Below are 56,324 nucleotides of genomic sequence, written 5' to 3' on the forward strand. Positions count from 1 at the left end.
CGGTGGCGGACCGGTTGAAACAGGACGGCCTGACACCGTAATCTGGGACATCGCCTCTCCGTGGAGACGGTCGCGGCCATGGTGGCCAGAAGCCCGCTGAAGCGGCTCGGGGCCGTTTCGGAGCGGGCCGGGGCCGGCCGCCCGGCTTGCGAGCGAGCGCTGCAGCTTCGCGACCGGTGCGGTGTTCGGTCTTTCGGGCGGGCGCGCCACCTACTGACGCCGGGCTTGCGTCAGATCATTGACGCAACCGCTGCGTGGGTTTCTCATACGCGCCGTCGAACGAGGTAGCCCGGCTGTCGCGGCTGCCCGGAATGGAGTCGGTCGCCATGAGCACACCGTCTGGAGTCTCCAACCCTCCCTCTCTCGGTACGCATCTCATTCCGCTCCGGCGTAGCTGGGGCTGGTTGATGGCGGAGGGGATCATCCTCATCATCCTCGGCGTTCTCGGCCTCGGCGCCGTGGCGCTGCTCAGCCTCGCCAGTGCCATCTGGTTCGGCGCCATGATCTTTGTCGGCGGCATCGTCGTGCTGATCGACGCCTTCCGCCATCAAGCCTGGAAAAGCCGCCTCTGGCACATCCTGATCGGCGTGCTCTACGTTGCGGTCGGTGTGATGACCTTCGTCAATCCGCTGGTCGCCACGGCGTCGCTGACCCTTCTGGCCGGTGCGGCTCTGGTCGCGACGGGCGTGCTCCGTCTGATCATGGCCTTCCAGAACCGGGAGCTGCCCTATTGGGGCTGGGTCGCCTTCTCGGGCGCGCTCTCGCTGCTGCTCGGCGGCATGATCCTGGCGCAATGGCCCGCGTCTAGCCTCTGGGTGCTCGGCACCTTCCTGGCGATCGAGCTGATCTTCCAGGGCTGGGCGGCGATCGCACTGGCGCGCGCCATTCGCTCGACCTTCGACGGTGTCCGCTCGAAGGCCTGATGCAGCAAGGTCAGGGCAGGGCGGGTTCGCGTTGCGCCGCCGGCTGAGCCAGCGAGATGTCGGCGGGGCTGGGCGGCGCGTCGCGGAAATCGCGGAAGAAGCTGCGGCCGCCGGCCGCGGCTGCCTGCAGTTGGCCCTTCCAGCTCTTCTCGCCGGGCTTGCCGCCTAGCGCGGTAAAGTCCCCGTCGATCATGTGATCGCTGTCGCGGCCCTGATAGACCAGCACGCCGCGCGCCGTGACGACCACATCGCCGCGGCGCAATGTCGGGTCCTTCAGATACCAATCGGGGTCGCGCTGGGGGTCGAGCTTGACCACCGGCGGCTTCGGCTTGGAGGCGACCTCGGCCGAAGCGCGTTTCCGGTGAGGCTTCACGGTGACGCTCAGCGGATCATAGGGCTCGTATTCGATCACCGGGCGGGGTCTCGGCCGCCCGAACAGGGCGTTGGCCAGATCGTCGAGCAGGCCGGCGGCGCCCGCCGGCATAGTGGCGGCGATAGTCGCCACGGCTGCGACACACACGACTTTACGCAACCGTCTTGCCATCTCGCCGGCCTCCCTGCCGGAACAACAACTGACGACTCTCCGCAAAGTTTCAACGACACGACACGGGCGCGCTTAACGACTGGTCAAGCGCCCGCGCCCGCGCGAAGGCGCCGTCAACCTTGATAGATCGATCTTGAATCACCTTTCCGTGTTCCGGCTCACGCGGCCATGGCATTTCCTTCAAGTTGGCGGATGGTCGCTTCTTCTCCGGCAGCTTCCGGGTGCCATGATGATCAGGATTCGTGCCTTCGCTTTCGCCGCCCTGCTGGCCGCATCGCAGGCTCAGGCCCAATCCACTTGGACCTTCGATCGCGGTGCGACCGAAGTTGGCTTCATCGGGCACCGTTTCGGGGCCGTGGTCACGAATGGGCGCTTCGAGCGCTATGACGGCAACTTCGCCATCGATTTCGACCATCCCGAGCGAAGCCGCGTCCGGGTGACGCTGGAGACCGCGTCGATCAAGGCGGGCTCGCCATTGGTCGACGGCTTCATCGCCGGGGAGAGCATGCTCGATGTGGCTCACTATCCCGTGGCGAGCTTCGTTTCCGAACACGTTTCGCGCACAGGCGAGAACAGCCTCGACATCCGCGGCAGGTTGACGATCAAGGGCGTGACGCAGCCTTTCGACGTGAGGGCCACCGTGGATGGTGATATCGAGCGGGCGAGGCGCGGCGAAATGCTGCCTTTCCAGGCCAGCGGCAGTTTCCTGCGGCCGGTCTACGGTATCGGCCGCGACGTGAACGTCGTCGACGATCGCATGGAGATCGTCATCAGAGGGCGCCTGAAGCGATGAGCGAGCCGGCCCGCTGGCATCCGGCCAGTGTCGTGCTGCACTGGCTGACGCTGCTGCTCGTGCTGTTCCAGTTCTGGATATCCGGCCCGATGCGGGACGAGAGCCGCGACCTCATCGCCCGCTTCGAACTCTATCAGCGGCACAAATCCGTCGGGCTGACGATCGCGCTCTTCGTGGTGCTGCGTCTCGCGCTGCGTCTGGCTGTTCCGCAGCCGGAGTCGTTCGAGAAAAACCGGTGGTTACGCGCCGCGGCCGGCACTGTCCACGCCGGGCTCTATCTTTGCCTGCTGGCACTCCCGGTCACCGGGCTGCTCATGGCGGCAGCCGCTCCGATCCAGATCCCGACACTCTATTTCGGGCTGTTTCCGGTGCCGCACCCGATCGGTCCGAACCCCGCCATCTACAAGCAGATGCTTTGGCTGCACGATCAGCTCGGCAACATCCTGATCGCTCTCGGTACTGCACATGTGGCGGCTGTGGCCGTCCATATGCTGCTCTGGCGCGATGGCCTGCTTGGCCGGATGTGGTTTGGCCGCGTTGATGGCCGAAATGTCTAGCGGGCCGTCGCCTGGTTGTTTTCGCCGGCTTCGGTCGTCGCGGCTCCCGCCCTGACCGGGTCGCTATGGAACATGTTGCGGCCGCCGGCGGCTGCGGTCTGCAACGTCTGCTTCCAGCCCTTGGGGTCGCTGCCGCCCAGGGTAACGAAATCGCCGGGATGCGTCGCATCGCTGTCGCGGCCTTGATAAACCAGTACTCCGCTCGCGGTGACGACAATATCGCCCCGCCGCAGCGTCGGGTCCTTCAGGTGCCAGTTCCGGTCGGTCTGCGGGTCGAGCTTGACGACGGGCGGCTTCGGCTTTGACGCTGGCTCGGACGCACGCTGACGTGGCTTGGCCCGCGGCGCTTCGTCGAATTCATAGATCGGCGAGGCTCGCAGGCGCGGCGGGCCGAAGATCGCCCGCGCCAGATTGTCGAAGAAGCCTGCGGCCTCCGCACCAGGCGCCGCCGCGATGGCGGCCAAAGCCGCCATCCCGAATCGGATCGCAAATCCGTGCTTCATCGCCGAGCCCTCCGCATCGTCGTTTCCTCAACGACGGTTGGTCGCGAAAGGTTCGGCTCCGGTTCAGGCGCAGTGGCGAATTTCTCGCTTGGGCGCGATCAGCGCTTGCCCTGCGCGGCGAAGGCCTCGGCCCGGATCGTCGAGAGCGACTTCGCCGGGGTGATCGCTTCCGGGTCGAGCAGGCAGTGGATGATCGCGGGCTTGCCGCTCTTTACCGCCCGTTCGAAGGCCGGCGCGAACTCCGCTGTCGTTTCGACGCGCTCGCCATGGCCCCCGAAGGCCCTGGCATAATCAGCGAAATCGGGATTCTTCAGCGTCGTTGCCGAGATGCGGCCCGGATAGTGCTTCTCCTGATGCATGCGGATCGTGCCGTACATGCCGTTGTCGACCACGACGACGATCACGGGCAGGTCGTATTGCACGGCCGTCGCGAAATCCTGGCCGTTCATCAGGAAGCAGCCATCGCCGGCGAAGGCGATGACGGTCCGCTCCGGGAAGATCTGCTTTGCGCCGATCGCCGCCGGCACACCGTAACCCATCGAGCCCGAGGTCGGCGCAAGCTGCGTCGCGAACTTGTTGAAGCGGTGGAAGCGGTGCACCCAGGTGGCGTAGTTGCCGGCGCCGTTGCACATGATCGCGTCGTCGGGCAACTGGCTCCTCAGCCAGCGCACCATCTCGCCGGGGTGGAATTCTCCCGGCACCGGCGCTGGCTGCTCGCTCCAGGCGATATAGGCCTCATGCGCGGCCGCGCTCGCGCCAGCCCAGGCCGGAGCCTTCGGCGGTTCGATCGTCGCCAGCGCGGCACAGAAGCCAGCGGGCGAGGCGTTGATCGCCAGTGTCGGGCGATAGACCCGGCCGAGCTCTTCCGGGTCGGGATGAACATGCACCAGCGGCCGGCCCGGATTGGGAATGCCGAACAGGCTGTAGGACTGGCTCGGCATCTCCGAAAGGCGGCCGCCGACGAGCAGGACGAGGTCGCTTTCCTGGATACGGGCCAGCAGCTTCGGGTTCGGGCCGATGCCGAGATCGCCTGCGAAGTTCGGATGATCAGCCGGGAACAGCATCTGCCGCCGGAAGGATACCGCAACCGGCAGGTCGAAACGCTCGGCGAAATCCTGGAAATCGGCGATCGTCTCTGGGCTCCAGCGCGAGCCTCCGAGGATCGCGATCGGCGACTTGGCCGCGGCGAAGCGCTTGGCGAGATCGTCCATCTGCACCGGCGAAGGGTGCTGCTCGGTTATGCTGTAGGGCTCGGCGTCGGCGACATCCGCGAGATCGGTCAGAACGTCCTCGGGCAGCGCGATCACCACGGGACCGGGGCGGCCCGAGGTCGCGACATGGAAGGCGCGGCTGATGATCTCCGGGATGCGCGCGGCATCGTCGATCTCGGTCGCCCATTTCGTCATGGTGCCGAAGACGGCGCGGTAGTCGAGCTCCTGGAAGGCCTCGCGCTCGCGCATGCCGCGTTCGATCTGGCCGACGAAGAGGATGAGCGGGGTCGAGTCTTGATCGGCGATATGGATGCCGGGCGAGGCGTTGGTGGCGCCGGGGCCGCGCGTCACGAAGCAGATGCCGGGCTTGCCGGTGAGCTTTCCGACGGCCTCGGCCATCATGCAGGCGCCGCCTTCGGCCCGGCAGATCGTGACCTTCATCGAGGCATCGTGCAGCGCGTCGAGCACGGCGAGATAGCTCTCGCCCGGCACGCAGAAGGCGTCGGTGGCGCCATGGATCAGAAGCTGGTCGACGAGGATCTGCCCGCCGGTACGATTAGCCATGTTCGCTGCCCTTTTTCGAGCCCTCATCCTTCGAGACGCCGCATCGCGGCCCCTCAGGATGACGGCTGAGTGTCATGGTGCCGTGGAGACTCCGCCCCAGGCCGGATCGTTCAAGATGTCGTCTTCATGTTCGCCGAGCCGCGGACTCGGCCGGCTTGCCACCTGCCGCACACCGTTCATGACGATGGGCGAGGCGACGGTCGGAATGCTGCCCGCCTTGGCGGCTGCGCTCGGCAGCGCGACGTTGACGCCGCGTGCGATCACCTGCGGATCGTCGAAGACCTCGCCGATGTCGTTGATCGGCCCGGCGGGAACGCCGACCTTCTCCAGCGCCGCCAGCAGATCGGCCTTGCCGTAGCGCTGGCAGAGCGCGTGCAGCCGTGCGGTCAGTGCGATCCGGTTCTTCACCCGCGACTTGTTGTCGACATAGTCGGGGTCGTCGGCCAGGGCCGCATCGCCCAAAACGTCGCAGAGCTTGCGCCACTGGCCGTCATTGCCGGTGGCGATGATGATGTGGCCGTCTGCGACCGGGAACACGTCGTAGGGCACGATGTTGGGGTGGGCGTTGCCGAGCCGCGGCGGCGGGCTGCCCGAGACCAGATAGTTCATCGCCTGGTTGCCGAGTACCGCGACCTGCGAGTCGAGCAAGGCGAGATCGAGCGTCGCGCCTTCGCCCGTCGCGTCGCGCTGGCGCAGCGCGGAGAGGATGCCGACAGAGGCATAGAGCCCGGTATAGATGTCCGCGACCGCATAGCCCGCCTTCATCGGCGCGCCCGCAGGCTCGCCGGTGATCGACATCGCCCCGCCCATGCCCTGGACGAGGAAGTCGTAGCCGGCGCGCGGCGCATAGGGGCCGTCCTGCCCGAAGCCGGTGACCGAGCAATAGACGAGGCGCGGGAATTCCTTGCGCAGCGAGGCCGCGTCGAGCCCGTATTTCTGCAGGCCCCCGACCTTGAAGTTCTCGATCACCACATCGGCATGCGCGGCGAGCCGCCTGACCAGAGCTTGTCCTTCTGGCGTGCGGAAGTCCGCCGTGATCGAGCGCTTGCCGCGATTGGCGGCGTGGAAATAGGCGGCTGAGAGATGCTCTTCACCGGTGCCCTCGACGAAGGGCGGGCCCCATTTGCGGGTGTCGTCGCCCTCGGGCGCCTCGACCTTGACGACGTCGGCGCCGAGATCGGCCAGGAGCTGGCCGATCCAGGGGCCTGCGAGGATGCGCGCGAGTTCGAGGACGCGCAGGCCGGCGAGGGGAGGGGTCGTCATGGCGGGTTCGACTCGGGCGTCATGGTCGGGCTTGACCCGACCATCTCCGGGGGAGGTTCGCATGGGACGAGATGCCCGGGTCAAGCCCGGGCATGACGCCTGACGGCGCTCAGAAGAACGCCTGCAGGCCGGTGATGGCCCGGCCGAGGATCAGCGCATGGACGTCATGCGTGCCCTCATAGGTGTTCACCGTCTCGAGGTTCGCCGCGTGGCGCATCACCTGATACTCGATCTGGATGCCGTTGCCGCCATGCATGTCGCGGGCCTGGCGGGCGATATCGAGCGCCTTGCCGCAATTGTTGCGCTTGACGAGGCTGATCATCTCGGGGGCCATCTTGCCCTCGTCCATGAGCCGGCCGACGCGCAAGCTGCCCTGCAGGCCGAGCGTGATCTCGGTCAGCATGTCCGCGAGCTTCTTCTGATAGAGCTGCGTCTGGGCGAGCGGCTTGTTGAACTGCTTGCGGTCGAGCCCATACTGGCGGGCGCGGTGGAAGCAGTCCTCGGCGGCGCCGAGCACGCCCCAGGAGATGCCGTAGCGGGCGCGGTTGAGGCAGCCGAACGGGCCCTTCAGGCCCGAGACGTTCGGCAGCAGGTTCTCCTCCGGCACGATGACGCCGTCCATGACGACCTCGCCGGTGATCGAGGCGCGGAGCGAAAGCTTGCCGCCGATCTTCGGCGCCGAGAGACCCTTCATGCCCTTTTCGAGGATGAAGCCGCGGATCTGGTTGTCATGCGCTGATGACTTCGCCCAGACGACGAAGACGTCGGCGATCGGGGAGTTCGAGATCCACATCTTCGAGCCGCTCAGCTTGTAGCCGTCGGCGACCTTCTCGGCGCGGGTCTTCATGCCGCCGGGGTCGGAGCCGGCGTCCGGCTCGGTCAGGCCGAAGCAGCCGACCCACTCACCGCTGGCGAGCTTCGGCAGGTACTTTTTGCGCTGCTCCTCGCTGCCATAGGCATAGATCGGGAACATCACCAGCGAGGACTGCACCGACATCATCGAGCGGTAGCCGGAGTCGATGCGCTCGACCTCGCGGGCGACGAGCCCGTAGGAGACGTAATTCGCGCCGGCGCAGCCATATTCCTCGGGGACGGTGACGCCGAGCAGCCCGAGCTCGCCCATCTCGTTGAAGATGGAACGGTCGGTCTTCTCGTCGAGATAGGCGTCGTGGATGCGCGGGGCGAGCTTCTCCTGCGCGTAAGCGCGGGCCGTGTCGCGGATCAGCCGCTCGTCCTCGGTGAGCTGCTCGTCGAGCAGGTAGGCATCGTCCCAGGTGAACTCAGCGAGCTTGTGGCTGCCGGCCATGGTCTTCGTCTCCCTCATCGTCTGGCCGTCATGGTCGGGCTTGACCCGACCATCTCGAAAACCAGCATCTTCTCGTCATGAGATTCTCGGGTCACCGCTATCAGGCGCCCGAGAATGACGGCTTATGCCTCACGCATCCACGTCGAAGCTGACGCCCTGCGCCAGCGGCAGCGTGGTGCCGTAGTTCACGGTGTTGGTGGCGCGGCGCATATAGGCCTTCCAGGCGTCGGAGCCCGCCTCGCGGCCGCCGCCGGTCTCCTTCTCGCCGCCGAACGCGCCGCCGATCTCGGCGCCCGAGGGGCCGATATTGACATTGGCGATGCCGCAGTCGGAACCCTCGTCCGAGACGAAGAGCTCGGCCTCGCGCATGTTCAGCGTGAAGATCGAGGAGGACAGGCCGGCGCCGACCGCATTCTGGATCGAAATCGCCTCGTCGATGGACTTGTACTTCATCACATAGAGGATCGGCGCGAAGGTCTCGCGCTCGACCGGGCCGCACTGGCTGGGCATCTCGACCAGCGCCGGACGGACATAGAAGCCCCCAGTGCCGACATCGACCTTCTCGCCGCCATGGACCTTGCCGCCCTCGGCCTTGGCCTCGGAGAGCGCCTTCTGCATGCCCTGATAGGCGGCCTCGTCGACCAGCGGACCGACCAGCACGCCGGCCTCGCGGGGATCGCCGATCTTCACCGAGCCGTAGACCTTGGCGAGCTTCGGCACGAGCGCGTCATAGACGCTCTCATGCACGATCAGGCGGCGCAGCGTGGTGCAGCGCTGGCCGGCGGTGCCCATCGCCGCGAAGGCGATGCCGCGCAGCGCGATGTCGAGATCGGCCGAGGGAGCGACGATCGCGGCATTGTTGCCGCCCAGCTCGAGGATGGCGCGGGCGAAGCGAGCCGCCAGCTTCTGGCCGACTTCCTTGCCCATGCGGGTCGAGCCGGTGGCCGAGACGACCGGGACGCGATGGTCCTGGACCAGGATGTCGCCGAGTTCGCGGCCGCCGATCAGGATCTCGGAGAGGCCGACGGGGGCCTCGGGGCCGAAGCGCTTCATCGTCTTCTCGACGATGGCCTGCACGGCAAGCGCCGTCAGCGGGGTCTTCTCGGAGGGCTTCCAGACGACGCTGTCGCCGCAGACGAAGGCGAGCGCCGCGTTCCACGACCAGACCGCGACCGGGAAGTTGAAGGCCGAGATCACGCCGCAGACGCCGATCGGGTGCCAGGTCTCCATCATCCGATGGTTCGGGCGCTCGGTGGCGATGGTCAGGCCGTAGAGCTGGCGCGACAGGCCGACGGCGAAGTCGCAGATATCGATCATCTCCTGGACCTCACCGAGGCCCTCGGAGGTGACCTTGCCGGCTTCGAGCGTCACCAGCAGGCCGAGATCGGTCTTGGCGGCGCGCAGCTCCTCGCCGAGCAGGCGCACGAACTCGCCGCGCCGCGGCGCCGGCACCTTGCGCCAGGCGAGATAGGCGGACTGGGCCCGGCCGATCGCGGCCTCGGCTTCGCCCGGGGAGGTCTCGCGCAGGGTTACGACGGTCTCGCCGGTGATTGGCGAGCGGGCCGAGAGGCCGGCATCGGCATAGGCACTCTCGGAGACGCCGAGGCGCTTGAGCAGGGCGAGCGTGTCGTTAGGGAGAGAGGTCATGTGTCTGCCTGTTCGCCGATGCCAGTGAACCACAGCCCTCATCCTGAGGAGCGCCGAAGGCGCGTCTCGAAGGATGTTCCAGTGAGCGGCGTCTTCTGGAGCATCCTTCGAGGCGCAGGCTGGCGCCTGCTCCTCAGGATGAGAGCTCGGGAGACCGTGGTCGCCCTTTGGTCGCGGAGAATGCCCCCTTTCCTATCGCTGGGGCAACCGATATGTTCTCACCACTTGGTGAGTTCTAATCATGGACGATGTTCTGATCCCCGGCCGCCTTACGGTGCCATCGCTGTCCGCGCTCGCGGCCTTCGAGGCGGCGGCCCGGCATGGCAGCTTCACCCGCGCGGCCGAGGAGCTGAATCTGACGCAAGGAGCCGTCAGCCGGCAGGTTGCCCATCTCGAAGGGGCGCTTGGCGTCAGCCTGTTCGAGCGCATCAAGAAGCGCGTCAGCCTCACCGCCGCGGGCGCGGCCTATGCCGCGGAGGTGCGCGAGGGGCTGTCGCGGCTCGCCGCCGCCACCGTCTCGACGATGGCTTTTCGGGGCGCGGCCGGCGTGCTCAACCTCGCCATCCTCCCGACTTTCGGCACCCGCTGGCTGATTCCGCGTCTGCCGCGCTTTATCGAAGCCCATCCCGGCATCACCATTAATTTCGCTACCAAGCTCGTGCCCTTCGACTTCACGCGCGAGCCGCTCGATGCCGCCATCCATTTCGGCGACCCGGTCTGGCCCGGTGCCCGGCTGCACCGGCTGATGGGCGAGGAGATCGTGCCGGTCGCTTCGCCCGCCCTTGTCGCGCGCTTCGGCCTTGCAGAGGCCGCCGATATGCTTAAAGCGCCGCTATTGCAGCAATCGACACGACCGCGCGCCTGGGCCAACTGGCTGGAACAGCAGGGCCTGCCGCCGCAGCGGGCGCTGATGGGGCCGCGCTTCGAGCAATTCGCCATGGTTTCGCAAGCGGCGGTGGCGGGCCTGGGCCTCGCCATCGTGCCGCGCTTCCTGGTCGAGGAGGAATTGCGCTCGGGCGCGCTCGTCATCCCGGTCGACCGCTCCCTGGTCGGGCAGGAAGGCTATTATCTCGTCTATCCCGAGGAGAAGGCGGGGCTGCCGGCCGTCGCCGCCTTCCGCGATTGGCTGCTGGCGGAGTGCGCGCCCGCACCCTGACCCTCTCGACAAGCGGCTCCGGTCGCGTCATTCATGCGCGGAATTCACCAACCCGGCTCTTGAGCCGAACCGTCGCGCGAGGGCCGCCATGTCGTCCGTCTCCGAAACCGCCGATGTCGTGATTTGCGGGGGCGCCGCGATCGGCTCCTCCGTCGCCTATCATCTCGCCGCCGATCCCGGCTTCACCGGCAAGGTCGTGGTGATCGAGAAGGACCCGACCTATCGCTTCTCCGCCTCCGCGCTCTCCGCCGCCTCGATCCGCCAGCAATTCTCCAGCGCGGTGAATATCCGCATCTCGCTCTTCGGCGTCGATTTCCTGCGCAATATCGGCGCACATCTCGCGGTTGATGGCGAAGTGCCGGCGATCGACCTGCATGAAGGCGGCTATCTCTATCTCGCGAGCGACGCCGGCGCGCCGGTCCTTGCCGCCAACCAGAAGCTGCAGGCGGCTGAAGGCGCCGATATCGCCCTCTATGACCCGGCCGCGCTGAAGCAGCGCTTCCCCTGGCTCAATACCGAGGATCTCGCCTGCGGCACCTTTGGTGTCAGCGGCGAGGGTTGGTTCGACGGCTGGGCGTTACTCCAGGCCTTCCGCAAGAAGGCGCGCAGCCTCGGCGTCGAGTACCAGCAGGGCGAGGTCGCGGGTTACGTTACCGAGGGTGGCCGGGTGACCGCTGTCGAACTCGCCGATGGCAGCCGCATCGCCTGCGGCGCCGTGGTCAATGCTAGCGGGACGCATGGCGCAAAGCTGGCGGCGACGGCGGGCATAGACATCCCGGTGAAGTCGATGAAGCGCTACGTCTTCACCTTCACCTGCAAGGGTGATGTCGATGGCTGCCCGCTGCTGATCGACACCACCGGCGCCTGGTGCCGGCAGGAGGGCAAGCGCACGGCGGAGGGCCAGCTCTTCATCGGCAGCTGTTCGCCGCTGACGCCCGAGCAGGATGTCGAATGGATCGAGACTGATCCTTCCGCCGAGGACGTCGATTGGGGCTTCTTCGAGGAGGTCGTCTGGCCGGCGCTCGCCCACCGCATACCGGCCTTCGAGCAGATCAAGCCCGGCCGCGCCTGGGCCGGTCCTTACGACATGTGCGGGCTCGACCATAACGCCATCGTCGGCCCGGCGGTCGGAGTGCCCAATCTGTATCTCGCCAACGGCTTCTCCGGCCACGGCCTGCAGCAGTCGCCGGCAGTTGGCCGTGGGCTCGCCGAGCATATCGCGCATGGCCGCTATCGCTCGCTCGACCTTGCCGATCTCGGTCACGAGCGCATCGTTACGGGCAGGCCGCTCAAGGAGGCCAACGTCATCTGACGAGGAGGCCGCCACCATGGTCGATCCCGCCTATGTCCGGACCATGGCCCGCTACAATGCCTGGCAAAACCGCAGCCTGATGGAAGCGGCGGACGGGCTGACAGACGAGGCGCGCAAGCTCGATCGCGGCGCCTTCTTCAAGTCGATCCACGGCACCTTCAACCATATTCTCTGGGGTGACGAGATCTGGCTCAGCCGTCTCACGGGCAGCGAGAAGCCGTCAGTCGGCGGCCGCGATTCGGCGGTTTATTTCGAGGACTGGGCGCAGTTCTGCGCGCGCCGCCGCTTGCGCGACCAAGCCATTCTCGACTGGGCGGAGAGCGTCGAGGCCGATTGGCTGCGCGGCACGCTGATCTGGTATTCCGGCGCAGCCGGCCGCGAGATGGGCAAGCCGCGTGCCTTCGTGATCGCCCATTTCTTTAACCACCAGACCCACCATCGCGGCCAGATTCACGCCATGCTCACGGCGGCCGGTGCGAGGCCCGACGATACCGATCTCTTCCTGGTCGACGAGACGCGGTGAGGGCAACCGCTGTCATGCTCGGGCTTGCCCCGAGCATCTCCTGCCGAAAGAAGCTCCAGTGCTCTTGCTGCCGGAGATTCTCGGGTCACTGCTTCGCGGCGCCCGAGAATGACGCGAGGCGACCGCTTATCCTTCGCCTGCGACGGAGGAGGGTATGCCCGCATGTCCCTTTGGTCGCCTGTCTTTCGCGCCTTCCTCATCCTCCTCATGCTCCGGCGGAACCGACGCCGTCGCGTTCTGGCTGAGCTTCTGGAAGAGGCCGAGACCCACCAGCGCGAGCACTGCCAGCAACATCAGGAGGCCGGGATAGACGAGGTCTCGCATCGTCTCGCGCGACGTCTTGGCGATCAGCACCAAAGACTCCAGCGAGAGCGCCACGATCATGATCGACATGAACTTGGTCAGCGATCCCCGTGCCTCGGCGGGCCGGCGCATCTCGCGATCGGCCACCACCTCTTCCTCGAACAGGAACTTGCCGACATCGGCGACCGCCACCGCGATGATCACCAGGCCGATCGCGTCGAGCATGGTGTCGAGCGCGCCGTCGCCGGTCCAGAAGCCGTGCGACGTCCGCCAGACCGCGACCCCTATCAGGATGATCGAGGCGCCGAGCAGCGCGAAGGCGATGATGGTGTAGAGCAGCCGGCTGAACAGCGTCATGTCTCCCCCCAATCCGCTTGCTGGCGACAACCGCCGTTGAGGCGGCCGGTTCCGTTCCTGTGCCTCCGGGGCCGCCGCGGACGCATCGAAGGCTTGCATGGCGGCTCCCGCGGCAATGCGATTGCCGGCTACCCTGTTCCATGGTCCAAGCGCTGAGTTCCGCGGAGCGCTGAGCCATGCCCGAGACGACCACCCTCGTGACCTTCGCCCTGATCGCGCTGGGCATGGTGCTGACGCCCGGACCCAACATGATCTACCTGATCTCGCGCTCGATCGCGCAGGGCAGGGGAGCGGGGCTGATCTCGCTCGGCGGCGTCATCCTCGGCTTCTTCGTCTACATGTTCTGCGCCGCCTTCGGCATCACGGCGCTGCTCTTCGCCGTGCCCTATGCCTATGACGCGCTCAGGCTGGGCGGTGCTGCCTATCTGCTCTGGCTGGCCTGGCAGGCGGTGCGGCCGGGCGGGCGCTCGCCCTTTCACATCCGCGACCTGCCCCATGACGGGCCGCGCAAGCTCTTCGCCATGGGCTTCCTGACCAGCCTCCTCAATCCCAAGATCGCGATGTTCTATCTCGCGCTGCTGCCGCAGTTCATCGACCCGGCCGCCGGCGATGTGCTGGCCCAGTCGGTCGTGCTCGGCTTCATCCAGATCGCGATCAGCGGCAGCGTCAACGCTCTGATCGCGACGGCGGCGGGCAGCATCGCGCTCTTCCTGCGCACGCGTCCGTTCTGGTCGCTGGTCCAGCGCTGGCTGATGGGCACTGTGCTCGCCGGCTTCGCCTTGCGCATGGCGATGGAAGCGCGGCGCTAGCAATCGTCGATGTCAGCCCTCGAAACCGCGACGGACGCGCCTCCGCCTTCCCTGCCGGCCCTGTTCACCGGTTTTCTCAAGATCGGGATGATGGGTTTCGGCGGCGTCGGCCCCGTGGCGCGCCATATCATCGTCGCCGAGCGCAACTGGCTCGACGATCGCGGCTATGCCGAGCTGATGGGCATCTGCCAGGCGCTGCCGGGCGCAAATACCGTCAACGCCGCCGTCATGCTCGGAGACCGCTTTCGCGGCGCGGCCGGTGCTTTGACCTGCGTCTTCGCCCTGATGGCGATGCCGCTGCTCGCGCTCGTTGCGATCGCGAACATCTATAACGCGGTTTCCGACCATCCGCTGGCGCAGGTCGCGCTGACGGGCGCTGCTGCCAGCGCAGCCGGGCTGATCCTCGGCACAGCCGCACGGCTGCTCGCAAAGGCCGGCCTTGCTCGCTGGGCCTGGATCATGGCCATGGCCGCTTTCGCGGCGGTTGGCGTGCTGCGGCTGCCCATGCTGCCGACCCTGCTGGTGCTCGTGCCGCTCGGCCTGGCCGCCGCCTCTCTGGGAGCGCGGCGGGTCTGATGGAGCGCGGCATCTTCGGCCAGTTGATCGTCACCTTCGGCACGATCTCGCTGATGGCGATCGGCGGCGCCAACGCCGTGGTGCCGGAGGTCCACCGCCAGATCGTCGACATTCTCGGCTGGATGGACGCGCCGACCTTCGCCCGCCTCTTCGCCATCGCCCAGTCCGCGCCGGGGCCGAACGTGATGCTCGCCAGCATCGTCGGCTGGCATGTCGCCGGGACGGGCGGCCTGCTCGTCGCCACCGCGGCGATGCTGCTGCCGTCCTCCGTGCTGGCGCTCGCCTGCAGCCGTGGCCTGCAACGCTTCAGCGACAACAGCATCGTTCGGATCGTGACGCTCGCCCTGGTGCCGATCGCGCTCGGCCTGATGCTCGCGAGCGGTGCCGTCGCGACGCTGGCAGCCGACGCCGGGCTTTTCGGCTTCGTGATCACGGCTGCAACGGCCGCGGTGACCTATCGCTCGAAGCTCAATCCGCTAGTGCCGATGGCGGTGGGCACCGTCGTCTATGTCCTAGCCTGGTACGCCGGCCTCGTCTGACGTTCCGGCTGGGCGGCCGCGAGGTTGATCGCTCCCGGCTCGGCCGCAGGGAGGCGATTTGCCGTCAGGGCTTCGCCGATTTCCGTGAGAACGGCACCGAGTGCCTCGAAATCAGCCTTGCGGGGCGAGGTTCGGCGCCAGGCGAGGCCGATCGAGCGGCTCGGCACCGGTGCGGCGAAGCGGAAGAGCCGCACCGGCATGTCCGGTCTGAATTCGATCGGCAGCGCCATCGCAGGCATCAGCGTGGTGCCGAAGCCGTTGGCGACCATCTGCATGATCGTGGAGAGACTGGAGGCGCCATATTGCCGACGCGAGCCGCCCGCGGTGGTGCGGCAGAAGCTCAGCGCCTGGTCACGGAGGCAATGGCCTTCCTCGAGCAGCAGCAGGTTCTCGCCCGCGAACGGGGCGTCGGGCCGGAAGGGCGGGGCATTCTGTTGCGTTTCGGCGGGGACGGCGAGCAGGAAAGGGTCGTCGAACAGCGGCAGGGTCTCGATTCCCGCGCGTTCGATCGGCAATGACAGCAGGGCGACGTCGAGTTGCCCTTCGATCAGTTCCTCCAGCAGCGTCGCGGTCTGCGTCTCTCGCAGCCTCAAATCCAGCGCCGGGAAGCGCCGCTGCAGCAGCGGCAGGGTCGTCGGCAGCAGATAGGGCGCGATCGAGGGAATGACGCCCAGGTCCAGCTCGCCGCCAAGGAGGCCGCGACGGTGGCGGGCGTGGTCGACGAGATCGCTGGTCTCCAGCAGTATGCGGCGGCCGCGCTCGGCGATCTCGGCGCCCATCTCGGTCAAGGCGACTGCGCCGCGCCGTCGCTCGACCAGCTGACAGCCCAGAAAGGCCTCGAACTCCTGGATCTGCAGTGACAAGGCGGGCTGGCTGACATGGCATTCCTGCGCGGCGCGGCCGAAATGACGGTGCCGGGCGAGGGCGACGAAATAGCGGAGCTGCTTCAGTGTGACCATGTCGATTTGATAAACTTATCGTGCCCTGCCGTAAACGGTATTGGACATTGTCGTCACATGGCGCTGTTACTTCCTCCAATTCCAAACCGGCCGTGCCCGTCACGCGGGCGGTCGACCGTTCAGGAGGGAATGAGCCATGTCAGCCAACGATCCGAAGAACCCGCAGACCGGCGTCGCGATGACGACCACGGCCGGAGCGCCGATCCCGGACAACCAAAATTCGATCACTGCCGGCGAACGCGGCCCGGTCCTCCTGCAGGATTATCAGCTGATCGAGAAGCTGGCTCACCAGAACCGCGAGCGTATCCCGGAGCGCGTCGTCCACGCCAAGGGCTGGGGCGCCCATGGCACGCTGAAGATCACCGGCGACATTTCGAAATACACCAAGGCCAAGGCGCTCCAGCCTGGCACCGAGACCCCGCTGATCCTGCGCTTCTCGACGGTGGCGGGTGAAATGGGCGCCGCCGACGCCGAGCGCGACGTGCGCGGCTTCGCCATCAAGTTCTACACCCCGGAAGGCAACTGGGATCTCGTAGGCAACAATACACCGGTCTTCTTCGTGCGTGACCCGGTCAAGTTCCCCGACTTCATCCACACCCAGAAGCGCCATCCCAAAACCAATATGCGCTCGCCCACCGCGATGTGGGATTTCTGGTCGCTCTCGCCGGAAAGCCTGCATCAGGTCACCATCCTGATGTCGGATCGCGGCCTGCCGACCGATGTTCGCCACATCAATGGTTACGGCTCGCACACCTATTCCTTCTGGAACGACAATGGCGAGCGCTACTGGGTGAAGTTCCACTTCAAGACCATGCAGGGCCACAAGCACTGGACCAATGAGGAAGCGGAGAAGGTCATCGGCAGGACGCGTGAGTCCACGCAGGAAGACCTGTTCAATGCACTGGAGCGCGGGGAGTTCCCGAAGTGGAAGGTGCAGGTCCAGATCATGCCCGAGCTGGACGCCGAGAAGACCCCCTACAACCCCTTCGACCTCACCAAGGTCTGGCCGCATGCGGATTATCCGCCGATCGACATCGGCGTGATGGAGCTCAACCGCAACGCGGAGAACTATTTCGCCGAGATCGAGAACGCCGCCTTCTCGCCGTCGAACATCGTGCCTGGCATCAGCTATTCGCCTGACAAGATGCTGCAGGCCCGCATCTTCTCCTATGCCGACGCCCATCGCCACCGGCTCGGCACGCATTACGAGAACATCCCGGTCAACCAGCCGAAATGCCCGGTGCACCACTATCACCGCGACGGCCAGATGAACACCTATGGCGGCATCCGCACCGGTCATCCGAACGCCTACTACGAGCCCAATTCCTTCAATGGCCCGGTCGAGCAGCCCGCGGCCAAGGAGCCGCCGCTGAAGATCTCGGGCGATGCCGATCGCTATAACCACCGCATCGGCAATGACGACTACGGCCAGCCGCGTGCGCTGTTCAACCTGTTCGATGCCGGCCAGAGGGAGCGCCTCTTCTCCAACATCGCCGCGGCGATGGGGGGCATCCCGCAGGAGATCGAGGAGCGCCAACTGGCGCATTTCGACAAGGTCCACCCGGATTACGGCAACGGCGTGCGCCGCGCGCTCGCCAAATCCGACGGCCGGGCCCGGCCGGCGATCTCGGTGACCGAGAACACGCCGCAGGAAGCGGCCGAGTGATCGGCTGATCCTTCGCGAGATAGGAAAAGGCCCGTCTGCCTCGCAGGCGGGCCTTTTTTATTAGGCGGCACGGCCTCACGCCCAATGTGGGGGAATGGCATTTCGGCCGCCCGGCCTGTAGCGTCCGGGGAGGGCGGCGGAGCGAAGGGCCAACTCCGTGAACACAGAGCAAAACGTTCTGCGCGTCTCGATCGCCGTCACCTTCCTCCTCGCAGCGGCGGGCATTGCCTTCGGCCTCCTCTCCGGCTCCTTCGCGATCGTCTTCGACGGCGTCTACGCTCTGACGGACGCGACCATGACGATCGTCGCGCTGCTGGTCGCCAATCTGATTACGTCCTCGACGGCTGACGGCGCTGTCGGCGGCAGGCTGGTCAAGCACTTCACCATGGGCTTCTGGCACCTGGAACCAATGGTCCTCGGCCTTAACGGCATCCTCCTGACGGGAGCAGGGATCTATGCGCTGATCAACGCAATCGGCAGCATCATGGCCGGTGGGCGGCATCTCGCCTTCGATTACGCCATCGTCTATGCGGTGCTGACGATGCTGATCGCCTTCGCCATGGCGATCTACGGCAAGCGGGCCAACCGGGACCTCCATTCGAACTTCGTCGCGCTGGATGCCAAGGCCTGGGCGATGTCCGGCGGCCTCAGCGGCGCGCTGCTCGTCGCCTTCGTCTTCGGTTACGCGATCCAGGGGACTCGGTTCGCCTGGATGCTGCCCTATGTCGATCCGGTCGCGCTGGCGCTGGTCTGCATCGTCGTGATCCCCATGCCGATCGGAACGATCAAGCAGGCCCTCGCCGACATTCTGCTGGTAACGCCGGCCGATCTGAAGCGCCATGCCGACAACGTCGCGGAGGACATCGTCCGTCGCTACGGCTTTGCCACCTACCGATCCTATGTCGCGCGGGTCGGCCGCGGACGGCAGATCGAGCTCTATTTCATCGTGCCCAAGGACGGGCCGGCGAAGAAGCTGGAGGAATGGGACCGCATCCGCGATGAGATCGGCGAGGCGATCGGCGACGATACGCCTGACCGCTGGCTCACCATCGTTTTCACCACAGATCCCGAATGGGCCGATTGAGCCCGTCTAGGCGGCGCCGGCTGGCATGCGCGCGGTGAATGGGATCTCCGCTGTGGTTTGCCGTTGCCGCGAAAGGCCCAGCCTATAAGCTGCCCGGCATTGTCCCATCCGGAACGAATGCGAGTGAGCCGATGAGCGCTTTGACCCCCGAGGAGCAGAAGGTCACGGAGTGGCTGGCGAGCCGCAAGGAAGGCATGGTCGCGCTGTTGCGCGAACTGGTCGATACCGACTCGGGCTCCTACGACAAGGCCGGCGTCGACCGGGCAGGAGAGGTCGTCGCGCGCTTCCACAAGGCGAATGGGCTCGACGTCGAGGTTTTGCCGGACGCCCGCTTCGGCGATGCCGTCAAGGCGCGCCTGCGCAATCCGACAGCCAATGACCAGCGACCCGTGCTGCTGCTCGGCCATCGCGATACCGTCTTCCCGCAGGGCGAACCGACGCGCAGGCCGTTCACGATCAAGGGCGCGCGTGCCTATGGGCCGGGCGTCGCCGACATGAAGGGCGGCATCGTGATCTCGGCCTTCGTCGCCGCGGCGTTTTCAGAATGCGGCGGCCTGACCTCGCCGCTCATGATGCTGACGACCAGCGATGAGGAGATCGGCTCACCGTCCTCCCGGCCGGTGATCGAGGAAGCGGCGCGCGAGTCGCGCTGCGTCTTCAATGCCGAGCCCAGCCGGCTGCCTGCCGGAACCGATTTCGCCAGGGACCACAAGCAGTCGGTCACCAGCGGCCGCAAGGGCGGCGTCTTCATGCGCGCCGAATTCACCGGCAAACCCGCCCATTCCGGCGCGAACTATGAGAAGGGCGCCTCGGCCATCGTCGATCTCGGCCACAAGATCCCGCAGCTCCAGGGCCTCACCGATCTGGAGAAGGGCATCACCGTCAATGTCGGGCTGATCGGCGGTGGCCAGACCGTCAACACCATCGCCCCGCACGCCTGGTGCGAGATCGATCTGCGCTATGTCACCGCTGCCCAGCGCGACGAGATGGTCGGCAAGATCACGGCGATCGTCGAGGCGCCGCAGGTGCCGGGCACCAGCGCCGTGCTCTCGATCAAGGGCGAATTCCTGCCGCTGGAGCGTTCATCGGAATCGGCCGTGCTCTACGACGTCTATCGCGAGGCCGCGGGCGCTTTCGGCATCGGGGTGACCGCGGAATTCACCGGCGGTTGCGCCGATTCAGGCTTCACCGCCGCGCAGGGCACTCCGACCTTGTGCAGCGTCGGGCCGATCGGCGGCATGGCCCATACGCCGGACGAGTTCCTGGAGGTCGAGAGCCTGGTCCCGGCGGCGCAGGTGCTGGCGCTTGCCGTGATGCGCGCTGCCGCGAAGGTCGGCTGAGAGCGGTCAGCGGCAGAGCAGATCGATCTTGCGGCTGAGCGAAGGCTCGTCCTCGCTCAGCCGGTCGGTCAGCACATGCAGCCAGTTGAAGCCGACCCAGAGCTCGAGCCGGTCGTCGATCTCCTCAGGCGCGAACTCGCCGCGCTCGGCGGCGCGCACGAACATCTGCCGTGGCGCCGCCAGCCTCTCCGGCATGAACTTGAAGCGCAGCGCGGCGAGTGCGCTTTCGCTGCTCTGAGCCTCGGCGATCAAACCCCGGAAGACGCGCCCCGCCGTATCCTCGCGCCAGAACCGCCAGAGATCCCTGGTGTAGCGCAGAAGGTCGGCGCGCAATGAGCCCTCGTCGGGCACGGGGATCGCGGCGTCCTTTTCCGCGCCGTAGACGTCAATGAACAGATCGGCCTTGTTCGGCCACCAGCGGTAGATCGTCGGCTTGCCGGCGCCGGCACGGCGGGCAACCTCCTCGATCGAGAAGCCGGCATAGCCCTTCTCCGCCAGCAGATCCCGCGCTGCCGCCTTCACGGCCGCCTCCGTCTCGGGGCTGCGCCGCGCGCCGATCGAGGCACGCCGCTTCAGGTGCGGTTCCATTGCAATCCCGTCCTTGTCGCTTCGCGGTCTCTCCTTGACATAACGAAACGGGCCGTTTAGATCAACCAATCGAAACGGTCCGTTTCGTTATGAACAAGGCCATCACATGGGCACGCCTTCTTCCTTCTCGCGCCTTGCGGCACGCCTGCGCTTCCTGGCGGTTGCGACTGCCGGCGCCTATGGCGCCATCAATCTCCTGCTGGCTTTGCTCGCGCCGCTGACACAGGGGTGGCCGACGCTCGGCGTCACGGCCCTGGCAGTGCCGCCGATGGTGCTGGCGATGGTCTACGGTGTGATCCCGATCGCGTTCCGTTTCGGTTCGCCCCGCTGAAGCATGGCTCAGAACGCCTCTTCCCAGTCGCGGCTGAGGCGCATCGCGCAGTTGATCAGCCCGACCATCGAATAGGTCTGCGGGAAATTGCCCCAGAGCTCGCCGGTTTCGAGGTCGGCATCCTCCGAAAGCAGGCCGAAGCTGTTGCGCCGCTTCAGGATGCGCTCGAACAGCTCCTTGGCCTCCTCGCTGCGCCCGATCGCGTTCAGCGCATCGACATACCAGAAGGCGCAGATCAGGAAGCCGGTGTGCATGTAGCCGAAATCGTCCTGTACCGCGTAGCGCAGCAGCAGGTCGCCGCGCTTCAGGTCGCGGCCAATCGCCTCGACGGTGGCAATGAATCGGGCGTCATCCGGCTTGACGAAGCCGATCTCGGCGAGGAGCAGCAGCGTCGCGTCGAGTTCCTGACCGTTGAAGGTCGAGACGAAATGACCTTTCTCGCCGTTCCAGATCTGCTCGGCGATGATGGTTTTGAGCCGCTTCGCCTCGCCCTTCCAGTATTCCTTGCGATCGGCGCGCCCGAGCGTGCCGGCGATGCGGGCGAGCCKGTCRCAGGCSGCCCAGCACATCACGCTGGAGAAGGAGTGCACGGCTTSCTTCTCGCGCAGCTCCCASGGGCCGGCATCGGGCTTGTCGAACACGGAGATCGCCAGCTCGCCCATCCGTTCGAGCTGGCTGAACAGCGTATCCTTGCCGGGCTGGATCAGGCGACGGTCGAAGAAGGAATGCGTCGCCGCCAGCACAACCGCGCCGTAGCCGTCGTTCTGGATCTGCACCGCCGCGCCGTTGCCGAAGCGCACCGGCTGGTGCCCGCGATAGCCTGAAAGGTTCGTGGCCTCGAACTCGATCAGCGTGCCGCCGCGCGTGATCGGGTAGAGCGGCGGCAGGTGCTCGGCGCCGCTCTCCGAGAAGGTGTCGACGATATTGGTGATGAAGCCGAGATAATCCTCCATCGTCCGCGTCGTGCCGAGCCGGTTCAGCGCATGGACGACGAAATAGGCGTCGCGCAGCCAGCAATAGCGATAGTCCCAGTTACGTTGTGTGCCAGGCGCCTCCGGAATCGAGGTGGTCAGTGCGGCGACGATGGCCCCGGTCTCCTCGAAGGAGCAGAGCTTGAGCGTGATCGCCGCGCGGATCACCTCTTTCTGGTACTCGAACGGGATCGAGAGCGAGCGCACCCAGTCGCGCCAGTAATCGGTCGTCTTGTCGAGGAATTCGCGTGATGCCGTTTCGATTTCCGCGCGCAGCGCCTCGTCCGAGCCAATGACGAAGGAATAGGTCTGATCCACGGCGAACGGCGTGCTCTCCATCACGTAGGAGATCGGCGCATTCGTCGTCAGCCGGATCGTCTGGTCGGCGCCGACGAAGCGCATGTGGTTGGAGCCGCGGGTGATCTCGTCGGGCTCTTCTCCGATGCCGAGGCAGGGCTTGAGCAGGACGCGGATGCGCGGACGGCCCGAGATGCGGCGCACGCGGCGCACGAGCTGCGGCGGACGGAAAAAACGCTCGTAGCGCACGAAGCGCGGCGCGAAATCGAGAATCTCGATGGCGTTGCCCTGATCGTCCGACAGCACGGAGGAGAGGATCGCGGTGTTGTCGAGATAGCCCTGCTCGCAGCGCGTCATGCCGACGAGCTCGATGGCGAAGAAGCCCTTGTCGAGCTCATCATTGCCGTCATCGGCCTTGTTGTTGATCAGCGAGCAGAACACCGGATCGCGGTCGAAACGCGGGAAGCAGCCCCAGACGATGCGGGCGCGCCGGTCGATGAGCGCGGCGATCGAGCAATTGCCGATCACGCCGAGGTCGAGCGAGGCGGAGTGCTGCCCCGCAGCCGTGGTCGTTACGCTCATGGCTAGGCCCTTAGTTCTGGGAAAAACTGGAGGCGGTCAGGCCGCCATTCTCGGCGGCTTCGAGCAGGATATGCCGCAAGGCGGTCGGCGAGGCGAGGCGGATCGTCGCCAGGCTCTCTCGATCCGCGCCGATGCGGATCGAAAGCCCACCCATGGCGTTGACCGTCTCGAAGCCATCCTCGTCGGTGATGTCGTCGCCGATGAAGACGGGGCGGTGGCCGGCATAGGCCGGTGTCGCCATCAGCCAGGCGATGGCGCCGCCCTTGCTCGCGCCGGCCGGAACCAGCTCAGCGACGGACTTGCCCTCCTGGAGGCGCACGCCGGGCCCAAGCTTCGCAGCGGCCTTTCGCATCAGATCCAGCGCCTCGTCCTTGAGCTCGGGCGCAAGCCGCCAGTGCAGCGCTGCCGAAATCCGCTTGTCCTCGACGATGATGCCGACATGGCTGTTGGCGAAGCGCGCGAGGTCCCGCAACGTCTCGCGCATATGTTCGGGGGGGGCGGACTGCGAGCGCAGCTCGCCCCCCATCCGAATCTGGGCGCCGTGCAACCCGGCGATGTCGAAGCGGTAAGGTGCCAGCATCTCGTCGAGAAAGGCGATCGGGCGCCCCGAGACCAGGGCCAGCGCCCCGCCAAGCTGGCTGCGCAGGCTTTCCAGCGCCGGGGCGACGCGCCGGTCGAGCTGGACGTCCTCGGGGGAGGGCGCGATCTCGACCAGTGTTCCGTCGAAGTCGAGGAACAGCGCGATCTGCTCCGCCTCCGTAGCGATATCACGAGCGCTGTGGACAGTTTCCGGTTCGATCAATGTCGTCATCGCTTTCTATTTGGGCAGGGAAGACGGCAGAAGAACGGCTGTCCTCGCTGGCAATCCTTTCTCATGGCCGGCGCGCGGCTACCAGCGCGGAAAAATCGTCATCGGGGTTGTCTCATTTTACTGTTCGCCCGATAGTGGCGATCACGATTTCATCGCAGCTCCGCCACCGCTTCGCCATGCGGCCAGCGCTGCACCCCGGAAACATTACGCTTGCCTGGGCGTTCTGTTCCTGCCGCCGATGGCAAAAATCGGGCGGCCCTCCTGGAGAAATTCGTCGCTATGCGTCTCATCGTCGTTTCGAACCGCGTCACCATCCCCGATCGTCAGGAAAAGGCGACGGCGGGCGGGCTGGCGGTGGCGCTGCGCGAGGCGCTCGAGCAGCATGGTGGCCTCTGGTTCGGCTGGAGCGGCGGCATCAGCGACGCCGCGGTCCATGACATCCGGCAGATCCAGCGCGGCAACGTGACCTATGCCGTGACCGACCTCAGCGAAGCCGAGCGGCAGAGCTATTATCTCGGCTTTTCGAACCGGGCTCTCTGGCCGCTGATGCACTACCGGCTCGGGCTGACCGATTTTCAGCGCAGCGACTATATGGGCTATCTCGGCGTCAATCGCCGCTTCGCCCGGGCGCTGGCGAGTCTCATCCAGCTCGACGACGTCATCTGGATCCACGACTATCATCTGATCCCGCTGGCGGCGGAACTGCGCCGGCGCGGTGTGACCAACCGCATCGGCTATTTCCACCATATCCCGTGGCCCTCGGCCGATGTGATCGGGGCCTTGCCGTTCAGCGGGACACTGATCCGCACCATCGCCGCCTATGATCTGGTCGGGATGCAGACGGAGCTCGATGTCCGCAACCTGATCGGTGGGCTGGAGGCGCTGTGCGGCGGGCGCCGCGACGGGCAGCGCGTGCGCGTCGGTACGCGCGAGACTGAGGTGCAGGCCTTCCCGATCGGCATCGACGTCGAGGGGTTCCGCCGCCTCGCCACGGCCTCGACGCGTCAGGCGCCGACACCGCTGCGGGCCACGCGGGAATCGCTCGGTGAGCGCAAGCTCGTCGTCGGCGTCGATCGGCTCGACTATTCGAAGGGTATCGTACAGCGTCTCGAGGCGTTCGGAGAGTTCCTGCGCAGCCATCCCGAGCATCGCGGCAAGGTGAGCCTCCTGCAGATCGCCCCGCCTTCGCGCAGCGACGTGCCCGAATATGCCGAGCTGGACCGCCTTTCCGACGAGGTTGCGGGCAGGCTGAACGCCCAGCTCGGCGAGTTCGACTGGACGCCGATCCGGGTGGTGAAAAAGGCATATTCCCGCAATGCGCTCGCCGGCTTCTATCGCCGCGCGGAGGTTGGGCTCGTCACCCCGATGCGGGACGGGATGAACCTCGTCGCCAAGGAATATGTCGCGGCCCAGAATCCCGCGGATCCGGGTGTCCTCGTCCTCTCGCGCTTCGCCGGCGCCGCCCAGCAGATGCGCGAGGCGCTGATCGTCAATCCCTATGATGCCCATGAGGTGGCGGACGCGATCCGCACCGCGCTCGCTATGCCCAAGACCGAGCGCATCCGCCGCTTCGAGGCGCTTTACACTACGATCGCCGCTGCGGACATCGATTGGTGGACGCAGAGATATCTCGACGCATTGACGGGCCGTGCTGGCGTGCCGGGCGTGGAAGCCGAGCGCGAGAAACCGAGGACCGGGACCCGGCGCCCTGCGCGGACCGCCGTCATCACGAAGCGGCCGTCCCAGGATGGCAAGAGCCGCAAGGTCTCGAAAGAATCACCGCGGAAGCCGGAGGCCCTCGCGGCGTCTCATCTGGCGGTGGTTCGACCATGAGACCTTGGCTCAATCGCGACGAAGACGGTCGAAATCTTGGGGGGATGTTCCAAGGCCTGTTCACAGCCCTTGCCGAATAAGGTCTTTGGTCGCTAGAAGGCAGCATGGCCGGGTTGGGCGACTCGGGTCGGACAGGCATCGTATCGTCGATGGCTGAGGAGGCGGGCGGAGGGCTGAGATCGATGCGAGGTGCTCTCGGAGGACCGGGCGTTCTGTTGCGCCGCCTCCGCGAGGTCATGGCCGCATCGATCAGCCCGCAGGAGCGGCTCGATCGGCTCGTCGTCCTGATCGCCGGCAACCTCGTCGCGGAAGTCTGCTCCGTCTACGTTCTGCGCGAGGACGGCTCGCTCGAGCTTTACGCCACCGAGGGCCTCAACCGGGAGGCGGTTCACCTCACGACCATGCGCGCGGGCGAAGGCCTCGTCGGTCTGATCGCGAGCGAGGCTGAGCCGTTGGCGCTTTCGGATGCGCAGGCGCATCCCTCCTTCTCCTACCGGCCCGAGACGGGCGAAGAGGTTTATCGCTCCTTCCTCGGCGTGCCGATCCTGCGTGGCGGCGCCGTGATGGGCGTGCTCGTCATCCAGAACCGCGCCTCGCGCATCTATTCCGAAGAGGAGGTCGAGAGCCTCCAGACCACCGCCATGCTGATGGCGGAGATGATCGCGGCCGGCGGGTTGAAGTCGCTGGCAGCGCCCGGGGCCTCCATCGGTCTCGACCGGCCGATCCACAGTGTCGGCGTGATCCTGGCTGACGGCGTCGGGCTTGGCCATGCGGTGCTGCATGAGCCCCGCGTCGCCATCAGCAACCTCATTGCCGAGAATCCGGCTGCGGAGGTCGGCCGCCTCGAAGCCGCGATCGGCGAGATGCGCGCATCGATCGACGAACTGATCGAGCGGGGCGACGTCGCTCACACCGGCGAGCATCGCGACGTTCTCGAAACCTTCCGCATGTTCGCCCATGACCAGGGCTGGCTGCGCCGGATGCGCGAAGTCGTGATGACCGGTCTGACTGCCGAGGCGGCAGTGGAGCGCGTCCAGTCCGACACCCGCGCGAAGATGCTGCGCCAGACCGACCCCTATCTGCGGGAACGGCTGCATGACCTGGACGATCTCGCCAACCGGCTGCTGCGCACCCTGCTGGGCAAGGCCAATGGCGTTGCGCATGAGCAATTGCCCGAGAACGCGATCCTCGTCGCGCGCTCCATGGGGCCGGCCGCTCTGCTCGACTATGAGCGCGCGCATCTGCGCGGCCTCGTCCTGGAAGAAGGCGGCCCGACCAGTCACATCGCCATCGTTGCCCGCGCGCTCGGCATTCCCGCAGTCGGAGAGGTCGCGAATGCGACTGCGCTCGTCCAGGCGGGAGACGCCATCATCGTCGACGGCCAGGCGGGCGAGGTGCAGATCCGCCCGCAGCCGGATGTCGAGAACGCCTACAAGGACAAGGCCCGGCTGCGTGCCCGCAAGCAGAAGCAGTACGAGAAGCTCAAGGAGCTGCCGGCGGCGACCAGGGATGGCGTCGCGATCACGCTGCAGATCAATGCCGGCCTGATCGTCGACATGCCGAACATCGAGGCGACGGCGGCGTCCGGCATCGGCCTGTTCCGCACCGAGCTCCAGTTCATGGTGGCACAGCATATGCCGACCACCGCCGAGCAGCAGGCGCTCTATACGGCGGTGCTGGATGCGGCTGGCGAGCGCTCCGTAACCTTCCGCACCCTCGATATCGGCGGCGACAAGGTGTTGCCCTATATGGAGCGGGTCGAGGAGGAGAATCCGGCGCTCGGCTGGCGGGCGATTCGCATCGGGCTCGACAAGCCCCGCCTGCTCAGGGCGCAGTTGCGCGCGATGCTGCGTGCCGGAGCCGGGCGCGATCTCAAGATCATGCTGCCGATGGTCGCGACGACCGACGAGTTCCGCCGCGCCCGCATGATCATCCGCCGCGAGCAGGCAATGCTGGAGAAACAGGGCGTCGCTCCGCCGCATGATCTGCGCGTCGGGGTGATGGTGGAAGTGCCTTCGCTTCTGTTCGAGCTGCCGGAAATCGCCCGCGAGGCCGATTTCCTCTCGATCGGCACGAACGACCTGATGCAGTTCCTCTTTGCCGCCGACCGCGAGAACAAGCGCGTGGCGGATCGCTTCGATCCGCTCGGTGTCGGGGCCTTGAGGGCGCTGCGCCGGATCATCGATGCGGCGTCGGAAACCGACTGCCCGGTGACGGTCTGCGGCGAGATGGGTGGCAAGCCGCTCGAGACGATGGCGTTGATCGGTCTGGGTTATCGCGGTTTCTCGATGTCGGCCGCCTCGGTCGGCCCGGTCAAGGCGATGCTGCGTGCGCTCGACGTCCGCAAGCTCCGCGAACGCATGGACTGGATGCTCGCCTCGCCGGAAGGAGCCGCCAGCCTGCGCCCGCACCTCGCCGCCTTCGCGGCTGAATTCAAGGTCCCGGTCTAGCGACGCTCGCTCGCACACCCGGCCTTCTCGTCATTCGCAGAGTTATCCAATGTCCCTTCAGCTTCCCCAGGATCGTCTCGACACCATCGTGGCGCGTCATGCCGCCGCGATGGACGAGATCAACCATGCGAGCGATCCGGTCCGAACCGTCGAACTGGCGAAGGAACTCTCGGAGCTCGATCCCGTCGTTGCAGCGATCGCGTCCTGGCGCCAGGCTCAGGTCTCGCTGGAGGAGGCGGAGGGCCTGATCGCAGATCCCGCTACCGACCCGGAATTCCGCGATCTCGCCTATGAGGAGCGCGATGCCGCCCGCGCCGAGATCGAAGTGCGTGGCCGCGAGATCCTGATCGCGCTGCTGCCGAAGGACGCCGCCGACGAGCGCGGCGTCATCATTGAAATCCGGGCGGGAACCGGGGGGGACGAAGCTTCGCTCTTCGCCGGTGATCTGCTGCGCATGTATCAGCGCTATGCCGCCCAGAAGGGCTGGAGCGTCGACATGCTTTCGGAAAGCGAGGGAACCGTCGGCGGTTACAAGGAAGCCATCGCCGAGATCAACGGCCGCGGCGTCTATGCCCGGCTCAAATTCGAATCCGGCGTTCACCGTGTCCAGCGCGTGCCGGATACCGAGGCGAGCGGGCGCATCCATACCTCCGCTGCAACGGTCGCGACCCTGCCGCTCGCGAGTGATGTCGACGTCGTGCTGAACGATGGCGATATCCGGGTCGACACGCTGCGCTCCGGCGGCGCCGGGGGGCAGCACGTCAACAAGACGGAATCGGCGGTGCGCCTCACCCATATTCCGACAAATACGGTCGTGCTGGTTCAGGACGAGCGCTCTCAGCACAAGAACAAGGCCAGGGCCTATGAACTGCTGCGCGCCAAGCTCTACGACATGGAGCGCCTGCGCATCGATGCCGAGCGCTCAGCGGACCGGCGTTCGCAGGTCGGCTCGGGCGATCGCTCGGAGCGCATCCGCACCTATAATTTCCCGCAAGGTCGCGTCACCGACCATCGGATCAACTTGACGCTCTATAAGCTCGACGAAATGATGCAGGGCTTGGTGCTCGACGAGATCGTCGATGCCCTGACCGCCGAGCATCAGGCAAAGCTCCTGGCAGAGGAAGGAGCGGCGTAAGTCCGTGGCGATGAAACCAAATCGCCCCCTCCACGTTGGTGGTGTGTTGACACCAGCAAAGGGGGGATCCTCCCATGATCAAGACGATGTCCACGGTAGCGATGGCCGGCCTGATGGCGCTGGCGATGAGCGGAGTCTCGCAGGCGCAAGAGAAGGCGCTTCGGAAAGTCACCTCGGGTCCGCCCGCGGCCTTGCAGGGGGCAATGACCCAGTCGCAGGCGCGCAAGGCCTGCCAGATGGAGATGAAGGGCGCGCGCGAGAGCAAGGCCTCGATCAATACCAAGATGAAGCTGTGCATCGACCAGAAGATGCAGGGCAACAGCTGATCGACCGCGCGAACCCGAGCGCTTCGGCGATCGATTGGTCAGGGGAGGGCGCCGTGCCGACCGTCAGGGAAGCGCGGCGTTTCCTTGCGCGGCGCCTGATCCAGTCTGGCTCTCAGAGTGCAGGGCTCGACGCCCGCCTCCTTGTCGAGGGAAGCCTGGGAGTCGAGAATCCGGATCCCGACATGGCTTTGCCGCCGGAGGGGCTTGCCAGGCTGCGCGACTTTGCGCTGCGGCGGATATCGGGCGAGCCCGTCTGGCGCATTCTCGGCGAACGCGAATTCTGGGGCCTCGCATTTCGGCTTTCGCCCGCCACGCTTGAGCCGCGGCCGGACAGCGAGACCATCGTCGAAGCCGCCTTGAGGGAACTGGCCGATCGCCGGGGCGAGGCCCTGAAGCTGCTCGATCTCGGAACCGGCACCGGCTGCTTGCTGATCGCGCTGCTGAGCGAGCTGCCGCTGGCGACGGGCATCGGGATCGATCTGTCGGAAGACGCTATCGTCACGGCGGCCGGCAACGCTGAGCTGAACGGAGTGGCCGAGCGCGCGAACTTCCGGCGAGGCAACTGGACGGAAGGGCTGGGCGGCGGCTTCGACTTGATCCTGTCCAACCCGCCCTATATCCCCTCGTCAGAGATCGCCGGTCTGTCCGTCGAAGTGCGAGAGCATGACCCGTTGCTGGCGCTCGATGGTGGTGAAGACGGGTTGGGGCCCTATCGCATCCTTGCTCGGTCCTTGCCCGCTTTGCTGGCACCCGGCGGCCTGGTCGTCTTTGAGATCGGTGCCGGGCAGGGCCCCGACGTCATCGCGCTGATGCGCGCCGGTGGGCTTGAATTCCGCGGCAGCCGGAACGATCTGGGAGGGCACGAGCGGGCGTTGATCTTCGCGCTCGCCTGAAATGCACAGGCTTTTGGTTGATTTCGCTTGGAGAAGCAGTCAAAAGCCGCTATGCAGCATTCAGCCGAAGCTGGTGGCGTCAGAGCCGGGCCTCAGGGCAGTTTCCGTTTTTGCAGGATTTGCTCGAGTTCGGCATCGTTTGCAGGCATGTTCCTGAGGCGATGCAGCTGACAAGCCGGGTGGAGCCCCGAAGGCGCGTGGCGCCGATCGGCTCATGGGGTTGAGGCCCCTTTTGGGGCGGAGCCCCGTTTTGGAAAAGAGCGCGTGAAGACCAGAAACGGCGTATCGCCCCTTCGGGTCAACTCAGTCCGGCACAGCGTCGCAACCCGCTGTGTGTCGCAACGCGTATGACGGCACCACGGTTGCTTTGAGCACAGAAGCGCGAGACAGACGCGAATGAGACCAGGTCAGAACCGGCGTATGCGCGGCCGTAACAATAACGGCAACAACAACGGCAATCGCAAATCTCCAAATCCGCTGCAACGTAGCTACGAATCCAACGGTCCGGACGTAAAGGTCCGGGGCACGGCGCAGAATGTCGCCGAGAAATATCTGCAGCTTGCGCGCGACGCCCAGTCTTCTGGGGATACGGTCGCGGCCGAGAGCTATTTCCAGTATGCCGAGCATTATTATCGCATCCTGCTAGCGGCGCAGGAGCAGATGGCCCAGCAGTTCGGCCATTCCTTCCCGCCGAACCGCGCTTTCGTCGAGGATGCGGATGAGGGTGACGAGGAGGGCGACGAGGAGGCCATGTCCTTCCAGCCCGGCACCGGGCCGCAGCCCGAGATTCGTGGGCAGAACGGCTATGTCGGCCCCAACGGCTACAACGGCCATGGCGGCCAGCGGGCTGAGGGCGAGGGCGGCGAGGGCCAGCAGCAAGGCGGCCAGCGCTTCGATCGCCAGAATCGCCGCGAGCGTTTCAACAACGACCGCCGCTTCGACCGCCAGGACCGCGGCGAGCGCCGTTTCGATCGGAATGCGGAAGGCGATCAGGGCGCTCCGGGCGGCTACGCACCGCGTCCCGACGCGCCGCGTTCCGATATCCCGGTCGCCGGCGAGGGCTCGGCCGAGGTTGCTTCCGAGCAGGCTCAGGGCGAGCGCCGCTTCGAGCGGGCCGAGCGTCCCCAGCGCGAGCGTCGTCCGCGCCGCGAGCGCGAGATCGAGGCGGATGCGGGCGAGGATGTCGCCGCGGCCCTGCCGTCCTTCCTGACCAACCCCGTGCGCGTCTCGGCGCCGGAGCCCGTCGAGGCAGCCCCGGCCGAGCCGGTGGCGGCTCCGGTTGAGGCGGCTGCGGAAGTCGCTGCGGAGGCGGCGCCTAAGCGCACCCGCCGTCGCCGCTCGCCGCGCGAGGTCATGGACGCGTTGGGTTCTGAGACGGATGGTTCCGCCGAGTGAGTGGCGGAGCTTGCTGACAGCTTTGAAAAAGGGCCCGCAAGGGCCCTTTTTTATTGGTCTGCGCTCTCAGGCGATGCCGAGTTCGACCGTCGCTTCCGCCGGCGTCAGCACGTCGCCTGCCTGTAGGCTCCCGCCGGCGACGATGCGGCAATAGATGCCGCAATCGACATGGCCGTAGTTCTGCATCAGCGCCTTCGGGATCTGCATGTCGCGCGCGCCGGTCTCCGGGTCGACATTGGTCGCCGCGCAGCGCTCGATCCGCTTGATCACATGCAGCCGCAGGCCATCCGGCCCGTCGAGATCGCGGCCAACCAACTCGTTCTCTGCCCAGGGCTCGAGACCGCTCACCATCAGATTGCCGCGGAAGCGCAACGGATCGACTGGCCGCCCGAGGCGTCTTTCGAGATCGGCAACGCTGGCGAGATTGATGATCGAGACGAAGCCGGAACGGGAATCGGTGAAGCGATAGGTCGAGGGCGCCGTCAGCAGTTTCGGTTCGCCGCGCAGCTCGTCGGGCATGAAGCCCTCGAAGAAGCGCGTGATCCCTGCCCTGCCGTCATCACTGGCGGTCGCTGCACGCAGCACTTCCCGGCCTCCCTCGTGGATGACGAGATCTCCGCTCGCATCGTCATAGCGGCTGCGCAGCCGGGCCAGCGACTCGTTGCGCATCAGCATCAGGTATTTGATCTTCGGCTGATGCACCGGTTCGGCCGGGTCGAAGCCGGAAAGGCCGTTCTCGATGGCGAACAACCGGTCGCCGGGAAAATAGCCTTCGGTGGGCAGGTCGGCGCGCTGAAGCGGCTCCGGCGAGAGGCCTTTCACAGGGTAGCGATAGAGCGTTTCGATGCGCATGGTCCGACCTGAGCAGGCAAAAGATGGCGGACCATAGCCTTGCCACGCCGTCCTGACAGATCAAATCTTGTATCCGTTTCGATCAATCCGCCGGCATGGGAACCGGTTTTGGGCATAGCCGACGCTGCATTAGTCGTCTTCGCCGTCGCTGACCGAGCGTTGGCAGCCCCAGCCGGCGAGCACGGCGTCGGTCTCATCGGCGACGAAGAAGCGGGCGGCGTCGCGGTCATAGCCTTCGGACAGCAGGCGTTCGTAGTCGGTATGGACGTGGCGGACATGGCTGCCGAGCGCGAGCCAGAGCGCGGTCGAAGGCGGCAGGTCCTTCATGTGCCGCCGCTCGGCCAGTGTGACTACAGCCTCAGCGTCGGAGAGCGGGATGCCAGGCGCAATCGCCCTCAACGCCCGACGAATCGCCTGCTGTCGCTTGGTCCCGGCCATGCCCGATCTGTGCCTGGCGCTTGCGTCAGGTCAATTGTGGCTCGCCACCTCTTCCGTTGCGCCAATGTCACACTATGTTGGAGAGCGAGGGGCGGCTTATTGTGGCGCCCCATCTTGATGAAAGGGCAGCGGAGCACGTCGCCACGGGGCGCGTTCCGCGGGCGGAGTGATGTGAATGAACATTGAAAAATATACGGATCGTGCGAAGGGCTTTCTTCAGGCGGCGCAGACGATCGCGTTGCGGGAGGGGCACCAGCAGTTCACGCCCGAGCATTTGCTGAAGGCGTTGCTTGATGACAACGAAGGCATGGCGGCGGGCCTGATCGATCGGGCCGGCGGCCAGTCGCGCGTCGCGTTGCAGCTTGTCGATCAGGCGCTGGCGAAGCTGCCGAAGGTCTCGGGCGGCTCGGGCGGCCTCAACCTGACGCCGGGCTTGGCCCGCGTCTTCGACACCGCCGAGAAAGCGGCCGAGAAGGCCGGCGATAGCTTCGTCACGGTTGAGCGGCTTTTGCTCGCTCTCGCGATCGAGAAGGACACCGAGGCCGGCAAGGCCCTGTCCAAGGCCGGCGTGACGCCGCAGGCGCTGAACGCCGCCGTCGAGGCGATCCGCAAGGGCCGCACCGCCGATTCCGCGTCCGCCGAGCAGGCCTATGACGCGCTGAAGAAATATGCCCGCGACCTGACCGCTGCGGCGCGTGAGGGCAAACTCGATCCGGTGATCGGCCGTGACGAGGAAATCCGCCGCACCATCCAGGTGCTGTCGCGTCGGACCAAGAACAACCCCGTCCTGATCGGCGAACCCGGTGTCGGCAAGACCGCCATCGCCGAGGGCCTTGCCCTGCGCATCGTCAATGGCGACGTGCCCGAGAGCCTCAAGGACAAGGAACTGCTCGCCCTCGACATGGGCTCGCTGATCGCCGGCGCGAAGTATCGCGGCGAGTTCGAGGAGCGGCTGAAGGCTGTGCTGACCGAGGTTTCGTCCTCGGATGGCGGCGTCATCCTGTTTATCGACGAGATGCACACCCTCGTCGGCGCCGGTAAAACCGACGGCGCGATGGATGCGTCCAACCTGCTGAAGCCGGCGCTCGCCCGCGGCGAACTGCACTGCATCGGCGCGACCACGCTCGACGAGTATCGCAAATATGTCGAGAAGGACGCCGCTTTGGCGCGGCGCTTCCAGCCCGTCTTCGTCGACGAGCCGACGGTCGAGGATACCATCTCGATCTTGCGCGGCCTGAAGGAGAAATACGAGCAGCACCACCGCGTCCGCATCAGCGACTCGGCGCTGGTCTCGGCCGCGACGCTCTCGAACCGCTACATCACCGACCGCTTCCTGCCCGACAAGGCGATCGACCTCGTCGACGAAGCCTCGGCGCGGCTGCGTATGCAGGTCGACTCGAAGCCCGAGGAGCTGGATTCGATCGACCGCGAGATCGTGCGGCTCAAGATCGAGCAGGAGGCGCTCAAGAAGGAGAACGATGCCGGTTCGAAGGAGCGGCTGAAGCGGCTCGAATCCGAACTGGCCGATCTGGAGGCGCGCTCCGACGCGATCACCACCAAGTGGAAGGCCGAGAAGGACAAGCTCGGGCAGGCGGCTGAGATCAAGACCAAGCTCGACAACGCCCGCAACGAGCTCGCCCAGGCCCAGCGCAAGGGCGAATACCAGCGGGCGGGCGAGCTTGCCTATGGCGAGATCCCGCAGCTCGAGAAGCGGCTGGCCGAGATCGAGGAGAAGGGCGAGAGCACCGGCATGGTCGAAGAAGCCGTGACGCCGGACCATGTCGCGCAGGTCGTCAGCCGCTGGACCGGCGTGCCGGTCGACCGGATGCTCGAAGGCGAGAAGGAGAAGCTGCTGCGCATGGAGGAGGTTTTGGGCGCCCGCGTCGTCGGCCAGCGCGAGGCGGTGGAAGCGGTCTCGACCGCGGTCCGTCGCGCCCGCGCCGGCTTGCAGGATCCGAACCGCCCCATCGGCTCCTTCATGTTCCTCGGCCCCACGGGCGTCGGCAAGACCGAGCTTACCAAGGCGCTGGCCGCGTTCCTGTTCGACGACGACAGCGCGCTCGTCCGGATCGACATGTCCGAATACATGGAGAAGCATTCGGTTGCTCGTCTCATCGGCGCGCCTCCCGGCTATGTCGGCTATGAGGAGGGTGGGGCGCTGACGGAAGCCGTGCGGCGCCGGCCCTATCAGGTCGTGCTCTTCGACGAAGTCGAAAAGGCGCATCCGGATGTCTTCAACGTGATGGCCCGCCTCGCGAAGCTGCTCACCGACCGCAAGATCACGCTCGAGCTGTCCAAGGAGGCGCGCGAGTGGCTGGCGGACAAGGGCTACGACCCCGCTTATGGCGCGCGCCCGCTCAAGCGCGTGATCCAGAAGTTCGTGCAGGACCCTCTTGCCGAGGCCATCCTTGCCGGCGAGATCGTCGACGGCGAGACGGTGCCTGTCACCGTCGGGCCGGGCTCGCTGATGCTCGGCGAGGTCGCGGCCGTGAAGGAGAAGCGGCCTGCGGGCGTCGCGCTGAACTGAGCCGGCGCGCGAAGCCTTCTCCCCTTGGGGGAGGAGGTGTCTGCGGAGCAGACGGATGAGGGAAGGGCCGCGCAAGCGGCCCTTTTCCTGTTTTGAAGAGATTCATCCCTCATCCGTCATGGCTTCGCCATGCCACCTTCTCCCCCGAGGGGAGAAGGATTTATCCCCGCTTCAGCAGGAACACCGCCTGCGCGCCGAACAGGTTCCAGAACCACCAGGGCGCGTTGACGCCGACTTTACCGCCGGCGGCGTCGAGCGCGACGGCGCGTTCCTTCTTGGCGCCGATCACTTCGCAGAGCGCGACGAAGTCCCGGATCGTGCAGAAATGGATGTTGGGCGTGTCCCACCATGAATAGGGCAGGGCGTCTGTCACCGGCATCCGCCCCTGGAAGAACACCTGGCCACGCATGCGCCAATGTCCGAAATTCGGGAAGGAGACGATGGCGTGCCGGCCGATGCGCAGCATCTGCTCCAGCACGAGCCGCGGATTGCGCGTCGCCTGGATCGTCTGGGAGAGGATGACGTAGTCGAAGCTGTCGTCAGGATAGTCGGCGAGGTCGGTGTCGGCGTCGCCCTGGATCACCGACAACCCTCGTGCCACGCAATCGGCCACGCCCTCGCGGGAGAGTTCGATGCCGCGCGCATCGACTCTCCGGGTTTCGGCGAGCAGCGCCAGCAGCGCGCCGTCGCCGCAGCCGACATCGAGCACGCGCGTGCCCGGCTGCACCATCTCGGCAACAAGCTTCAGGTCGATGCGGCTGGTCTGGTTGTCGGGGAGGGTCATGGCGGTCAGCTCGTCATGCTCAGGCTCGCCCCTCGTCATTCCGGGGCTTCGCGTAGCGAAGAACCCGGAACCCACGGCTGGGCTCGGTCTTATGCAGCTGCAACGGGATAGGGCTCACCCGGTCGTGGGTTCCGGATTCGGCCTTCGGGGCCGCCCCGGAATGACAGAGGGCGGCACTCATCACAGGCCCCGTGCCCGGGCGGCCGCACCGATGAAGCCGCGCGTCGTGGCGAAGAGATTAGGCTCTTCCAAAAGGAAGGCGTCGTGCCCCTTGTCGCTTTCCAGCTCGACGAAGGAAACCGAGGCACCGGACGCATTCAGCGCGTGCACGATGGCCCGGGAATCAGCCGTCGGGAACAGCCAGTCCGAGGTGAAGGAGGCCACGCAAAAGCGCGTCTTGGTGCCGGTGAACGCGCGCGCCAGCACCCCGTCATGGTCGGCGGCGAGGTCGAAGTAGTCCATCGCGCGCGTAACGTAGAGATAGGAATTGGCGTCGAAGCGCTCGACGAAGCTCAAGCCCTGATGGCGCAGATAGCTTTCGACCTGAAAATCCGCGTCGAAGGAGAAGGTCGGCGCCTCCCGGTCCTGCAGCTTGCGGCCGAATTTGCGGTGCAGCGCCTGCTCGGAGAGATAGGTGATATGCGCGCCCATGCGGGCCACAGAGAGGCCCTTTGACGGCCGCGTGCCCTCTTCGAGATAGCGGCCCTGCCGCCAGTCGGGGTCGGCCATCACCGCCTGCCGGCCGACTTCGTGGAACGCGATGTTCTGGGCCGAGTGCTTGGCGCCGGTCGCAAGGGGCAGCGCCGAGAACACGCGGTTCGGATAGCTTGCCGCCCATTGCAGCACCTGCATGCCGCCCATCGAACCGCCCGCGACGCAGAACAGCGTGTCGATGCCGAGAGAGTCGACCAGGGCGGCTTGCGCCCGCACCATGTCGCGGATGGTGACGACCGGGAAGGACAGGCCCCAGGGCTTGCCCGTCGCCGGATTGGTCGAGGCCGGACCGGTGGTGCCGGTGCAGCCGCCGATCACATTGGCTGAGATCACGAAGAAGCGGTCGGTATCAACAGGCTTGCCCGGCCCGATCATCGCGGTCCACCAGCCGCCCTTTCCGGTGATCGGATTGCGGCTCGCCACATATTGGTCGCCGGTCAGGGCATGGCAGACCAGGATCGCGTTCGACCGAGACGCATTCAACTCACCATAGGTCTGATAGGCGATCTGCCAGTGATCGAGCACCACGCCGCAATCCATCAGCAGTGGCGTGTCGGGCCCGAAGCGCGCGACCGGGCTCGAAGGCTCGTTCGCCTCCTTCAGCGGGTCGGCCAGGCTGGGGGAAAGATCGCTCATGTCGTCCGTTTCGGCAGAATGATTTGTCTTGCCGGTCCAAGTGTTCGGAAAATCGAACCCTAGCGATGCCGTGCCCTGACGCGTCTGTCAACGCGGGACTGCGCAGCCGGCTTTGCCAAGGCGTGGCGGGAGCGCTAAGGAGCGTGGCAACTCCTAAAGCCCTCATCCTGAGGAGCCGCGGAACGCGGCGTCTCGAAGGATGATCCAGCGGGTTCCGGCACCTCCTGGAGCATCCTTCGCGACGCAGCCTTGCGGCTGCTCCTCAGGTGAGGGTTCACAGGTCCTCGTCGAGAAGCGCACCCTGCTGCCATGACCGAAGCCGCCCCCACGACCCTCGCCGATCTGCGCTCCGAGATCGATCGCATCGACAGCGAGATGCATGCGCTGCTGATGGAGCGCTCGCAGATCATCGAGACGCTGATCTCGGTCAAGAAGACGCAGGCCTCCGGCTCCGCCTTCCGTCCCGGCCGCGAGGCCGACATGATGAAGCGCCTCGCGCTGCGCCATAAGGGGCTTTTGCCGCTCGATACGGTCGAGAGCATCTGGCGCATCATCATCGCGACCTTCACCTATGTGCAGGCGAACTACTCGGTCCACGCCGATGTCTCCGGCGGCGACCCGGCAATGCGTGATTCCGCCCGCTTCCATTTCGGCTTCACCGTGCCTTTCGTCCCGCATGAGGATGCGCGCGCGGTCATTCACGCCGTCGCCGAGTCGGCCGGCGATCTCGGCATCTTCCGCATGGATCAGGGCGCCAGCGCCGGCATCTGGTGGCGCGACCTGATCGGGGTGGACAAGCCCAAGATCATTGCGCGCCTGCCCTTCATCGAGCGGCCGGATCATCCCGCCGGCACGCCGGTCTACTGCATCGCCAAGCCGCTGACCGACGCCGCCGTGCGCGAGATCGTGCTCTATGCCGCCCGCGTCGAGCGCTGGTCCGAGAACCTGCGTCACGGCCTCGCTGAGCATCTGGCCGAGGTCTCGGCCTCCGCCGCCGACGGCTCGCATCTGTCGCTGCTGGTCGCCGCTTCCGGCGAGGTCGATCAGTCCGTGATCCGCGAAGCCCTCGTGCCCGCAGGCCTCAGCGATTTCTCAGAGGTCGGCAGCCACGCCGCCCGTTTCGCCGTCAAATCATCAGCCCGCTGATCGGGCGCGCTCTGTTTCCCGTTGCAAGGTCAATCACCATGGCGACCCGTCCCACTCCGCGTCCCGGCGTCCTCGACATCGAGGCCTATGTCCCCGGAAAATCCGCAGCGCCCGCCGGTGTGAAGCTGCATAAGCTGTCCTCCAACGAGACCCCGCTCGGCCCGAGCCCCAAGGCGATCGCAGCCTTCGAGGGCCTCGCCGCCAAGCTGGAACTCTATCCCGACGGCACGTCGAGCAAGCTCAAGCAGGCGATCGCCGGCCGCTATGGCCTCGATCCCGCGCGCATCATCTGTGGCAACGGCTCGGATGAACTGCTCGAACTCGTCACCAAGGCCTATCTCGGGGCGGGCGACGAGGGCATCTACAGCCAGTACGGCTTCCTCGTCTATCGCATCGCCATCCTCGCCGCCGGTGGCAAGCCGGTCATCGTGCCCGAGAAGAACTATACGGCCGATGTCGATGGCATTCTCGCCGCGGTGACACCGAAGACCAAGATCGTCTTCCTCGCCAATCCCAACAACCCGACCGGCACCTATCTGCCCTTCGACGAGGTTAAGCGCCTGCAGGCCGGCCTGCCGCCGCATGTCCTGCTCGTGCTCGACGCGGCCTATGCCGAATATGTCCGCCGCAACGACTACGCTTCCGGCATCGAGCTCGTCGCCGAGAGCGAGAATGTCGTGATGACCCGCACCTTCTCGAAGATCTATGGCCTCGCCAATCTGCGCATCGGCTGGATCTATGCGCCGGCTCATATCATCGATGCGCTCGAACGTATTCGCGGCCCCTTCAACGTCAATGGCGCCGCGATCGAGGCGGGCGCCGCCGCCGTCGCCGACGAGGCTCATGTCGCTGCCGCGCTCGAGCACAACGAGAAATGGCTGGCCTGGACGACGGCGGAGGTCGAGAAGCTCGGCCTCACCGTCACGCCTTCGGTCGGCAATTTCATTCTCATCCACTTCCCGAAGACGCCAGGCAAGACCGCGAAGGAGGCCGACGCCTTCCTGACCCAACGTGGCCTCATCCTGCGTGCGGTCGGCGGCTATGGCCTGCCGGACGCGCTGCGCATGACCATCGGTTCCGAGGAGGCGAACCGTCTCGTCGTCGCCGCGCTCGCCGACTTCGTCGCGGCCAAGGCGTGACGCAGATGGCGGAAAGCTTCGCCCCGCGTCGGTCCGAGCCGATCTTCGCCCGCCTCGCCATCATCGGCATCGGGCTGATCGGCTCTTCCATCGCGCGGGCGGCGAAGGAGCTGAACCTCGCCGGCACCATCGTACTGTCGGATCGCGACGAAGCAGTTCGACAGCGGGCGCGCGAACTCGATCTCGGCCATGCCGTCGTCGAGACGGCGGCCGAAGCGGCTGCTGACGCCGATCACATCATCCTCTGCGTGCCTGTCGGTGCCTGTGGGGAGGTCGCGGCGGAAATCGCGGCCGTGCTGAAGCCGGGTGCGATCCTGTCGGATGTCGGCTCGGTCAAGGGCTCGGTGGTCGATGCCGTCCTCCCGCATCTGCCGGAGGGCGTCTCTTTCGTGCCGGCCCATCCGGTCGCGGGCACCGAGAATTCCGGCCCCGATGCGGGCTTCCCCAGCCTCTTCCTCAACCGCTGGTGCATCCTGACCCCCCCCGAGGGCACCGATCCGAGCGCGACCGCCAAGACCCGCCAGCTCTGGGAGGGCATGGGCGCGCTGGTCGAGGTGATGAGCGCGCAGCACCATGACCTGGTGCTGGCCGTGACCAGCCATCTGCCGCATCTCATCGCCTACAACATCGTCGGCACGGCCGAGGATCTGGAGGCGGTGACGCAGTCCGAAGTGATCAAGTTCTCTGCCGGCGGCTTCCGCGATTTTACCCGCATCGCTGCTTCCGACCCGACGATGTGGCGCGACGTCTTCCTGCATAACAAGGAGGCGGTGCTGGAGATGCTCGGCCGCTTCAACGAGGACCTCGCTCTGCTCACCCGCGCGATCCGCTATGGCGACGGCGAGACCTTGCACAAGCACTTCACCCGCACCCGCGCGATCCGCCGCGGCATCGTCGCGCTCGGTCAGGAGAAGCCGGAGACGGAGAAGCTGCGCAAGGATTGACGTCTGCCGCACGATGCCGTGTGGAGGCACTGTGCATGACGTCGAGATTGGCTTGCCAAGGCCGGCGCCTGCTGGTACAGCGCCACCCATTGCCGCTTTAGCTCAGCTGGTAGAGCACCTCATTCGTAATGAGGGGGTCGGGGGTTCGAATCCCTCAAGCGGCACCACTTTCATATCCGCTGGCGCTCGCCGGCATTCAGAAACCGGCCACAGCGGCCGGTTTTTTCGTATCTGGCGGTCGCCCGCTTATCACGCTGCGCCGCTGCTCATTGTCTTGCCGCGCGGGCCCGGATCGCGGCCTCGTCGGCGGCCTGCTGGCGCCTGAAGGCGGCAATGTTCTCCTGACCCGCACGCATGTTTTCGGCTGCGCGCCCGTCCTGCATCATGTCGTGGCCCTCCTGCAACACATCCATGGTGCAGCCGGCAGTGCGATTGCAGGCCCTCGCCGGCAGGGAACCGACGGTCAGGTAAATCGCCGCGCCAGCCGCCGCTATTCCGGCAAGGATGAGGATTTTTCTATCCATGTGGCGGGCTCCACGCCGAGGCATTGAACACGGCAAAGGCAAGTCCAATCCGCCGGTGCTCGCGCACGACTTAAACGCGTGCCGCGGCTTCTCGTCACGCGCGCTGAAAACATCGATTGGCCTAACGAATACTCCGATCTTGAGAAGTCGGAACCTGTCCCCAAGGACAATACGCCGCCCTCTCTCATTGTGCTGAATTTGGCGGCCGGCTGGCGCCTCACGGATCGTGCAACCTGAGGGAAGGATTCACGATGGCCTCTCCAGTTCAGGAACCGCACACCATCGACCACTTCTTCTCGGCTCCCTCGGGCCGCGCCGACCGCTGGCGGGATCTCCATTCCGCCGCGCGCTCCTGGTCGACAGGTGGCAAAAGCCGCCGGGCGGTTGAGGTTGCGCTGAATGAGCTCGGCGTCATCGAGGAGTTTCATGCATTCCCGGGAGCGGAGCTGCTCGCCGCGCTGCGGGGCCTCCTGCAGAATGACGACGCCACTGGTTTCCTGTCGCTGGCCAAGCGCATTTCGCTGGCCATCATCACGAGCAACTACAAGCATGATCCGAAGGAATGGCAGTCGGCCGACCTGTCGCTGGCGGAGCCGGTGGATGTCATCCCGTCATCGCTCGGAGACAGCGCGGCGCAACGTCCCTATTTCGAGATGTTGATGGTGACGCCCGCCCCTGCGGGGCGCTGGCCGCATATCGCCGCGGAGTTTCGCCGCTTGAGACGTCCCGAGGATGCGTTCGTCTACGAAGTGGTGCTGGTCGGCAGCCTTGAAGACGCGATCTGTGCGGCCGTGCTGAACACGAATATCGCCGCGGTGGCCATCTATGAAGGCTTCGCATTCAGGTCCCGGCACGACGCCCCGATCCTGCGCAGCGTGCTCGCTGCCCAGCAGCCCCTGCTCGGTAATACGGAGGAGGCTGATATGGCCTTGCGCCTCGCCGCCGGGCTGAAGGCGATCCGGCCCGAGCTCGACATCTACCTGCTCTCCGATCGGCGCGTCGAGAAGCTGGCGGGCGATCCGCGTGCCGCGATGATCCGGCGCGTGATGTATCAGGTCGAGGAACCGCTGGAGCTGCATTTGTCGGTGCTGGAGGGCATCAAGGCGCGCTACGACACGCCGTTCTTCGACAATCTCAAGCTCTATGCGCAGAGGCCGATCGCCACCTTCCATGCCCTTCCCATCGCGCGCGGCAAGTCGGTGTTCCGCTCGCCCTGGATCCGCGACATGGGCCAGTTCTACGGCATCAATCTCTTCCTGGCGGAGAGCAGTGCCACCACGGGCGGCCTGGACAGCCTGCTGGAGCCTACCGGCAACATCAAGCGCGCCCAGGACATGGCGGCGCGCGCCTTCGGTGCCGACCACGTCTTCTTCGTCACCAACGGCACCAGCACGTCGAACAAGATGGTTCTGCAGGCGCTGATCGCGCCCGGCGACATCGTCATCCTCGATCGGAACTGCCACAAGTCGCACCATTACGGCCTGGTGCTGAACGGCGCGCAGCCCTTCTATGTCGAGGCCTTCCCGATGGCGGAATACTCGATGTACGGGGCAGTGCCGCTACGCACCATCAAGAAGGCCCTGCTCGACCTGAAGGCGGAGGGGCGCCTGGATCGCGTCAAGATGGTCGACCTGACCAACTGCACCTTCGACGGCCATATCTACAACACCCGGCGCGTGATGGAGGAATGCCTCGCCATCAAGCCGGACCTGATCTTCCTCTGGGACGAGGCCTGGTTCGGCTTCGCGCGCTGGTCGCCCTTCCTCAGGCCGCGAACGGCGATGGGGGCGGCGGCCGACATCGAGGCCTGGATGGAGGACCCCGAGGCCGTCGACCGCTATGAGCGGCAGCGCAAGGAACTCGGCGCGGCACCGTCCGTGGAAACCCTGCTGGACACGCACCTCATTCCCGATCCGCGCGCCATACGGCTGCGTGTCTACCAGACCAATTCGACCCATAAATCCATGTCGGCGATCCGGCAGGGATCGATGGTGCTGGTCAAGGACGTCGACTTCCACAAGATCGAGGCGCAGTTTCACGAGGCGGTCTTCACCCATGCCTCGACCAGCCCGAACCAGCAATTGATCGCCAGTCTCGATGTCGCCCGCCGGCAGATGGAGCTCGAGGGTTACGGGCTGGTGATGAACGCCATCGAGGTGGCGCTCGACATCAGGCGGGAGATCGCCATCCACCCATTGATCTCCAAATATTTCAAGGTCGTCGGCGTCGATGGGATGGTGCCCGCCCAATACCGCACCAGCGGCTTCGTCGATTTCCTCGCTCCCGAGACGCGCTGGGACGATCAGTTGCGCAGCATGCGCGAGGATGAATTCTGCCTCGACCCGACGCGCATGACCCTGGTTTGCGGCACGGCGGGCTTCGATGGCACGTCGTTCAAGGGCTTGCTGGCTTCCGAGTACAACATTCAGGTCAACAAGACCTCGCGCAACTCGGTGCTCCTCCAGTCCAATATCAACAATACACGCAGCGACGTCGCACTGCTGATCAGCGTCCTGCTCAAGATCTGCAACGAGATCGAGACGCGCCTGCGTCAGGGCGGCGAAGGCGAACAACGCGCCTTCGAAGCCCGTGTGCGCAGCCTGATGAAGGATTTGCCCGAGCTCCCCGACTTCAGCCGCTTCCATGAAGCCTTTCGCGGCGATGCCGGCAAGAATACGCCGGAAGGCGATATCCGCACGGCGTTCTTCTGCGCCTATGCTGAGGACAAATGCGAGTATCTGCCGATCGACAGCCCCGAATGCGATCGTCGCATCGACAAGGGCCCGGCGCTGATCTCGGCCAATTTCGTCATCCCCTACCCACCCGGCTTCCCGATCCTGGTGCCGGGCCAGGTTGTTACGCATGAAACGATCACCTTCATGCGCAAGCTCGATGTGAAGGAGATCCACGGATACGAGAAAGCAAAGGGTCTCAAATTGCTGAGACCGGACGCGCTTTCCGCCAAGCAGGATGTGAATTCCGAGAAGGGAAACAAGAAGGCGCGGGCGGCCTGACGGACGGCCGCGCCTGAACGCCAGCAATTGGGGGAGTGAAATGTTCGACTGGTTCGCTGCCACCCTGAGAAGCTACCCGGAGATCTCGCTCTTCCTGTCGCTGGCGATCGGATACTATGTCGGCGGCTTCGCCTATAAGGGCTTCAGCCTCGGCGCGGTGACCTCGACCTTGATCGCCGCGGTGATCATTGGACAGCTTGGCATCACGATCTCGCCCAATGTGAAATCGACGTTCTTCCTGATGTTCCTGTTCGCCGTCGGCTACGGCGTCGGGCCGCAGTTCGTTCGCGGCATTGCCAAGGACGGCGCGCCGCAGGCGATCTTTGCGGTCGTCGTCACCGTCTTCTGCCTCGCAGCTCCCGTCGCGATCGCGAAGATCGCAGGTTATCATCCGGGCTACGCCGCTGGCCTTTATGCCGGTTCTCAGACGATCTCGGCCTCGATGGGTCTGGCGACCGACGCCATCAATCGACTCGGGCTGTCACCGGAGCAGACCAAGGAATATCTCGATGCGATGCCGGTCGCCTATGCGGTGACCTACATCTTCGGCACCGTAGGTTCGGCCGTCATTCTCGCCCAGCTCGGTCCCAAGCTGCTCGGTATCGATATCGCCAGGGCCTGCAAGGACTACGAGGCCCGGCTTGGCGGCGGCAAGGAGATCGGCGGCCCGGGCTCGGTCTGGCGGCGCTTCGAGCTACGGGCTTTTCGCCTGCGCGAGGGCGCCAGGGTCGCCGGCATGCGCGCGGCGGAAGCCGAGGCGCTCGTGCCGGACGCACGTGTCTTCGTCGAACGCATCCGACGCAACGGCGTCATCGAGGACGCGACCGCAGACACGATCCTGCGGGAGGGCGACGTCATCGCTGTCGCCGGCCCGCGCGAGACGCTGGTCAACCTGATCGGCCAGAATGCCGAAGAGGTCGAGGACCCCGAACTGCTCGATCTGAAGGCCGAAGGCGTCGATATCTACGTCACCAGCAAGGAGGCCGACGGCAAGACGTTGACCGAGCTCTCCCGGATGCCGACCGCGCGCGGCGTCTTCCTCCGCAAGATCGTCCGCGGGGCGACCGCCGTCAGCATCCCGATCCTGCCGGAAACCCCGATCCATCGCGGCGACATTCTGACCGTGGTCGGCCGCACCCAGGACATCGCCGCGGTCGCCAAGACCCTGGGCCATGCCGACCGGCCGAGCGACATCGCCGACGTCGCCTTTATTTGTGGTGCGATCGTATTGGGCGCGCTCATCGGAGCCCTGGTGTTCAAGGTCGGAGGCGTCCCGCTGACGCTGTCGACCGCCGGCGGCGCGCTGATCTCCGGCCTCGTCTTCGGCTGGCTGCGTTCGGTGCACCCGACTTTCGGCCGGATCCCGAGTTCGACCGTCTGGTTCATGAATTCGGTCGGCCTCAACATGTTCATCGCCGTCGTCGGCATCTCGGCAGGGCCGGGCTTCGTCAAAGGCCTGCAGACGCAGGGCGTCGGCCTCTTTCTCTGGGGCGCATTGGCGACTGCCATCCCGCTGATCCTGGCGATGTTCGCCGGCAAATACGTCTTCCGGTTCGATCCGGCGATCCTGCTTGGCGCCTGCGCTGGCGCCCGCACCACGACGGCCGCTCTCGGAATGATCTGCGAGACCGCAGGCAGCCAGGTTCCGGCGCTCGGCTACACCGTCACCTATGCGGTCGGGAACACGCTTCTGACGATCTGGGGCATGGTGATCATCATTCTGATGACTTGACCAAACGAGACGAAACCATCCGATTTCAGGCTCATATCAGGGGTTTGCCATGGATCCTGTCACTCTGCGGAGCTTCGAGAAACTCAGCCCCTTCGAGATCAAGGACGAGCTCATCCGCCTTGCCAAGCTGACGTCGCAGAATTCGTCCATCGCGATGCTCAACGCCGGCCGCGGCAACCCGAACTGGGTGGCGATGACGCCGCGCGAGGGCTTCTTCCTGCTCGGGCAATTCGCGATCACCGAGAGCCGGCGCGTGATGAACAAGCCCGCCGGCATCGGCGGCATGCCCAAGGCGGACGGCATAGCGGCGCGCCTCGAGGACTGGTTGACTACCCATAAGGATTCCCCCGGCGCCAGCTTTCTTCGCGAGATGGTCGCCTTCGCCGTCAAGAAATTCGATTTCAAGCCCGATGCGTTCGTTCACGAACTCGTCGACTCGATCATAGGCGACAACTACCCGGTGCCGGACCGCATGCTCGTCCACAACGAGCGCATCGTGCACGAATATCTGATGTGGGCGATGTGCGGCGAGCCGCGCCCTTCCGGCCAGTTCGATCTCTATGCCGTCGAGGGCGGCACGGCGGCGATGTGCTACATCTTCAAGTCGCTCAAGGCCAATAGGCTGCTGAACCCCGGGGATACGATCGCGCTGGCAACGCCGATCTTCACCCCCTACCTCGAAATGCCGCATCTCGAGGATTACGGCCTCGATGTCGTCACCGTGGCGGCGCCGCAGGAGAACCGTTTCCAGTTCACCGACGAGGAGCTGAAGAAGCTCGAGGACCCGAAGGTCAAGGCCTTCTTCGTGGTCAATCCCGGCAATCCCTCCGCTGTCGCGCTGAGCGAGGAGACGATCGCCAAGATCGTCAAGCTCGTCACCACGAAGCGCCCCGATTTGCTGCTCCTGACCGACGATGTCTATGGAACCTTCGTGAAAGGCTTCCGCGGCCTGCTCGGTGCTCTCCCGCGCAATACGATCGGCGTCTATTCCTACTCCAAATATTTCGGCTGCACCGGCTGGCGGCTCGGCGTCATCGCCATCCACCGCGACAATATCTTCGACAAGGCGATCGCGAACCATCCCGAGAAGACCCTGACGGTGCTCGACAAGCGCTACGGGCCGCTGACGCTGAAGCCGCGGGAGATGAGGCTGATCGACCGCATCGTCGCCGACAGCCGCGACATCGCGCTCAATCACACCGCCGGTCTCTCGCTTCCGCAGCAGGTGATGATGTCGCTGTTCTCGCTGTCCGAGATGATGGACGAGGCCAAGCTCTATCAGAAGACCTGCATGGACATCGTCAGGTCTCGTGCCGACAGGATGATCGAGGGGTTGGGCATCGAGGTGCCCGACAATCCGCTTCACGACCGCTATTACGGGCTGGTCGATTTCGAGTTCTGGGCCAACAAATATGTCGGCCCCGAGGTCGTGGCCTATATGAAGCAGCACATCCACCCGCTCGACATCGTGTTCAGGCTGGCCGAGGACCACGGCATCGTGCTGCTCAATGGGGGCGGCTTCCACGCGCCGGACTGGTCTGTGCGCGTCTCCTTCGCCAATCTCGACGACGAGGTCTACGGCCAGATCGGCCGCGCGACGCGTGCGGTGGCGCGCGGATATCGGCAGGCCTTCGAAGCTTACAATCTCGCGCTCAAGGAGAAGGCCTGACCGTGCTGCGGCGCGGGCTTGAATGCCGATCGGCGCCATCGAGTCGCTCCGCTGAATGCGAGAGCGCATCTGCGGGGAGGCGAGCATGAGTTTCGTCGTCGATGCGTTACGCGGCAATCCCGAGCTCGCGATCTTCCTGACCATCGCACTCGGCTTCCTGATCGGCCGGTTCAAGTTCGGCAGCTTCAGTCTCGGAACGGTCGTCGGCTGCCTGTTGGCCGGCGTCCTGATCGGCCAGCTCGACGTCAAAGTGCCCACGGCCGTGAAAGCGGTGTTCTTCGACCTGTTCCTGTTCACCACCGGCTACAAGGTCGGCCCTCAGTTCTTTCGCGCCCTGAAGCGCGATGCGGTCCCGCAGGTCGCGCTGACGGTCCTGCTTTGCGTGGCCTGTCTTCTCACGGCTTTGGTGTTCGCAAAGCTCCTCGGCTACGACATCGGCACAGCCGCCGGCCTGCTCGCCGGCGCCTTTTCGGAATCGACCGTGATCGGGACCGCGGGTGAGGCGATCCAGCGGCTCGACCTTCCCCAGTCCGAACGGACTGCGCTGATCAACAACATCCCCGTTGCCTATGCCGTCACTTATCTCGTCGGCACCGCATCCCTGGTCTGGTTCCTGCCGAAGATCGGTCCAAAGCTGATGGGCATCGATCTCAAGGCAGCCGCCGCAGAGATGGCTTCGCAATCATCCGGGCCCGTTGCCGAGGTCGAAGGCGTGGTCTCGGCGGCGCGTCTGTTCGACGTAAGGACATATCGCGTTACGAACGAGCAGTTCATCGGCAAGACGGTGGCTGAAATCGAGGCGCGTCCTCGCGCTGTTCGCGCCTATCTGCTGCGCGTTCGTTCGGCGGGTTCGATACGGGAGCCCGAAGCCAGTCTCGTGATCCGCGCGGGAGACGTCGTCGCGGTTATGGCGCGGCAGGAAGTCCACGCTCAGCATGGCGATCTGATCGGCCCGGAAGTCAGCGATCCCGGTCTCCTCGACATCCCCATCGAGTCGCTCGACGTGGTGCTGACCAACCGCTCCCTTGATGGGCGAACCTTGGCGGAGCTTGCCGGCGAGGAGTTCGCCCGCGGCGTCTTCCTCACGCGGATGATGCGCTCTGGCCTCGCCATGCCGATCAAGCCGGAAAGCCAGGTCAATCGCGGCGATGTCCTCTCTCTGACAGGACCCGTGAACGCCGTGGAGCGAGCGGCGGAGAAGCTCGGCTACCCCGACAGGCGAACATCGGCGACCGACATGGTATTCGTCGGCCTCGGCATATTCCTGGGCGGGCTGGTCGGGCTTTTGAGCGTCGTCATCGGCGGCATCCCGCTGACGCTGACCGCCAGCGGCGGTGCGCTCATCATGGGGCTCGCCTTCGGCTGGCTGCGGTCGGTCTATCCCTTCTTCGGCCGCATCCCCGAACCGGCGATCTGGATCTTCGATACGCTCGGCCTATGCGTGTTCATCGGCATCGTCGGCCTCGGCGCGGGGCCGAGCTTCATCTCCGGGCTGAAGACGACCGGGCTCAGCCTGGTCGCTGTCGGCCTGGTCTCGGCCTTGCTCCCGCATACGCTGGGCATCCTCTTCGGCCGATATGTCCTGAAGATGGACCCCCTGATCGTGCTCGGCGCCTGCGCCGGCGCAGGTACGATTACGGCCGCCCTCAGGGCGATCCAGGACGAAGCCAAGAGCAGCGTCCCCGCTTTGGGCTATACGGTGCCCTATGCGATCGGCAACATTCTCCTCACCGCGTGGGGGCCGATCCTGGTCGCGCTGATGGCCAGGTAACCCGCTCCGCGTCGGCCCGCTGTGGAAACCCCGGTGCCATGGCGAAGCCCTTGGAGGCTCAGGCGAAGCGCTTCGCCCCGGCGACGCAGAGGACCACCACTCCCGTCGCTGCGATCATCGTCCAGGCGATGGGTTCATGCAGCAACAGGCCGGCGAGGAGGAGGCCGAAGAAGGGCTGCAGGAGCTGGAGCTGCCCGACACCGGCGATGCCGCCGAGCGCGAGCCCGCGATACCAGAACACGAAGCCGACCAGCATGCTGAAGACCGAGACATAGGCCAGGCCGAGCCAGGCGTGCGCCCCGATGCCCTGCCAGGAGGACGGCAGGTACAGCAGTGCGAGCAGGGCCATCGCCGGCAGCGACAGAAGCAGCGCCCAGGAGATGACCTGCCAGCCGCCGAGCCGGCGCGAGAGCGCCGCGCCTTCGGCATAGCCGAGCCCGCAGAGCAGGATGGCAGCGATCATCAGCAGGTCGCCGGTGAGCGAGCCGCCCTCGCTACGGGCGAGAGCGAAGCCTGCGACGGTCGCAGCGCCAAGCAGGGAGAACAGCCAGAAGGCGGGTTTCGGCCGCTCGCCGGCACGCAAGACGCCGAAAAGCGCCGTCGCCAGCGGCAGCAGGCCGACGAACACGATCGAGCGGGCCGCGGCGATGTGCTGGAGCGCCAGCGCCGTCAGCAACGGAAAGCCGAGAACGACGCCGAGCGCGACGATGGCGAGCGGGCCGAGATCGGAGCGTTCCGGCCGTTTCTGGCGCAGCAGGACGAGGAAGAACGCGCCCAGCAGCGCGGCGATCACGGCGCGGGCGGAGGTGAGGAAGAGCGGCGAGAAGCCGGCGACGGCGACGCGCGTGGCCGGCAGGGAGCCGCTGAAGATCAGCACGCCGATGAGACCGCTGCCCCATCCCTTGCCCGCCCAGTCCTGCTGCATCGCCGCTGTCTTGTCTCGCATCCTCGCAGGCTTACGCAGTCTGCACTCGCCGAAACAGCGACAATTCGATACATTCGGCGCAAGCTGTATGGGTATGGTCGTCATGACAGTTATCGATCCGAGCGAAATCGAGGGCGGGCAGGGACGGACGGCGGCGGTGATGGCCGCCATTCGGGCCAAGCTCGCGGCTCGGTCTCTGGCCCCTGGCGACCGGCTGCCGTCGATCCGCCGTTTCGCCGCGACGATGCGGGTTTCGCCGTCGACCGTGGTTGAGGCCTATGATCGTCTGGCCGCAGAGGGCTTGATCCGCGCCCGGCAGGGCTCGGGCTTTTATGTCACCGGCAGTGGCCTGCCGCCCCTGGCGCTGACGCAGGCTGCATCGCCGCATGAGCGCGCGGTCGATCCGTTCTGGGTCTCGCGTCAGTCGCTCGATGCGGACGACGCCGCGCTCAAGCCAGGCTGCGGCTGGCTCCCGGCCGATTGGATGCCCGGCGAGGCGCTTCGCCGCGGTTTTCGCGCTTTGGCACGGGCGCAGGACCCGGTTCTCTCCGAATATGGCGGGACGCGCGGTTCGTGGGCTCTGCGCCGCCATCTGCTCGGGCGCTTCGCCGAGGAGGGGCTCGCCGCCGGCCCCGAACAGCTCCTGCTGACCGGTTCGGGCACGCAGGCGCTCGATCTGGTCTGCCGTTTCCTGCTGCGCCCGGGCGATACCGTTCTCGTCGACGATCCCTGCTACTTCAATTTCCAGGCATTGCTGCGTGCCCACCAGCTACGTGTGCTCGGCGTGCCCTATACGCCGTCGGGGCCGGACGTCGCCGCTTTCGAAGCGCTGGTTTGCGCCGAGCGGCCGCGGCTCTATCTCACCAATTCCGGGCTGCACAACCCGACCGGGGCCAGTCTCTCGCCGCAGACGGCCTTCCGTGTGCTGCAAATCGCCGCCGCTCATGATCTCGTCATCGTTGAGGATGAGATCTTCGCGGATTTCGAGCCCGAACCGTCGTCTCGCCTCGCCTTGCTCGACGGTCTCGACCGTGTGATCCGGATCGGCAGCTTCTCGAAGACGCTCTCGGCCTCCCTGCGCTGCGGTTATATTGCCGCGCGAGCCGACTGGATCGAAGGGCTTGTCGACCTTCAGGTTGCGACGAATTTCGGCGGCCCCGGCCCTGTCGCTGCCGATCTTGTCGCAGGGGTCCTCGCTGGTGGCGGCTATCGCAAGCATATGGAGGAGGTGCGCCGCCGGCTCGCCCAGGCCCGCCGCGAGATTGCTGCCCGACTGGAAGCACTCGGAATCCTGCCCTGGCTGATGCCGCGCGGCGGCTTCTACCTCTGGTGCCACCTGCCCGCGGGGATCGATTCCGCCGAACTCGCGCGGTTGGCGGTGGCGCGGAACGTCGTCCTGGCGCCCGGCAATGTCTTCAGCGTCTCGCAGGGCGCGTGCGGCTTCATGCGTTTCAACGTCGCCCAGACGCGCGATCCGCGCGTGTTTGAGGTATTGCAGCAGGGGATGGAGGAGCTACGGCGGGGCGGCGGCTGATCGGGCGCAGCGCCACTCGTCAGCCAGCTGCCCCCCTGTTATAGACCGCCGCAACCGGCCCGGCCGGACAGGATCGAAAGTAAGAAGTCATGCATCTGAGGATCGGCACGCGCCGCAGCCCGCTGGCGATGGCGCAGACCAATCACGTCATGGGGTTGATCCGGGAGAAGTTCCCAGAGACGGAATTCACCCTTTGCCAGATCGCCACCATCGCGGATCGCGACCGCGTCTCCGAATTCCATCAGTTCGGCATGGTCGGTGTTTTCGCCGTCGAGCACGAGCAGCAGCTCGTGCGCCGCGAGGTCGATTTCGTCGTTCATTCCCTGAAGGACCTGCCGACCGCCCTGCATGAGGGGCTCGTTCTCGCCTCCGTGCCGACGCGCGAGAACCCGTGCGACGCGCTCTGCGGCGCGACGATGGCCTCGCTGCGGCAGGGCGCGCGGGTCGGCACCGGGTCGCTGCGGCGTCGCGCGCAAATCCTCAACCTGCGGCCCGATGTCACCGTCGTGCCGATTCGCGGCAATGTCGGCCCGCGCCTCGCCAAGATCGGCGGCGAGGATGCGCTCGATGCCGTCATCCTCGCCCAGGCCGGCCTGCGCCGGCTCGGGCTGGACGAGGCCTCGTCCGAGATTCTGGCGCCGGAGCTTTTCCCCTATGCCGTCGGGCAGGGCGCGCTTGGCCTCGAAGCCCGCGCCGACGATGCCGCCGTGATCGAGATCCTGCAGGCCATCCAGTGCTCGAAAGCGCGCGCCGAGGTCGAAGCCGAGCGTGAGATGATGCATGCGCTGGGTGCCGGCTGCAGCTTGCCGGTCGGTACCTGCGCGAGCTGGGCCGATGGCCGCCTGACCCTGCATGCCCAGGTCACCTCCGTCGAAGGAACGGAGCGTGTCGACGCCAGCGACAGTGCGGCGCCCGAGCAGGCGCGGGAACTCGGCCTTGCCGTCGCCGAAGCGTTGAAGGCGCGGGGCGGCGGAGCGATCCTCGAGAAGAGCTATCGCGGCTATTACCCGACCTTCAAGACGCTGTAGCTTCGGCGAGAATCCTATTCAGATGGAAAGGCCCGGCATCCTTGTCGGAGCGCCGGGCCTTGTCATGGCCACGGTCGCATTCAGGCGAGTGGCCGCTTCGGGACAAGGTCAGAGGCGGACGGCGACCTCGCCATGCCGTGCGGCGAACTGCGCCGCCTCCTTCCGGAACAGCATCCAGGCAGGCTGCGGGCTTTCGTGTCCGGGTTCCTGCATCGACATCGTATAGGGGCCTTTGTTGCCGGCCGGCTTGTCGGGGTCGAGCCGCGCGGCCCTGCACATCGCGCGGGCAATCCGTGTGATTCTCTCTTCGTCCATGTCTGTCTCCGCCGCCAGGATTCAGCGGCGACGAAACGCGGAAGCGGGGAGGCGAGTTCCCGAAAATCTCATGAAAATAAATTAGTTAATTATATCAGTGTCTTAGATGGGATCGCGCGGATCCTCGGCGCTCGGCTTGTCGAGCATGGCGCCGGGGCCCCGCAGCCTGCCCAACGCGTCGCCAGCGCGATCCCCAGTGGAATCGCGATCACGACGATCCACACAACGAAGCCCCAATCCCCGTTCATTCCGTCAATTCCGTCCAGAGCCTTCGCCCGACGGTAGCTTCTTCTGGCCGGCCTGGAAATCCGTCTGCGGCGCCTCCTCCTCATACTCGAATGGCGGGGCGGGGCCGGTCGGATGGGCGGAGTGCGGCGACGGGCCAGGGCGCGTTCCGGCCGCGACCGACTGACCGGGCTGCTGCGGCGTCTCGACCGGCTTGGGCGAACCGACACGATTGAGCATCTCAGCCTCCATAAATGCGTGCCAGATACTGGACCAAGCGCCGAACGGCGGCATTGTTCCCGCTGGCTTCAGGCCGCCAGCAGCCCGAGCGCGCGCTCGATGCGCGAGCAGCCCGCCCGGGCGCGCGCCTTGGCATAGCTGCGCTGTAGTTGGCCGCTGGCATAGGATTCGATGACGATGGCGTGGACATAGCTCTTGCGAACCACGGCCGGCGTGTTGACGAGGCGCTCCGAGATCGCGCGCATGATGTCGGCGAGCTGGCGCTTGCGTCCGGCCTCGGTTGCGACCGTCTCGCCTGAGAGGAGCAGTTCCGCCGCCGCGGCGTTGGCAGCAAGCATCCGCAGATCCTTGCTGCTGACCGGGAGGCCGCAGACCTGCTTCAGATAGGCGTTGATCTCGGCCGCATGGACCGGCGCGACGGACCCGTCTTCGCGGCGATATTGCAGCAGCCGGCGCCCCGGTAATGTGGCGATGCGCGCGAGCGCCCGTGCGAGCGGGGCGTCGTCGACCGCGCAAGCGATATCCTTGCCGCTCTTGCCCCGAAAGTGGAGCGCGATACGCGCGCCTGTGAGCCTGACGTGCCGCTTGAGCAGCGTCGAGGTGCCATGGCTGCCGTTGCTCTTCGCATAGCTTTCGTTGCCGACACGCAGATGGCAGCGGTCGATGATCGCCGCAGCGCAGGCGAGAGCTTTCTCATGGGAAAGCGTGCGGGCCCGCATGTCGGCTGCGATCCGGGCGCGCAGCTTCGGCAGCGCAGCGATCAGCCGGCCCAGTTGCTGCAGTTTGCGGCGTTCGCGCACCTTCTCCCATTCGGGGTGGTAGCGATGCTGTACACGGCCTGCTTCGTCATGGCCGATGGCCTGGAGATGCGCTCGCGGATCGGCGGCGATGCGGACATCCTCATAGGCCGGAGGGATCGCGAGCGAGCGAATCCGGGCCAGCGTGTCTTCGTCCGTGATCTTGGCGCCTTCCGCATCGCGATAGCCGAAGAAGCGCCCATGGCGCACACGGCGGATCGTGAGTTCGTCGGACGAAACGCGCCGCAGTCGTGTCTTGGCGGGCTGTCGTCTAGCTTGCGGGGAGACCGGCATGGCGTGGACTCGCAGATCACTGCTGCGGAAATGCGCCGACACCGACTTGGTTCCGCCGAGTTCAGCATATTCACCACATTTCGACAAGCGCCCTCATTCGAGGGGGTGCATGCGCGGAAATCAGTGGCGTTGCGAAGACGCCTCGCCAAAACTGTCAAAAAATTTGAACAAGACGAAGAGGGAGAGAATGACGCGTCGCGTGCTGATTGCCGAGTTCATGCATGAGACGAACACCTTCAGTGTTCAGCTCACGGACGAAGCCACTTTCCGGGCGCATGGCGCTTTTCTGGGTAACGAAATCCCCGAGGCTTTCCGCGGTACCCGAACCTCGATGGGGGCTGCCTTCGAGGCTGCCGACAAGTTCGGCTGGAGCCTGACCCATCCGCTGGTGACCGGCGCCAATCCCTCGGGCCGCGTCACCGATGCCGCCTTCGACGTCTTCGCCGGCCATATCGTCAATGCTGCCGATGGCGTCGACGGCGTGCTGCTGCATCTCCACGGTGCGATGGCGACCGAAAGCTCCGATGATGGCGAGGGCGAATTGCTGGCGCGGCTGCGCAAGCGAATCGGCCCGGACGTGCCGGTCGTCGCCGTGCTCGACCTGCACGCCACGGTCACCCAGCTCATGGCCGACAACGCCAATGCGCTGATTTCCTACCGCACCTATCCGCATATCGACCAATACGAGCGGACCTGGCAGGCAGCGGAGCTGCTCGAGCGCGCGATGAAGGGCGAGATCAGGCCCAAGGTCGCACTCGCCCGGCGCCCGATCCTCTATGCGCTCGATGGCGGGCGCACCACCTCGCCGCCCTTCCTGGAGTTGCTGCGCCGTGGTGACGCGCTGGAAGCCTCCGGCGATGCGCTGGTCGTCAGCGTTCAGGCTGGCTTCTCCTCGGCCGACGTGCACGATATCGGCCCCTCGATCGCGGTCACGGCCGATGATCGCGGCAAGGCGCAGGCCATCGCCGAAGAGCTGATGGACTATGCCTGGGAGCAGCGCCGCTTCTCCTCCATCCATTTCACGCCGCTCGCCGAGGCCATGGCCCGTGCCAAGGCCGGCGAGGCCGATACCGGCAAGCCCGGCTACAAGCCTGTGGTGATCTCGGACTACTCCGACAATCCCGGCTCCGGCGCCTATGGCGACGCCACCAACCTGCTGCGCGCGATCCTCGACGCGAAGCTCAGGAATGTCGGCTTCCACGCGATCTGCGACCCCGAAGCGGCGCTCGCTGCGCAGGCAATCGGCGTCGGCAAGCGTGGCCGGATCAAGCTCGGCGGCAAGGTCGATCCCAGCATGGGCGGCGGGCCGCTCGATCTCGACGCTCACGTCGTCGCGCTGACCGACGGATACTTCATGTGCTACGGCCCGATGGCCGGCGGCATCTGGCGCAATTACGGGCTCTCGGCCCTGCTGCGCGTCGACGATGTCGAGATCATCGTCATCACCCATAACGGCCAGGCGACCGATCTTGCCCAGTTCACCTCGCTCGGCGTCGATCCGACGCGAAAATCGACGGTGATCGTCAAGT

General features: G+C 65.9%; 50 protein-coding genes and 1 tRNA gene (1 of these 51 only partly in view). 31 read left to right on the forward strand and 20 right to left on the reverse strand.

Annotation, left to right across the window (positions count from 1 at the left end):
- Positions 1-326: 326 nt before the first annotated feature.
- On the forward strand, positions 327-923 hold the full coding sequence (locus tag AC1DEZ_RS24195) for an HdeD family acid-resistance protein (protein WP_441510730.1): 597 nt from the start codon (positions 327-329) through the stop codon (positions 921-923).
- Between the two features lie 10 nt (positions 924-933).
- Here AC1DEZ_RS24195 and AC1DEZ_RS24200 read toward each other — a convergent pair whose 3' ends face one another.
- Positions 934-1,455: a hypothetical protein gene (locus AC1DEZ_RS24200; RefSeq protein ID WP_476780904.1), complete on the reverse strand. Its 522-nt coding sequence runs from the start codon at positions 1,453-1,455 to the stop codon at positions 934-936.
- Between the two features lie 238 nt (positions 1,456-1,693).
- Here AC1DEZ_RS24200 and AC1DEZ_RS24205 point away from each other — a divergent pair, with 238 nt between their 5' ends.
- Positions 1,694-2,260 carry a YceI family protein gene (locus tag AC1DEZ_RS24205; protein ID WP_441510732.1) on the forward strand — a complete coding sequence of 189 codons (567 nt, stop codon included), beginning with the start codon at positions 1,694-1,696 and terminating at the stop codon, positions 2,258-2,260.
- A complete protein-coding gene (locus AC1DEZ_RS24210; RefSeq protein ID WP_441510733.1) occupies positions 2,257-2,817 on the forward strand; it encodes a cytochrome b in 561 nt (186 codons plus the stop codon). The genes AC1DEZ_RS24205 and AC1DEZ_RS24210 overlap by 4 nt, the downstream gene beginning before the upstream one ends.
- Here the strand turns inward: AC1DEZ_RS24210 and AC1DEZ_RS24215 are convergent.
- The 5 genes from AC1DEZ_RS24215 to amaB form a co-directional block, all read right to left on the reverse strand.
- Positions 2,814-3,320, reverse strand: coding sequence for a hypothetical protein (locus tag AC1DEZ_RS24215; RefSeq protein WP_441510734.1), 507 nt, complete (start codon positions 3,318-3,320; stop codon positions 2,814-2,816). The two genes, AC1DEZ_RS24210 and AC1DEZ_RS24215, sit on opposite strands and share 4 nt — an antisense overlap.
- 98 nt (positions 3,321-3,418) lie before the next feature.
- Complete coding sequence (locus AC1DEZ_RS24220) at positions 3,419-5,095, reverse strand: thiamine pyrophosphate-binding protein (protein ID WP_441510735.1); 1,677 nt, start codon at positions 5,093-5,095, stop codon at positions 3,419-3,421.
- A gap of 72 nt (positions 5,096-5,167) precedes the next feature.
- Positions 5,168-6,358: a CaiB/BaiF CoA transferase family protein gene (locus AC1DEZ_RS24225; RefSeq protein ID WP_441510736.1), complete on the reverse strand. Its 1,191-nt coding sequence runs from the start codon at positions 6,356-6,358 to the stop codon at positions 5,168-5,170.
- A gap of 109 nt (positions 6,359-6,467) precedes the next feature.
- Complete coding sequence (locus AC1DEZ_RS24230; RefSeq protein WP_441510737.1) at positions 6,468-7,664, reverse strand: acyl-CoA dehydrogenase; 1,197 nt, start codon at positions 7,662-7,664, stop codon at positions 6,468-6,470.
- A 129-nt stretch (positions 7,665-7,793) separates the two neighbouring features.
- Positions 7,794-9,311: an L-piperidine-6-carboxylate dehydrogenase gene (gene amaB / locus AC1DEZ_RS24235; protein WP_441510738.1), complete on the reverse strand. Its 1,518-nt coding sequence runs from the start codon at positions 9,309-9,311 to the stop codon at positions 7,794-7,796.
- 241 nt (positions 9,312-9,552) lie between these two features.
- On the opposite strand from amaB, the gene AC1DEZ_RS24240 reads away from it, so the two are divergent.
- From AC1DEZ_RS24240 to AC1DEZ_RS24250, 3 genes are all read left to right on the forward strand, one after another.
- Positions 9,553-10,467 (forward strand): LysR family transcriptional regulator, encoded by a 915-nt coding sequence (locus tag AC1DEZ_RS24240; RefSeq protein WP_441510739.1) that lies wholly within the window; start codon positions 9,553-9,555, stop codon positions 10,465-10,467.
- A gap of 88 nt (positions 10,468-10,555) precedes the next feature.
- Positions 10,556-11,779, forward strand: a complete 1,224-nt coding sequence (locus AC1DEZ_RS24245; protein ID WP_441510740.1) for an NAD(P)/FAD-dependent oxidoreductase — start codon at positions 10,556-10,558, stop codon at positions 11,777-11,779.
- A 16-nt stretch (positions 11,780-11,795) separates the two neighbouring features.
- Complete coding sequence (locus AC1DEZ_RS24250; RefSeq protein WP_441510741.1) at positions 11,796-12,302, forward strand: DinB family protein; 507 nt, start codon at positions 11,796-11,798, stop codon at positions 12,300-12,302.
- A gap of 126 nt (positions 12,303-12,428) precedes the next feature.
- Here AC1DEZ_RS24250 and AC1DEZ_RS24255 read toward each other — a convergent pair whose 3' ends face one another.
- The gene (locus AC1DEZ_RS24255; RefSeq protein ID WP_441510742.1) at positions 12,429-12,962 is read right to left on the reverse strand and encodes a GNAT family acetyltransferase; all 534 of its coding nucleotides are present in this window, start codon (positions 12,960-12,962) and stop codon (positions 12,429-12,431) included.
- Positions 12,963-13,138: 176 nt separating this feature from the next.
- Between AC1DEZ_RS24255 and AC1DEZ_RS24260 the strand changes: the two genes are divergently transcribed.
- The 3 genes from AC1DEZ_RS24260 to AC1DEZ_RS24270 are packed head-to-tail and all read left to right on the forward strand — an operon-like array spanning position 13,139 to position 14,886.
- Positions 13,139-13,771: a LysE family translocator gene (locus tag AC1DEZ_RS24260; RefSeq protein ID WP_441510743.1), complete on the forward strand. Its 633-nt coding sequence runs from the start codon at positions 13,139-13,141 to the stop codon at positions 13,769-13,771.
- Between the two features lie 9 nt (positions 13,772-13,780).
- Positions 13,781-14,347, forward strand: coding sequence for a chromate transporter (locus AC1DEZ_RS24265; RefSeq protein WP_441510744.1), 567 nt, complete (start codon positions 13,781-13,783; stop codon positions 14,345-14,347).
- Positions 14,347-14,886, forward strand: coding sequence for a chromate transporter (locus AC1DEZ_RS24270; RefSeq protein ID WP_441510745.1), 540 nt, complete (start codon positions 14,347-14,349; stop codon positions 14,884-14,886). Before AC1DEZ_RS24265 ends, AC1DEZ_RS24270 begins: the two co-directional genes overlap by 1 nt.
- Here the strand turns inward: AC1DEZ_RS24270 and AC1DEZ_RS24275 are convergent.
- The gene (locus AC1DEZ_RS24275) at positions 14,853-15,845 is read right to left on the reverse strand and encodes a hydrogen peroxide-inducible genes activator (RefSeq protein ID WP_441510746.1); all 993 of its coding nucleotides are present in this window, start codon (positions 15,843-15,845) and stop codon (positions 14,853-14,855) included. The genes AC1DEZ_RS24270 and AC1DEZ_RS24275 overlap by 34 nt on opposite strands.
- A 178-nt stretch (positions 15,846-16,023) precedes the next feature.
- Between AC1DEZ_RS24275 and katA the strand changes: the two genes are divergently transcribed.
- The 3 genes from katA to AC1DEZ_RS24290 all read left to right on the forward strand — a co-directional run bounded on the left by katA (position 16,024) and on the right by AC1DEZ_RS24290 (position 19,935).
- Positions 16,024-17,511, forward strand: a complete 1,488-nt coding sequence (gene katA, locus AC1DEZ_RS24280; RefSeq protein ID WP_441511182.1) for a catalase KatA — start codon at positions 16,024-16,026, stop codon at positions 17,509-17,511.
- Between the two features lie 157 nt (positions 17,512-17,668).
- Complete coding sequence (locus AC1DEZ_RS24285; RefSeq protein WP_441510747.1) at positions 17,669-18,595, forward strand: cation diffusion facilitator family transporter; 927 nt, start codon at positions 17,669-17,671, stop codon at positions 18,593-18,595.
- 131 nt (positions 18,596-18,726) lie between these two features.
- Positions 18,727-19,935: a M20 family metallopeptidase gene (locus tag AC1DEZ_RS24290; protein WP_441510748.1), complete on the forward strand. Its 1,209-nt coding sequence runs from the start codon at positions 18,727-18,729 to the stop codon at positions 19,933-19,935.
- A 6-nt stretch (positions 19,936-19,941) separates the two neighbouring features.
- On the opposite strand, the gene AC1DEZ_RS24295 is transcribed toward AC1DEZ_RS24290, so the two are convergent.
- Complete coding sequence (locus AC1DEZ_RS24295) at positions 19,942-20,523, reverse strand: TetR/AcrR family transcriptional regulator (protein WP_441510749.1); 582 nt, start codon at positions 20,521-20,523, stop codon at positions 19,942-19,944.
- Between the two features lie 106 nt (positions 20,524-20,629).
- Between AC1DEZ_RS24295 and AC1DEZ_RS24300 the strand changes: the two genes are divergently transcribed.
- Positions 20,630-20,854 carry a hypothetical protein gene (locus AC1DEZ_RS24300; protein ID WP_441510750.1) on the forward strand — a complete coding sequence of 75 codons (225 nt, stop codon included), beginning with the start codon at positions 20,630-20,632 and terminating at the stop codon, positions 20,852-20,854.
- Positions 20,855-20,862: 8 nt separating this feature from the next.
- On the opposite strand, the gene AC1DEZ_RS24305 is transcribed toward AC1DEZ_RS24300, so the two are convergent.
- Positions 20,863-22,704: a glycoside hydrolase family 15 protein gene (locus tag AC1DEZ_RS24305; protein ID WP_476780905.1), complete on the reverse strand. Its 1,842-nt coding sequence runs from the start codon at positions 22,702-22,704 to the stop codon at positions 20,863-20,865.
- Positions 22,705-22,714: 10 nt separating this feature from the next.
- Positions 22,715-23,515 (reverse strand): trehalose-phosphatase, encoded by an 801-nt coding sequence (otsB, locus tag AC1DEZ_RS24310; protein WP_441510752.1) that lies wholly within the window; start codon positions 23,513-23,515, stop codon positions 22,715-22,717.
- Positions 23,516-23,794: 279 nt separating this feature from the next.
- Between otsB and otsA the strand changes: the two genes are divergently transcribed.
- The 6 genes from otsA to AC1DEZ_RS24340 all read left to right on the forward strand — a co-directional run bounded on the left by otsA (position 23,795) and on the right by AC1DEZ_RS24340 (position 31,547).
- A complete protein-coding gene (otsA, locus tag AC1DEZ_RS24315) occupies positions 23,795-25,348 on the forward strand; it encodes an alpha,alpha-trehalose-phosphate synthase (UDP-forming) (RefSeq protein WP_441510753.1) in 1,554 nt (517 codons plus the stop codon).
- Between the two features lie 182 nt (positions 25,349-25,530).
- Complete coding sequence (gene ptsP, locus AC1DEZ_RS24320) at positions 25,531-27,798, forward strand: phosphoenolpyruvate--protein phosphotransferase (protein WP_441510754.1); 2,268 nt, start codon at positions 25,531-25,533, stop codon at positions 27,796-27,798.
- A 49-nt stretch (positions 27,799-27,847) separates the two neighbouring features.
- On the forward strand, positions 27,848-28,933 hold the full coding sequence (prfA, locus tag AC1DEZ_RS24325) for a peptide chain release factor 1 (RefSeq protein WP_441510755.1): 1,086 nt from the start codon (positions 27,848-27,850) through the stop codon (positions 28,931-28,933).
- Between the two features lie 74 nt (positions 28,934-29,007).
- Entirely contained in the window at positions 29,008-29,259 is a 252-nt protein-coding gene (locus AC1DEZ_RS24330; RefSeq protein ID WP_441510756.1) for a hypothetical protein, read from the forward strand.
- Positions 29,260-29,312: 53 nt separating this feature from the next.
- Entirely contained in the window at positions 29,313-30,152 is an 840-nt protein-coding gene (prmC, locus tag AC1DEZ_RS24335) for a peptide chain release factor N(5)-glutamine methyltransferase (protein ID WP_441510757.1), read from the forward strand.
- Between the two features lie 420 nt (positions 30,153-30,572).
- Positions 30,573-31,547 carry a DUF4167 domain-containing protein gene (locus tag AC1DEZ_RS24340; protein ID WP_476780906.1) on the forward strand — a complete coding sequence of 325 codons (975 nt, stop codon included), beginning with the start codon at positions 30,573-30,575 and terminating at the stop codon, positions 31,545-31,547.
- Positions 31,548-31,613: 66 nt separating this feature from the next.
- Here the strand turns inward: AC1DEZ_RS24340 and AC1DEZ_RS24345 are convergent, their stop codons facing one another.
- Together AC1DEZ_RS24345 and AC1DEZ_RS24350 are read right to left on the reverse strand one after the other, a co-directional pair.
- Positions 31,614-32,399: an MOSC domain-containing protein gene (locus AC1DEZ_RS24345; RefSeq protein ID WP_476780907.1), complete on the reverse strand. Its 786-nt coding sequence runs from the start codon at positions 32,397-32,399 to the stop codon at positions 31,614-31,616.
- A 129-nt stretch (positions 32,400-32,528) separates the two neighbouring features.
- Positions 32,529-32,837 carry a DUF2293 domain-containing protein gene (locus AC1DEZ_RS24350; RefSeq protein ID WP_441510760.1) on the reverse strand — a complete coding sequence of 103 codons (309 nt, stop codon included), beginning with the start codon at positions 32,835-32,837 and terminating at the stop codon, positions 32,529-32,531.
- Positions 32,838-33,012: 175 nt separating this feature from the next.
- Here AC1DEZ_RS24350 and AC1DEZ_RS24355 point away from each other — a divergent pair, with 175 nt between their 5' ends.
- Positions 33,013-35,364 (forward strand): AAA family ATPase, encoded by a 2,352-nt coding sequence (locus AC1DEZ_RS24355; protein ID WP_476780908.1) that lies wholly within the window; start codon positions 33,013-33,015, stop codon positions 35,362-35,364.
- 160 nt (positions 35,365-35,524) lie between these two features.
- Here AC1DEZ_RS24355 and metW read toward each other — a convergent pair whose 3' ends face one another.
- Positions 35,525-36,148: a methionine biosynthesis protein MetW gene (gene metW, locus AC1DEZ_RS24360; protein ID WP_441511183.1), complete on the reverse strand. Its 624-nt coding sequence runs from the start codon at positions 36,146-36,148 to the stop codon at positions 35,525-35,527.
- Positions 36,149-36,328: 180 nt separating this feature from the next.
- A complete protein-coding gene (metX, locus tag AC1DEZ_RS24365; RefSeq protein WP_441510762.1) occupies positions 36,329-37,498 on the reverse strand; it encodes a homoserine O-acetyltransferase MetX in 1,170 nt (389 codons plus the stop codon).
- Between the two features lie 309 nt (positions 37,499-37,807).
- Here metX and AC1DEZ_RS24370 point away from each other — a divergent pair, with 309 nt between their 5' ends.
- From AC1DEZ_RS24370 to AC1DEZ_RS24385, 4 genes are all read left to right on the forward strand, one after another.
- Positions 37,808-38,644 carry a chorismate mutase gene (locus AC1DEZ_RS24370; RefSeq protein WP_441510763.1) on the forward strand — a complete coding sequence of 279 codons (837 nt, stop codon included), beginning with the start codon at positions 37,808-37,810 and terminating at the stop codon, positions 38,642-38,644.
- Between the two features lie 32 nt (positions 38,645-38,676).
- A complete protein-coding gene (gene hisC, locus AC1DEZ_RS24375) occupies positions 38,677-39,783 on the forward strand; it encodes a histidinol-phosphate transaminase (RefSeq protein WP_441511184.1) in 1,107 nt (368 codons plus the stop codon).
- Between the two features lie 5 nt (positions 39,784-39,788).
- Positions 39,789-40,727: a prephenate/arogenate dehydrogenase family protein gene (locus tag AC1DEZ_RS24380; protein ID WP_441510764.1), complete on the forward strand. Its 939-nt coding sequence runs from the start codon at positions 39,789-39,791 to the stop codon at positions 40,725-40,727.
- A gap of 91 nt (positions 40,728-40,818) precedes the next feature.
- Positions 40,819-40,894: transfer RNA gene (locus tag AC1DEZ_RS24385), tRNA-Thr, on the forward strand.
- Positions 40,895-40,993: 99 nt separating this feature from the next.
- On the opposite strand, the gene AC1DEZ_RS24390 is transcribed toward AC1DEZ_RS24385, so the two are convergent.
- The gene (locus AC1DEZ_RS24390) at positions 40,994-41,251 is read right to left on the reverse strand and encodes a hypothetical protein (protein ID WP_441510765.1); all 258 of its coding nucleotides are present in this window, start codon (positions 41,249-41,251) and stop codon (positions 40,994-40,996) included.
- 251 nt (positions 41,252-41,502) lie between these two features.
- Between AC1DEZ_RS24390 and AC1DEZ_RS24395 the strand changes: the two genes are divergently transcribed.
- The 4 genes from AC1DEZ_RS24395 (at position 41,503) to aspT (AC1DEZ_RS24410) (ending at position 49,437) form a co-directional block, all read left to right on the forward strand.
- Positions 41,503-44,265 carry a decarboxylase gene (locus AC1DEZ_RS24395; RefSeq protein ID WP_441510766.1) on the forward strand — a complete coding sequence of 921 codons (2,763 nt, stop codon included), beginning with the start codon at positions 41,503-41,505 and terminating at the stop codon, positions 44,263-44,265.
- A 40-nt stretch (positions 44,266-44,305) separates the two neighbouring features.
- Complete coding sequence (aspT, locus tag AC1DEZ_RS24400; protein ID WP_441510767.1) at positions 44,306-45,997, forward strand: aspartate-alanine antiporter; 1,692 nt, start codon at positions 44,306-44,308, stop codon at positions 45,995-45,997.
- A gap of 49 nt (positions 45,998-46,046) precedes the next feature.
- On the forward strand, positions 46,047-47,666 hold the full coding sequence (locus tag AC1DEZ_RS24405) for a bifunctional aspartate transaminase/aspartate 4-decarboxylase (RefSeq protein WP_441510768.1): 1,620 nt from the start codon (positions 46,047-46,049) through the stop codon (positions 47,664-47,666).
- A gap of 85 nt (positions 47,667-47,751) precedes the next feature.
- Entirely contained in the window at positions 47,752-49,437 is a 1,686-nt protein-coding gene (gene aspT, locus AC1DEZ_RS24410; RefSeq protein ID WP_441510769.1) for an aspartate-alanine antiporter, read from the forward strand.
- Positions 49,438-49,495: 58 nt separating this feature from the next.
- On the opposite strand, the gene AC1DEZ_RS24415 is transcribed toward aspT (AC1DEZ_RS24410), so the two are convergent.
- Entirely contained in the window at positions 49,496-50,383 is an 888-nt protein-coding gene (locus AC1DEZ_RS24415) for a DMT family transporter (protein ID WP_441510770.1), read from the reverse strand.
- 82 nt (positions 50,384-50,465) lie between these two features.
- Between AC1DEZ_RS24415 and AC1DEZ_RS24420 the strand changes: the two genes are divergently transcribed.
- Both AC1DEZ_RS24420 and hemC read left to right on the forward strand, forming a co-directional pair.
- The gene (locus AC1DEZ_RS24420; protein WP_441510771.1) at positions 50,466-51,896 is read left to right on the forward strand and encodes an aminotransferase-like domain-containing protein; all 1,431 of its coding nucleotides are present in this window, start codon (positions 50,466-50,468) and stop codon (positions 51,894-51,896) included.
- A gap of 89 nt (positions 51,897-51,985) precedes the next feature.
- Positions 51,986-52,924, forward strand: coding sequence for a hydroxymethylbilane synthase (hemC, locus tag AC1DEZ_RS24425; protein WP_441510772.1), 939 nt, complete (start codon positions 51,986-51,988; stop codon positions 52,922-52,924).
- A 108-nt stretch (positions 52,925-53,032) separates the two neighbouring features.
- On the opposite strand, the gene AC1DEZ_RS24430 is transcribed toward hemC, so the two are convergent.
- From AC1DEZ_RS24430 to AC1DEZ_RS24440, 3 genes are all read right to left on the reverse strand, one after another.
- Positions 53,033-53,239 (reverse strand): hypothetical protein, encoded by a 207-nt coding sequence (locus tag AC1DEZ_RS24430; protein WP_441510773.1) that lies wholly within the window; start codon positions 53,237-53,239, stop codon positions 53,033-53,035.
- A gap of 252 nt (positions 53,240-53,491) precedes the next feature.
- Positions 53,492-53,704, reverse strand: a complete 213-nt coding sequence (locus tag AC1DEZ_RS24435; RefSeq protein WP_441510775.1) for a hypothetical protein — start codon at positions 53,702-53,704, stop codon at positions 53,492-53,494.
- A gap of 68 nt (positions 53,705-53,772) precedes the next feature.
- Positions 53,773-54,837: a DNA topoisomerase IB gene (locus AC1DEZ_RS24440; RefSeq protein WP_441510776.1), complete on the reverse strand. Its 1,065-nt coding sequence runs from the start codon at positions 54,835-54,837 to the stop codon at positions 53,773-53,775.
- A 145-nt stretch (positions 54,838-54,982) separates the two neighbouring features.
- On the opposite strand from AC1DEZ_RS24440, the gene AC1DEZ_RS24445 reads away from it, so the two are divergent.
- A protein-coding gene (locus AC1DEZ_RS24445; RefSeq protein ID WP_441510777.1) for a M81 family metallopeptidase crosses the window boundary here: on the forward strand, positions 54,983-56,324 show its 5' portion. The gene runs 143 nt beyond the window's last position; 1,342 of the gene's 1,485 nt are visible here — the first part of the coding sequence; it begins with the start codon at positions 54,983-54,985; its stop codon lies beyond the right edge, outside the window.

The sequence above is a fragment of the Allobosea sp. 10L422 genome (genome assembly GCF_056395345.1).

Coding starts and splice junctions, on each gene's coding strand:
- AC1DEZ_RS24300 (WP_441510750.1), top strand. CDS start 20,630: ATGGGCACGCCTTCTTCCTTCTCGCGCCTTGCGGCACGCCTGCGCTTC.
- AC1DEZ_RS24230 (WP_441510737.1), bottom strand. CDS start 7,664: ATGGCCGGCAGCCACAAGCTCGCTGAGTTCACCTGGGACGATGCCTAC.
- AC1DEZ_RS24205 (WP_441510732.1), top strand. CDS start 1,694: ATGATGATCAGGATTCGTGCCTTCGCTTTCGCCGCCCTGCTGGCCGCA.
- AC1DEZ_RS24220 (WP_441510735.1), bottom strand. CDS start 5,095: ATGGCTAATCGTACCGGCGGGCAGATCCTCGTCGACCAGCTTCTGATC.
- metW (WP_441511183.1), bottom strand. CDS start 36,148: ATGACCCTCCCCGACAACCAGACCAGCCGCATCGACCTGAAGCTTGTT.
- AC1DEZ_RS24370 (WP_441510763.1), top strand. CDS start 37,808: ATGACCGAAGCCGCCCCCACGACCCTCGCCGATCTGCGCTCCGAGATC.
- AC1DEZ_RS24405 (WP_441510768.1), top strand. CDS start 46,047: ATGGATCCTGTCACTCTGCGGAGCTTCGAGAAACTCAGCCCCTTCGAG.
- AC1DEZ_RS24245 (WP_441510740.1), top strand. CDS start 10,556: ATGTCGTCCGTCTCCGAAACCGCCGATGTCGTGATTTGCGGGGGCGCC.
- AC1DEZ_RS24295 (WP_441510749.1), bottom strand. CDS start 20,523: ATGGAACCGCACCTGAAGCGGCGTGCCTCGATCGGCGCGCGGCGCAGC.
- ptsP (WP_441510754.1), top strand. CDS start 25,531: ATGCGAGGTGCTCTCGGAGGACCGGGCGTTCTGTTGCGCCGCCTCCGC.
- otsA (WP_441510753.1), top strand. CDS start 23,795: ATGCGTCTCATCGTCGTTTCGAACCGCGTCACCATCCCCGATCGTCAG.
- AC1DEZ_RS24435 (WP_441510775.1), bottom strand. CDS start 53,704: ATGCTCAATCGTGTCGGTTCGCCCAAGCCGGTCGAGACGCCGCAGCAG.
- aspT (WP_441510769.1), top strand. CDS start 47,752: ATGAGTTTCGTCGTCGATGCGTTACGCGGCAATCCCGAGCTCGCGATC.
- AC1DEZ_RS24345 (WP_476780907.1), bottom strand. CDS start 32,399: ATGCGCATCGAAACGCTCTATCGCTACCCTGTGAAAGGCCTCTCGCCG.
- AC1DEZ_RS24350 (WP_441510760.1), bottom strand. CDS start 32,837: ATGGCCGGGACCAAGCGACAGCAGGCGATTCGTCGGGCGTTGAGGGCG.
- AC1DEZ_RS24390 (WP_441510765.1), bottom strand. CDS start 41,251: ATGGATAGAAAAATCCTCATCCTTGCCGGAATAGCGGCGGCTGGCGCG.
- metX (WP_441510762.1), bottom strand. CDS start 37,498: ATGAGCGATCTTTCCCCCAGCCTGGCCGACCCGCTGAAGGAGGCGAAC.
- AC1DEZ_RS24195 (WP_441510730.1), top strand. CDS start 327: ATGAGCACACCGTCTGGAGTCTCCAACCCTCCCTCTCTCGGTACGCAT.
- otsB (WP_441510752.1), bottom strand. CDS start 23,515: ATGACGACATTGATCGAACCGGAAACTGTCCACAGCGCTCGTGATATC.
- AC1DEZ_RS24355 (WP_476780908.1), top strand. CDS start 33,013: ATGAACATTGAAAAATATACGGATCGTGCGAAGGGCTTTCTTCAGGCG.
- AC1DEZ_RS24420 (WP_441510771.1), top strand. CDS start 50,466: ATGACAGTTATCGATCCGAGCGAAATCGAGGGCGGGCAGGGACGGACG.
- AC1DEZ_RS24250 (WP_441510741.1), top strand. CDS start 11,796: ATGGTCGATCCCGCCTATGTCCGGACCATGGCCCGCTACAATGCCTGG.
- AC1DEZ_RS24330 (WP_441510756.1), top strand. CDS start 29,008: ATGATCAAGACGATGTCCACGGTAGCGATGGCCGGCCTGATGGCGCTG.
- AC1DEZ_RS24290 (WP_441510748.1), top strand. CDS start 18,727: ATGAGCGCTTTGACCCCCGAGGAGCAGAAGGTCACGGAGTGGCTGGCG.
- AC1DEZ_RS24260 (WP_441510743.1), top strand. CDS start 13,139: ATGCCCGAGACGACCACCCTCGTGACCTTCGCCCTGATCGCGCTGGGC.
- AC1DEZ_RS24270 (WP_441510745.1), top strand. CDS start 14,347: ATGGAGCGCGGCATCTTCGGCCAGTTGATCGTCACCTTCGGCACGATC.
- AC1DEZ_RS24215 (WP_441510734.1), bottom strand. CDS start 3,320: ATGAAGCACGGATTTGCGATCCGATTCGGGATGGCGGCTTTGGCCGCC.
- AC1DEZ_RS24265 (WP_441510744.1), top strand. CDS start 13,781: ATGTCAGCCCTCGAAACCGCGACGGACGCGCCTCCGCCTTCCCTGCCG.
- AC1DEZ_RS24255 (WP_441510742.1), bottom strand. CDS start 12,962: ATGACGCTGTTCAGCCGGCTGCTCTACACCATCATCGCCTTCGCGCTG.
- AC1DEZ_RS24225 (WP_441510736.1), bottom strand. CDS start 6,358: ATGACGACCCCTCCCCTCGCCGGCCTGCGCGTCCTCGAACTCGCGCGC.
- amaB (WP_441510738.1), bottom strand. CDS start 9,311: ATGACCTCTCTCCCTAACGACACGCTCGCCCTGCTCAAGCGCCTCGGC.
- AC1DEZ_RS24340 (WP_476780906.1), top strand. CDS start 30,573: ATGCGCGGCCGTAACAATAACGGCAACAACAACGGCAATCGCAAATCT.
- AC1DEZ_RS24275 (WP_441510746.1), bottom strand. CDS start 15,845: ATGGTCACACTGAAGCAGCTCCGCTATTTCGTCGCCCTCGCCCGGCAC.
- AC1DEZ_RS24395 (WP_441510766.1), top strand. CDS start 41,503: ATGGCCTCTCCAGTTCAGGAACCGCACACCATCGACCACTTCTTCTCG.
- katA (WP_441511182.1), top strand. CDS start 16,024: ATGACGACCACGGCCGGAGCGCCGATCCCGGACAACCAAAATTCGATC.
- AC1DEZ_RS24380 (WP_441510764.1), top strand. CDS start 39,789: ATGGCGGAAAGCTTCGCCCCGCGTCGGTCCGAGCCGATCTTCGCCCGC.
- AC1DEZ_RS24210 (WP_441510733.1), top strand. CDS start 2,257: ATGAGCGAGCCGGCCCGCTGGCATCCGGCCAGTGTCGTGCTGCACTGG.
- AC1DEZ_RS24415 (WP_441510770.1), bottom strand. CDS start 50,383: ATGCGAGACAAGACAGCGGCGATGCAGCAGGACTGGGCGGGCAAGGGA.
- AC1DEZ_RS24240 (WP_441510739.1), top strand. CDS start 9,553: ATGGACGATGTTCTGATCCCCGGCCGCCTTACGGTGCCATCGCTGTCC.
- aspT (WP_441510767.1), top strand. CDS start 44,306: ATGTTCGACTGGTTCGCTGCCACCCTGAGAAGCTACCCGGAGATCTCG.
- AC1DEZ_RS24430 (WP_441510773.1), bottom strand. CDS start 53,239: ATGGACGAAGAGAGAATCACACGGATTGCCCGCGCGATGTGCAGGGCC.
- hemC (WP_441510772.1), top strand. CDS start 51,986: ATGCATCTGAGGATCGGCACGCGCCGCAGCCCGCTGGCGATGGCGCAG.
- prfA (WP_441510755.1), top strand. CDS start 27,848: ATGTCCCTTCAGCTTCCCCAGGATCGTCTCGACACCATCGTGGCGCGT.